Below are 45130 nucleotides of genomic sequence, written 5' to 3'. Positions count from 1 at the left end.
AATGGAAGGAAACGGCAAGCGATCCGAGTGGCGGAACAAGCTCCACCTGATGACGTTACCGGCCTATAGCGACCCCGCTGCGAACGGCATGACGCGGCGCAGCGCAGAGGTGGCTCACGAGGAAAGGAGACAATCATGAGAATGCATCTTTCCGCAGCCGCGGCTGGGTTTTTGCTGCTTGCGGGTGTCGGCGCCGCTGCCGCCCAGGATGTGGTCATCGAACCGCAGCAGGAGACGATCGTACGCGAGTATGTGAAAAAGCAGCCTCTGGCGTCCGTCCAGCTCCCCGGCGTGGAGCTCAATGTCGGCTCGACCCTGCCCGATACCGTCGAGCTTCATGAAGTCCCCAACGTCAAATACCGCTACGTCGTCGTCGACAACCAGACCGTCCTGGTCGATCCAGGCACACGCAGGATCGTGAAGGTCATCCAGTGAGCAAGCGCGTCGCTTTGAAGGGACGTGCGGCGCGTCTAGCATTGTCGACATCCCACACTGCTGCCCGTGTCGGGCATTCGGACGCAGAAAGGCCCGCCGTTTCGAAGCACGGCGGGCCTCATAGCGGAGACGAGGTCCGGACAAGTTCTGAACCAGCATTGGCTTAGAACACATGATCCCAGCACGCCCTGTGCTCGCCAGGCCCGAAACTTTGAGAGAATATTCCTGGCTTCGCATTTCGCGGGAAATACGGTGCTTTGATCCGACGGTCAGCATTCCCGATGATGCCGACAAGGCTTGGCACTCCGCCTGGCCGCAACGACTTCAGAACCGACGGGATAGATCATGTCTGGGAACACCAACACTTTGCACTCATTTTTCTCCGCAAGTATAAACCGGCGCGCCGGTCTCGCTGTACTTCTCGCATCAGCGGTTGCGATTGTCAGCCTTGCTGCGCCGTCGCTCGCCGAGGACAAGACGGCGGTCAAGGTCGGTATCATGAGCGGCGAGGACGAGGACGTCTGGCGCGTCGTCACCGCCCAGGCGGCGGAGAGGGGCCTGACAATCGAGACCGTGGTGTTCAACGACTATACCCAGCCGAATGAAGCGCTCGAGCGTGGCGAAATCGACGCCAACGCCTTCCAGCACAAGCCCTATCTCGACAACCAGATCAAGACGCAGGGCTATCACATCGTCCCGGTCGGCTATACCGGGGTCTGGCCGATCGGCCTTTATTCCAAGAAGTACGCGAAGATTGCCGACCTGCCAGAAGGCGCGGTCATTGGCGTGCCGAACGACCCGTCCAATGAGGGCCGCGCACTGCGCGTCCTGCAGAGCGAACATCTGATCAAGCTCAGGGAAGGCACCGGCATTCTGGCGACGACCACCGACATCGCCGAAAACCCGAAGCACTTGGTCATCAAGGAGCTGGACGCAGGCATCGTCGGGCGCTCGGTGGAAGACCTCGACGCGGCCGTAGTCAACACGGATTGGGCGCTTAAAAGCGGCCTCACACCGGAGAATCGCATCGCCCAGGAGGCGGTGGCCGACAATCCCTACCGCAATTTCATCGCGGTCAAGGCCGGCAATGAAAACCAGCCCTGGGTAAAGACATTGGTCGCCTCCTATCAGAACGAAAAGGTGAAGGCCGAATTCGATCGGGTCTACAAGGGAACCGGCATCAGCGCCTATTGATGCCGAGCTCGACTGGGCGCCGAAGCCCGGCATGGTAAAGCGGTCCGCGCTTCAACGCGGACCGCGATCGCGTTTGCGGGACACCAATACAGGAACTTTCATGAACCAGCATTTCGCCTCGGTCATCGAAGTCATGCATCCCGTCGGCGGCCGCTCCGCGGGACCGAACGATGTCGTGCGCCTCATCGAGCTGAAGCGCCGCTTCGGCGCGACAGCGGCGCTGGACGGCGTGTCGCTCAGCGTGCGCCAGGGCGAGATCCTCGGCATCATCGGCCGCAGCGGCGCCGGCAAGTCGACGCTGATACGCTGCCTGAACGGCCTGGAGCGGCCGGATTCAGGACAGGTCTACATCGAAGGCCGCGACATCAGCCGGCTCGGCGAGCGCGAATTGCAGCCGCTGCGCCGGCGCATCGGTATGATCTTCCAGCATTTCAACCTGCTGTCCGCCAAGACCGTCGAAGACAATGTAGCGCTGCCGCTCAAGATCGAAGGCCGGCCCAGGGCCGAACGCCTGGCGCGCGCCGCCGAGCTGCTCGAGCTCGTCGGGCTGTCGGAGAAGGCGAAAGCCTATCCGGCGTCGCTGTCGGGCGGGCAGAAGCAGCGTGTCGGCATTGCCCGGGCGCTTGCGGCGCGCCCGGCGCTACTTTTGTCCGACGAAGCGACCTCGGCGCTCGACCCGGAGACGACGCGCTCCATCCTTGCCTTGCTGAGGGACATCAACCGGCAGCTTGGCCTGACCATCCTGCTGATCACGCATGAGATGGAGGTGATCCGCTCGATCGCCGACCGGGTCGCGGTGATCGACGCTGGGCGGATCGTCGAGCAAGGGCCGGTGTGGTCGGTCTTTGCCGACCCGAAATCGGCGATCACACAAAGCCTGCTCGGCGGCATCCGGCCGCAATTGCCGGCGGAGATCGCAAGCCGGCTAACGCAGAACGCCGGCGTGGAGGCGATCCTCAGGATCGACGTGGCCGGTGAGGCCGCCCGAAGCCCGCTTTTGTCCGATCTTGCCTCGGCAGTTCCCGGCTCGTTCCGCCTCGTGCATGGCGGCATCGATCACGTCCAGCAGCAGCCTGTCGGGACACTGTTCGTGGCGGTCGCCGGCACCAATGAAGCTCACCTGGCAGAGGTGATCGCGTTCTTGAAAGCCCGCCAAGCGCGGGTGGAGGTGCTTGGCCATGTCGCCGGTTCTGTTTGAGCTTCTCGTCCGTTCAATCTGGGAAACGATCCTGATGACGGCCGCCTCCGGCCTCGTCTCGCTGGTTTTCGGGCTGCCGCTCGGCCTGGCGCTGGTCGCCACCGACCGCGGCGGCATCGCCGAAAACCTGTGGGTGAACCGCGCGCTTGGCGCTGTCATCAATGGCTTCCGCTCGGTGCCTTTCATCATCCTGCTGGTTGCGCTGATCCCGGTGACGCGGCTGATCGTCGGCACCTCGATCGGCACCTGGGCAGCGATCGTGCCGCTGTCGATCGCGGCGACGCCTTACTATGCCCGGATCGCCGAAGTGTCGCTGCGCGAGGTCGACCACGGGCTGATCGAGGCAGCACGCGCCATGGGCGGCAACCGCTGGACGATTATTCGAGAGGTGCTGGTGCCGGAAGCGTTGCCCGGCATCGTCGCAGGCTTTACCGTGACGCTGGTGACGCTTATCGGCGCCTCGGCCATGGCTGGCGCCATCGGCGCCGGCGGGCTCGGCGACCTCGCCATCCGCTACGGCTACCAGCGCTTCGAGACGTCCGTCATGATCGCCGTGGTCATCGTCCTGATCGTCCTGGTCTGCGGCATCCAGTGGGCCGGCGACCGGCTGGTCGCGAGGCTGGACCACAGAGCGTGACCGGCGAACCGCGGCCAATCAACGCCTTTAATTTCCGGGAAAGTTCAGATTGTTCTCGATGGTCTCGCTGGCCCAAGCGAGCTTTTCGCGATCGTCGGGGCGCAAGGGAGCCTCGACCGCGACGGTGAACAAGTGCCAGGCGAGACTGTCGGATAGAAGCCATGTGGTGACCTGTTCGCTGAAGATCACGTGCCCCTTATCGAGTGTCTTGATGTTGCCGGTAATCAAATCCGCACAGTGCAACATGGCCTCGGGGTAAGGGCTATCATGCCATGCCGCTAATGCAGCTGCTACATCCATTCCGGCAAGCACTATGCCCTCCAGCCAGGGAACCGCGTTCCCTTCATCGGGATGCATGGTCATCGCTTTTCGCCAGGCAGCCTGAAACAGCTCCTCGACAGCCTGCTGTTCTTCCAACGGCCAATCGCGCCAGGAGGTCCTTTCGAGCTTTGCGGCAATCACGTTGGCGTCGAACCCCATCGAAGGTTCGCCTTGGATGGCAAGTTCAAGCACTCTCGGCAGAAAGTGCCGGTAGTCATCGACGTCGCCGACCGTCCATATGGCCGATCCGGCATAGGCGCCGAGGTTTTCACCACTGAGCTCCCGAAGCGGACCACTGGATACTCCCCGAAAGATCGATTCCAAATCCTTGTACGGCGAGCCATGCAGGTGGCGGGGCGATGGATAAGACGCGAAAGCGGCATAGACGCGTTCGACTGCGTGGGCCAGTTCAGACGAGAGATCAGCCTCCAGGGGATTTGGGTTGCTCATCCGCTACGACTCCGAACAGGTCTCTGGCTTGCTCTGCGGTATAGTAGCCAAGCTTGACATCCCGAGCGACCAATTGCGGATCGCGCTGCAACGGATCGCCGTAGCCGCCGCCGCCCGGCGTGCCGACGCGCACGCGGTCGCCTGTCTTCAGCGCGATGTCCTGTTCCTTGGAGAGGTGCTGCGGCACATGTTCCTCGCCGTTGCGGAACACGGTGACCGTGTTGACCGCGCCGTCCTTGCCGCCGAGCGCGCCTTGCGGGCCGAAGCGGCCGTGATCCATGACGAAAGAGGCGCGGGCGTCGCCGCGCAGGATCTCTACCTCATAGGCGAGCCCAAACCCGCCGCGGTGCTTGCCGGCGCCGCCCGAGCCTTCGCGCAGCGCATAATGCCGGTAGAGCACCGGGAAGGCCTGCTCCATGATCTCGACCGGCGGCGACTTGGAGATGCCGATGGTAGAGCAGCCATTGGTCAGGCCGTCGTGACCGGCATTGCCGCCATAGCCGCCGCCGGAGATCTGGTACATGACATAATCGCGGCCACGGACCGGATCGTTGCCGCCGAGCGCGAAATTGCCGCTGGAGCCAGCCGGAGCCGCCGTCACCTTGTCCGGCAGCGCCTGCACCATCGCAGCGAACACCGCCTCGGCAATGCGCTGCGAAACCTCGGCCGCGCAGCCCGATACCGGGCGCGGATATTTGGCGTCGAGGAAGGTGCCTTCCGGCCGCTTGACGATCAGCGGCTCGAAGGCGCCGGCGCTGATCGGCACGTCGGGGAAAATGTGCCGCATGGCGAGATAGACCGAGGACAAGGTCGTCGCCAGCACGCTGTTCATCGGCCCGGCGCAGGGCTTTGATGAGCCCGAGAAGTCGAAGCTGAGCGTGTCGCCTTTTTTCTCGATTGCCAGCGCGATGATCAGCGGCTCGTTTACCACGCCGTCTGAATCGACGAAGGCCTGCGAGCGATAGATTCCGTCGGGAATGGCCGATATGTTGACGCGCATCTGTTCAGCGGCGCGGCGCCGCAATTCGGCGATCGCTTCGACAACCGTTTCATCTCCGTAACGATCCAGGATTCCGTTAAGCCTGTCCTGGCCGATCAGCAGTGCCGCCGCCTGCGCGCGGATATCGCCAATGCGCTGGTCGGCGACACGGATGTTGGAGCAGATGATGGCGTAGATCTCCGGGTCGAGCACGCCCTTCTTGAACAATTTCACCGGCGGCAACCGCAAGCCTTCCTGCTCGACCGCCGTTGCCGAGGCGGAGAATCCGCCCGGCACCGAACCGCCAATGTCGGGCCAATGGCCGGTGTTCGACAGCCAGCAGAAGATCTTCCCGTCCCGGTAGACCGGCATGGCGAAGCGCACATCCATCAGATGGGTGCCGCCGAGATAGGGATCGTTGACGATGTAGATATCGCCCGGCTCGGGCGGCAAGCAGCGTCCGTCGGCGATCATCTCGATCACCGTTTTAGTCGAATACTGCATGACGCCGACGAACACCGGCAGGCCCTGGCTGCCTTGCGCGATCAGCGAACCATCGAGCGCCGAATAGATGCCATCCGAACGGTCATTGGCCTCGGCGATAACAGGCGAGAACGCGGCGCGCGAAAACGTCAGGTCCATTTCGTCGCAAACTTGCTGCAGGGCCGCCTGGAGGACCGAAAGCGTAATGGTGTCGAGCTGCGCCATCTCAGGCCTCACCGATGTCGATGATGATGTTGCCGTCGGCATCCGATCGCGCCCGGTCACCGGGCTCCAGCACAGTCGTCGCGTCCATCTGTTCGAGGATCGCCGGACCTTCGATTGTTGCGTCGAGCGGCAACTTTTCCCTGCTGTAGACCGGCGTGTCGTACCAGCGCCCGCCATACCAGACAGGCCGGATCTCGCGCCGCGCCTCTTCGAGCGTTTTGGCGCGCCCAGCCGGGTCGATCAGCCGGGACAGATCGATTGCCGGCCGCACGCCGGTGACCGAAGTGTTGAGATTGACCAGATTGGCGCGGATTTCCGGCAACTGGACCTTGAAGCGGGCGAAATAGGCCTTCTCGAACAGTTGCTGCAGTCCCTCGCGTGTCATCGCAGACGACGGCAGCTGCACGTTTATGATATGCGTCTGGCCGACGAACTGCATGTCGGCGGAATGCGTGAAACGGATTGCTTCCGGCTTCACCGCTTCCTTGCCGATCAGCTCCTCGCCTTCGTTTCGGTGCCGTTCCAATGTCTCGTGGAGTTGGGTTTCATCGAGACTGGCCACCGGCTGGTTGACCGTGTTGACGGAATCATGGCGCAGATCGGCGACGACGCAGCCGAGAGCATTGGTGATGCCCGGCCGCGCCGGCACCAGCACTTTCGGCAGACCTAGTTCGCGCGCCAGTGCCGTCGCATGCAGCGGCCCGGCGCCGCCGAAGGCGAACAGCGCGAAATCGCGCGGGTCGTGGCCGCGCGACACCGAGACCATGCGAATGGCGCCGGCCATCTTCACGTTGCCGAGCCGCAGCACCGCACCCGCCGCCTCGACGCCGGACAGGCCGGTAGGTCGGCCGATCCTGTCCTCGAATATGCCGGTGACCCGCTCGACGGTGACCGGGTTTTCCACCGCGAGCAGCTTCTTCGGCGCCAGCCTGCCGAGCACCAGATTGGCGTCGGTGATGGTCGGCTCCAAGCCGCCGCGTCCGTAGCAGATTGGCCCGGGATTGGCGCCGGCGCTTTCCGGGCCGATCTGGATCAGACCGGCCGCATCGACGCGGGCGATCGAGCCGCCGCCGGCGCCGACCGTATGCACCGCCACCATCGGCACGTGGATCGGCATCGCATATTCGATCTCGATCTCGTTCGACACCGCCGGCTCGGCGTTGCGGATCAGCGCCACGTCGGTCGAGGTGCCGCCCATGTCATAGGTGACCAGGTTTTCGAAGCCGGCGCGTTTTCCGGTATAGGCGGCAGCGATGACGCCGGAAGCGGGGCCGGACATGACGGTCTTGGCCGACTCACGTGTGACAAAGCGGGCCGAGATCATGCCGCCATTGCCGTTCATGATCAGGAAGTCGCGGGCGTAGCCTTTTGACGCCAGCTCCTTGCGCAGCCGCTCGACATAGCGTTCGAGGATCGGTTGCACCGAAGCGTTGACCGAAGCGGTCACCCCGCGCTCGAATTCGCGCGCTTCCGAAAGCAGGGCGTGGCCTGTCGTGATGTAGCCGTTCGGCCAAAGCTCGGCCGCGATCTCGGCGGCGCGCCGCTCATGCGCCGGGTTGGCGTAGGAATGCAGGAAATGGATGACCAGGGATTCGCAGCCGGCTGCGATCAGTTGTGAAATCGCTGTCCGCATCTCGGCCTCGTCGAGCGGGATGCGCGCCGCGCCCGAGGCCTCGACCCGCTCCGACACTTCGAGCCGCAGATTGCGCGGAATGATCGGGACGAACGTGCCCGTCATGCCATAGGCCTGCGGCCGTGTCCGCCGGCCAAGCTCGATGACGTCGCGAAAGCCGCGCGTGGTGATCATGCCGGTCTTGGCCAGCCGGCGCTCCAGGACCGCGTTGGTGGTGGTCGTCGTGCCGTGCACGATGAGGTCGATGCCGTCGACCGGAAAGCCGGTGGCGCCAAGTGCTGCAACGACGCCGAACGCCTGGTTGTCGACCGTGGTCGGGGTCTTGGCGATATGCACCCGGCCACCGTCACGGCCGTCGATCAGAAGGAGGTCGGTAAAAGTTCCACCGACATCGATGCCGGCGACGACGCCGCCAGTTGAATCCAGCGCTTGCGCCGAAAAATTCTGTCCCATTGTCGAAACCCGAAATGCCCGAACTGCCTAGATGCCTTAGTTTGGAAAGCTGTTTTACGGTGGCGTCTTGACGCAAATATCGTTTGTATACTAATAAATTCCGGACACAAGAGCTTACCGCTTCGGAGTGTGCAAACGGCACGCTGGAACCTGACCGGTTCGGGCGCGCAGGTGGAGATTTGGCGCCGGCGCTGAGCCGGCCCAGAAGGTTAGGTTTGATGAACACCACATCCGCGTTCAACACAGCCGGCGCCCGGCCGCTGCAGTTCCCGATACCGGCCAATGTCTATGCCGAAACCGTCGTCTCGGTGAAGCATTATACCGACCGGCTGTTTTCGTTCCGCATCACCCGGCCGCAGTCGCTGCGCTTCCGCTCCGGCGAATTCGTCATGATCGGCCTGCCCAATGCCGAGAAGCCAGTGTTCCGCGCCTATTCGATCGCCAGCCCGTCCTGGGACGACGAACTCGAATTCTTCTCGATCAAGGTGCCGGACGGCCCGCTTACCTCGGAGCTGCAGAAAATCGGGATCGGCGATACAGTCATCATGCGGCAGAAGTCGACCGGCACGCTGGTGGTCGACGCGCTGACGCCGGCCAAGCGCCTGTTCATGATCTCGACAGGTACCGGCATCGCACCCTTCGCCAGCCTGCTGCGCGATCCCGACACCTATGAGAAGTTCGAGCAGGTGGTCCTGACCCATACCTGCCGCGACAATGCCGAGCTCACCTACGGCCAGGAGCTGGTGACAGCACTGGAGAACGATCCGCTGATCGGCGAACTGACCGGCGGCCGCGTCACGCTGTATAATTCGACGACGCGCGAGACCTCCGTGCGCATGGGCCGCATCACCGCGCTGATCGGCTCGGGCAAATTCTACAGCGATCTCGGCATCGACAGGCTCGATCCCGAGACCGACCGCATCATGATCTGCGGCTCGATGCATATGCTCAAGGACGTCAAGGAACTGGCCGAAAGCCTCGGCTTCCAGGAAGGCTCGCTGCACCATCCGGCAAGCTTCGTCGTCGAGCGCGCCTTCGTCGGCTGAGACGCGGCAATTCAGCGTCCACTGGTTTGAGACCCTGATTTTGATCATGCGGTCAAAAATCGGCTGCCTTGACTGCCTTTTTCCGCTATGACTGCTTGAAGGACTCGTGAAGCGCTGCTTCACGGTCTATCTTCGGCATAAGTCGCTGAACAAGGGGCAGGAGATGAGCAGCACAATCCGCGAAACCGATCTTGGCACGTCCAAGATCACGCCGCTGCCGGCGCGCGCCGCCGCCAATGCGCCGATGCCGCAAGCCCATGGCATTGCTCGCAATCCCGGCATGAGGCTCGATCTCGGCTTCATGGAATCGATGCGCGGCGTCAACCGCTCGGCGCTGGAACGCCGCGTCGCCAGCCTGACCAAAAGACGCTCGATCAAGGCCGATAACCAGGCGGCCTGGCTGCTGCGCGCCGTCGCCTGCATGGACCTGACGACGCTGAACTCGAACGACACGGAAGAGCGTGTGCGCAGGCTCTGTGCCAAGGCGGTCAACCCGTTCCGTCGCGACATCGTCGAGGGGCTGGGCATTACTGGTGAAAAGATCCGCCCGGCGGCGGTCTGCGTCTATCATCCCTTCGTCGCCACCGCCGTAGAAGCGCTGCGCGGCAGCGGCGTCCATGTCGCCGCCGTTTCGACCGCCTTCCCGCATGGCCTTGCACCGCTTTCGACGCGCCTGCAAGAGATCGAAGCATCGGTCCGCGACGGCGCCGACGAGATCGACGTCGTCATCCCGCGCGGCCTGGTATTCGCGGCGAAATGGCAGGAGCTCTATAACGAGATCGTCTCGATGCGCGCCGCTTGCGGCGAGGCGCATCTGAAAGTGATCCTCGGTACCGGCGACCTCGCCACGCTGCGCAACGTCATGCTCGCCTCGATGGTGGCGATGATGGCGGGTGCAGATTTCATCAAGACCTCGACCGGCAAGGAAAGCGTCAACGCGACGCTGCCGGTCGGCCTTGCCATGGTGCGCGCTATCCGCGCCTATTTCGAGGAAACCGGCTATCTCATCGGCTTCAAGCCGGCCGGTGGCATTTCCACGGCAAAAGCCTCGCTCGATTGGCTGGTGCTGATGAAAGAAGAACTGGGCCGGCCGTGGCTGGAGCCGGAGCTGTTCCGTTTCGGAGCATCGAGCCTTTTGACCGATATCGAGCGCCAGCTCGAGCATCATCTGACCGGCCACTACTCGGCCAATCATCGCCACGCGATGGCGTGATTCGGAGCACTTCATGAACATCCTCGAACGCTATCACGCCATGGAATACGGCCCGGCGCCGGAGGCGCGCAACGAGGCCGATGCGTGGCTTGCCGCGCGGGATTTCGGCAAAGCGCTGTTCATCGGCGGCGACTGGAAGGCAGCCAGCGGAGGCAAAACCTTCGACACCAGCGATCCGTCCTCGGGAAAGCTGCTGGCCAAGGTGTCGGATGCCGGTGCCGCCGATATCGACGCGGCGGTTGCGGCGGCCACAAAAGCGCTGCCGAAATGGAGCGCCAGCACCGGATATCAACGCGCCAAAGTGCTCTACGCCATCGGCCGCGCCATGCAGCGCCACCAACGGCTGTTCGCGGTGCTGGAATCGATCGACAATGGCAAGCCGATCCGCGAAAGCCGCGACATCGACGTGCCGCTGGCGATCCGCCATTTCATCCATCATGCCGGCTGGGCGCAGGCGCTGGACAGGGATTTTCCCGGCCACAAGGGCGTCGGCGTCGTCGGCCAGATCATCCCGTGGAACTTCCCGCTCTTGATGCTCGCCTGGAAGATCGCGCCGGCGCTCGCTGCGGGCTGCACCGTGGTGCTCAAACCCGCGGAATTCACGCCGCTCACCGCGATCCTGTTTGCCGAGATCTGCGGACGCGCCGGCGTGCCGAAGGGCGTCGTCAACATCGTCCAGGGCGGGCCGGAGGCGGGCGCGACCATCGTCAACCATCCCGGCGTCCAGAAGATTGCCTTCACCGGTTCGTCCGAGGTCGGCAAGATCATCCGCAAGGCCACTGCCGGCTCGGGCAAAAAACTGTCGCTGGAGCTTGGCGGCAAGTCGGCATTCGTCGTTTTCGAGGATGCCGACCTCGACAGCGCCGTCGAGGGTCTGGTCGACGGCATCTGGTTCAACCAGGGCCAGGTGTGCTGTGCCGGCTCGCGCCTTCTGGTGCAAGAAGGCATCGCCGACGCCTTCGTCGCCAAGGTCAAGACGCGGATGAGCCGGCTGCGCATCGGCAGTCCGCTCGACAAGAACACCGATATCGGCCCGCTGGTCGATTTGACTCAGCTCGATCGCGTCAAGGGCCTGATCGCCGAAGGCGCCAAGCAGGGCGCGATCTGCTGGCAGCCGGACTCGGCACTGCCCGCCGCGGGCTATTACCATCTGCCAACGCTGGCGACAGGTGTTTCGCCGGCTAACATCCTGGCACAGGAAGAGGTGTTCGGGCCGGTGCTCGCCACCATGACCTTCCGCAACACCGAGGAAGCGATCGAGCTCGCCAACAACACACGCTATGGCCTGGCCGCTTCGGTGTGGAGTGAGAACATCAATCTTGCCCTGCACGTCGCGCCGCAATTGAAGGCCGGCGTCGTCTGGGTCAACGGCACCAATATGTTCGACGCCTCCTGCGGCTTCGGCGGCTACCGCGAGAGCGGCTTTGGCCGTGAAGGCGGGCGCGAGGGCATGTTCGAATATCTCTCGGCAAAACTGCCGCTCGGCCCGATCATCAAACCGGCAACGTCTTCGGCCCAACCTGTCGAGCAGGCGGAAGGTGGCGCCATCGACCGCACGGCAAAGCTGTTCATCGGCGGCAAGCAGGTCCGGCCGGACGGCAATTATTCCTTCGCCATCGCCAGCGCCAAGGGCAAGCTTGCCGGCGAGATCGGTCTCGGCAACCGCAAGGATATCCGTGACGCCGTCGCGGCCGCGCGCGCCTGCAAGTCGTGGCCGGAGGCGACCGCCTACAACCGCAGCCAGGTGCTCTACTACGTGGCCGAAAACCTTTCCGGCCGCGCAGACGAGTTTGCCGCCCGTTTGACCCAGCTCACCGGCGCGACCGCCAAGGCGGCGCGTGACGAGGTCGAGCTGTCGATCGAGCGCCTTTTCCTCTATGCCGGCTTGGCCGACAAATTCGAGGCCCGCGTCCACCAGCCGCCGGCCCGCGCCGTCACATTGGCGCTGCACGAGCCAGTCGGCGTCGTCGGCATCATCGCGCCGGACAATGCGCCTCTGCTTGGCCTGATCTCGCTGGTGGCGCCGGCGCTTGCCATGGGCAACACCGTAGTCGCAGTGCCATCCGAAAAATACCCGCTGCTTGCCACCGACCTCTACCAGGTCATCGAATATTCCGACGTTCCGGCAGGCGCCATCAATATCGTTACCGGCCGTAGCGCCGAGCTTGCCGGCGTATTGGCCAAGCATGACGATGTCGACGGGCTCTGGGTGTTCGCCGATGCCGAGACTTGCGCCAAGGCCGAGGCCGAGTCCATCGGCAATCTCAAACGCGTCTGGACCGGCAACGGCCACAGCCTCGACTGGCCCTCGAACGAAGCAGCCGGCGATGCCTTGCTGCGCCGTGCGATCGAGGTCAAGAACGTCTGGGTGCCCTACGGCGACTGAGTGTCCCGGAGGGACGTCCGGGCTTGACGGGCCAACAAATGTTCTTTACCGAGAAAAAACATTTGGTTGGCAGGGCGAATATCGAAACAGGCGGGATGGTAGTGCCCGGCTGGCACATTGCGCCCCGGCCTTGTGCCGGTAAAAAGCCGAACGATCACAGACGGGCGAGGAGAGAAGCATGGCGGATCTGACAGGCAAGATCGTTGTCGTCACGGCGGCGGCGCAAGGCATCGGCCGGGCAAGTGCGCTGGCGTTCGCCAAGGCCGGCGCCGTCGTCCATGCCACCGACATCAACGAGGTGGTGCTCGCCGACCTCGGCAAGACGCCCGGTATCAAGACCCGCAAGCTCGACGTGCTGAACGACGAGGCGGTGAACGCCGCGTTTGCCGAGATCGGCGCCGTCGACGTGCTGTTCAACTGCGCCGGCTTCGTCCATTCCGGCTCGATCCTCGAGATGAAGGACGGCGATCTCGACTTTGCCTATGATCTCAATGTCCGCTCAATGATCCGCACCATCCGCGCCGTGCTGCCCGGCATGCTGGAGCGCGGCGACGGCTCGATCATCAACATGGCGTCGCTGGCCAGTTCGACCAAGGGCGTGCCGAACCGCTTCGTCTATGGCCTAACCAAGGCAGCCGTCATCGGCCTGACCAAGTCGGTCGCCGCCGACTATGTCGGCAAGGGCATACGCTGCAATGCGATCTGTCCGGGCACGGTCGAAAGCCCGTCGCTGCAGGACCGCATGCATGCGCAGGGCGACTACGAAGCAGCTCGCGCCGCCTTCATCGCGCGCCAGCCGATGGGCCGCCTCGGCACGCCCGAGGAAATCGCCGACCTCGCCGTCTATCTGGCCGGCGCCACCTATACGTCGGGGCAGGCTTATAATATCGACGGTGGCTGGTCGATCTAAGAGGCCATTTGAAAACCCTACTCCGCCGGGCGCCTGACGCGGCTTTCTGCGCTTCCGGTGCTCACGTACTTTAAGTACGCTCCGCTCCGGTTCTCGAAACCCACGCCATTCGCCGCAGCGGAGCGAGTTTGCAAACGGCCTCTGGTCGCAACTGGGAGAAAACTGCATGAAACTGCTGCGCTATGGCGAGGCGGGGAGCGAACGCCCCGGCCTGCTCGATGCGGATGGAACGATCCGCGACCTCTCCGCCCATGTCACCGACATTGCCGGCAAGACGCTCGATCCGGCATCGCTCGAGACATTGTCGAAGCTCGATCCGAAAACGCTACCGGCGGTTTCCGGCAAGCCACGCATCGGCGCCTGCGTCGCCGGCACCGGCAAATTCATCTGCATCGGTCTCAACTATTCCGACCATGCTGCCGAAACCGGCGCCACCGTGCCGCCGGAGCCGATCATCTTCATGAAGGCAAGCTCGGCTATTGTCGGGCCGAACGACGACGTGCTGATCCCGCGCGGCTCGGTGAAGACCGACTGGGAGGTCGAGCTCGGCGTGGTGATCGGCAAGACTGCGAAGTATGTCACCGAGGCCGAGGCGCTGGATTATGTCGCCGGCTATTGCGTCGCGCACGACGTCTCCGAGCGCGCCTTCCAGGCCGAGCGCCAGGGCCAGTGGACCAAGGGCAAGTCCTGCGACACGTTCGGGCCGATCGGCCCGTGGCTGGTGACCAAGGACGAGATCAAGGACCCGCAGAACATCCCGATGTGGCTGACGGTCAACGGCAAGACCATGCAGAACGGCTCGACCAAGACCATGGTCTTCGGCGTCGCTTATCTCGTCTCCTATCTCAGCCAGTTCATGTCGCTGCACCCGGGCGACATCATCTCTACCGGCACGCCGCCCGGCGTCGGCCTCGGCATGAAGCCGCCGGTCTTCCTGAAGCCCGGCGACGTGGTCGAGCTCGGTATCGAAGGGCTGGGCATCCAGAAGCAGACGTTCAAGGCGGATTTGTAGGCGCTCTTCCTTCTCCCCTTGGGGGAGAAGGTGGATCGGCGCGCAGCGCCGAGACGGATGAGGGGTGCTGCAAGAAAACGAGGCGTGAAAACATCAGGGGATTTTAGGCACTTACGCCTTCAGCGTAGCGATCCGTCCAACACCCCTCATCCGACCGAGCTTCGCTCGGCCACCTTCTCCCACAAGGGGAGAAGGGGAGTCGGCGCCTGCGCTACTTCAGCACCTTCCCATCGGCTCCAAACCGGTATGTCTTTGCCGGATCCGGCGTCGCATAGAGCGTGGCACCCGGTTCAGCGTTATAGACGCCGAAGATGCGCACTGTGATCAAGCCGGCCTTCTCGCAGTCGAGATAGAGATTGGTGTCGGCGCCAAGGTGCTCGGCATGGACGACCGTGCCTTTCCAGGCGCCGGATTTGGGATCGACGGTCAGATGTTCGGGACGGACGCCGATGGTCTTGGCCGTCTCGCCAAGCCTGGCGCCGTCGACGAAGTTCATCTTCGGTGAGCCGATGAAGCCGGCGACGAATTCATTTGCCGGCGAATTGTAAAGCTCCATCGGTCCGCCGATCTGCTCGATCTTTCCCGCGTTCAGCACGACGATCTTGTCGGCCAGCGTCATCGCCTCGACCTGGTCGTGGGTGACATAGATCATCGTGGCCTTCAGCCGGCGATGCAATTGCGCGATCTCCAGCCTGGTGTTGACGCGCAGTGCGGCGTCGAGGTTCGACAGCGGCTCGTCGAACAGAAAAAGCTTGGGCTCACGCACCACGGCGCGGCCGATGGCGACGCGCTGGCGCTGGCCGCCGGACAACTCGGCCGGCCGCCTCGAGAGGTAGGGCTCCAGCGACAGCATCGAGGAAGCGATGCCGATGCGGCGGTCGATCTCGGCTGCCGGCGTGCCCGCCTGCTTGAGGCCGAGGCCCATATTGTTCTTCACAGTCAGATGCGGATAGAGCGCATAGGTCTGGAACACCATGGCGATACCGCGCTTGGCCGGCGGCGTTGCGGAGACGTCCGCACCGTCGATCACCACGCGGCCCGAGGTCGAGTCCTCCAGCCCGGCAATGACCCTGAGCAGCGTCGACTTCCCGCAACCGGATGGACCGACGAAGACGACGAACTCGCCATCCGTCACCTCGAGGTTGATGCCCTTCAGCACCTCGACCGGCCCGAAGGCCTTTTTGACATTCTCGATATTCAGCGAGCCCACGGCGTCGTCCCTGTTCTAGAGTTTCACGGCGAGGCCGCTGCGCACGCTCTCGTCTGCGGCCAAGCAGACGGCGAGCGACTTCACCGCGTCGTCCATGTGGCGGGTCAAGTCCAGATCCTCGCGGATCGCCTTCAGCACAAACGCCTGTTCCAGGTCGCAGAGGTCCTGATGGCCGGGCTCGCCTTCCATCGACAGCATTTCGTCCGGTTTGGCGAATTTGCCGTCGGCTCCGGTCGCCGCGCTGTGCAGGCGGATGGTCGAGGTCTTGGTGTGGGTGTCGATGTCGTCGGACCTGACACCCTCCTTCATGACGATCGACACGCAGCCATTGGGCGAGATCACGTCCTTGACGAAGAAAGCCGTCTCCGAAATCATCGGCCCCCAGCCGGCCTCGTACCAGCCGACCGAACCGTCGCCGAACAGCACCTGCAGATGACCGTAATTGTACATTGACGGCGCGATCTCGTCGCTCAGCCTCAGCCCCATACCGCGCACCTCGACTGGCCTGGCGTCGGTGATCTGCAGCATCACGTCGAGATAATGCACGCCGCAATCGACGATCGGCGACGTCGTCTGCATCAACTGCTTGTGCGTCTCCCAGGTATGTCCGGAGGATTGCTGGTTGAGGTTCATGCGGAACACGTAAGGGCCGCCGAGCTTGCGCGCCTCGGCGATCAGCCGGATCCAGGACGGGTGATGGCGCAGGATGTAGCCGATCACCAGTTTTTTGCCGTTGGCCTTGGCTGCCGCGACCACGCGCTTTGCATCGGCGACCGTCGTTGCCAGCGGCTTTTCGACGAAGACATGGCAGCCGGCCTCGAATGCACTGACCGCATAGTCGGCATGGCTGTCGGAATAGGTAGCGATGCAGGCGACATCGGGCTTTTCGTCGCGTAGTGCCTCGTCGAAGGAACGCCGGATGGCGTAGGTCGAAAGCCCTTCCGGCAGCGGCACATCGGAGCGGTTGACCAGCGCGGCGATCTGGAATCCCGGATTGGTGTGATACGCCAACGCATGGCTGCGCCCCATATTGCCGAGGCCGGCGATGACAACGCGAAGGGGTTGGTCCATTTCAGTTTGCCTTTAGTAGAGCGCGGGCTTTCAGGTCCATCCTAATACTCGATCCATACTCACTGGCGATCTGCAGAGCAGCCTTTTCGCTTTCACAACGTGCCAGAAGTCCGAACCCGTATGTATCGACTCCCTCTTTGATCAGAGAAGACCTCCGGTCGTCCGGCAACGGACGATCCAGATCCAGCGCCTCGGTGAATGCCTTGGATTGCTCGCTAACCATCAGGGAGTTGACACGCCAGACGATATGACAGTTGTATTCCTTCGGTCGACGCTCGATCCCGAACCGAGTCAGCCAGACAGCTGCATTGAGATAGAACTGCGGTCCCCAGGCAGACTTCTGAAGGTTAAGCAGACAGACCGTTTCCGGCCATTCGCGATAATAGTTTGTTTTGCGAACGCCGCGGAATCTGTGGCGGATTGCCGACTCGGTGAGGCCTCGACTGATCGCGTCCCGACCCTCACTCACTTGACCGCTCCCGAAGTGATGCCGCGGATCAGCTGCCGCGAGAAGATGACGTAGAGGATCAGCACCGGCATGATCGCCAGCGACAGTGCCGCCAGGATGGCATTCCAGTTGGTGACGAACTGGCCGAGGAACAGTTGCGCGCCGAGCGTCACCGTCTTGGTTTCCTCCGACGGCGCCAGGATCAGCGGGAACCACAGATCGTTCCAGATCGGGATCATGGTGAAGACGGCGACCGTTGCCATAGATGGCCTGACCAGCGGCAACACCAGGCGGAAGAAGATGGTGTATTCCGATAGCCCGTCGATGCGGCCGGCGTTCTTCAGGTCGTCGGAGACCTGCTTCATGAATTCCGACAGGATGAAGACGGCAAGCGGCAGGCCCTGCGCCGTGTAGACCAGGATCAGCGCCGTCAGCGTGTTGACCAGCCCGCTCGCCACCATCAGCTGCAGGATGGCGACGGTGCCGAGGCGGATCGGGATCATGATGCCGAGCGCCAGATAGAGCCCCATCAGCGAATTGCCGCGGAAGCGGTATTCCGACAGCGCGAAGGCAGCCATGGCGCCGAACAAAAGCACGAAGAACAGCGAGGCGACGGTGACGACAAGGCTGTTCTGGAAATAGTGGATGAAGTCGCCCTGGCCGATCACCGTGGTGTAGCCGATCAGGTCGAAGGTCCCTGGCGTCGGCGGCGTCAGCGGCGCGCCGAAAATCCCTGCGCGCGATTTGAACGAATTCATGATCACGAGGATGACCGGAAAAAGCGCGATTGCGGTGTAGGTCAGAAGGATCGCATGCGCGCCGATGGTGCGGGGCAGCGAGCGGGTTGCGGTGCTCATGGTCGCGCTCCCCTAAAACTGGTAGCGACGCAAGCGCGTCTGTACGAGGAACAGATAGACGCAGACGCCGCCGAGGATGATCAGGAACATCATCGTGGCGATCGCCGCGCCCATGTTGGGATCGCCGACCTGCAGCTGGAAACCGAAGAAGGCGCGGTAGAGGAAGGTGCCGAGAATATCCGTTGAATAGTTCGGCCCGGCCAGCGCGCCTTGCGCGGTGTAGATCAGGTCGAAAGCGTTGAAGTTGCCGACGAAGGTCAGGATCGAGATGATGCCGATCGACGGCAGGATGAGCGGCAGCTTGATCTTCCAGAACTGCGCCATCCCAGTGATGCCGTCGCATTCGGCCGCTTCGATCACCTCTTCGGGAACGGACAGCAGTGCCGCATAGATCAGCATCATCGGGATGCCGACGAACTGCCACACCGAGATCAGGCTGAGCGCGGTCAGCGCATATTGCGCCTTGCCGAGCCAGGGCGTGAACAGGCTTTTCAGGCCGACAAGGTCCATCATATGCGGCGCCACGCCCCATAGCGGCGACAGGATCAGCTTCCAGGCGAAGCCGACGATGACGAAAGACAGGATCGTCGGCACGAAGATCGCCGTGCGGTAGAAGGCGGAAAACCGTAGCCTGGGGCTGGACAGAAGTGCGGCCAAAAGGACGCCGATCGGGTTCTGCACCAGCATGTGGATGATGAAGAACCAGACATTGTTCCTGAGCGCGTTCCAGAAATTGACCGACCAGTTGGGATCACCGAACAGCATGCGGAAATTTTCCAGTCCGACGAAGACCTGCGACTGGTTGATGTTGCGGAACAGCGACAGCTGCAGCGTGCCGGCCAGCGGCAGGATCATGATCGCCGTATAGACCAGCAGCGCCGGCGCCAGGAAAACGCCGATATGCCAACGGAACGGTCTTTTCGGTGCTGCGGCCATGCGTTCGGTCCCCGCCGATCAGGTCTTGCTATTGCCGCCAAAGGGCGCGGCGCCTCCCTCCCCCTCGAGGGGAGGGTACCTCGCAAAGCGAGGCGGGTGGGGTCGGCAGAGGAGCACGCCATCGTCGTTCGACCGTGCTTTTCCAGCAGCGATCAAGCCGCAGTCTGCCTCGACCGACCCCCTCTGTCGCCTTCGGCGACATCTCCCCCTCGAGGGGGGAGACAACGCTTCGCCGCGCTTTACTTCGCCGGCTTGTACCAGCTGTCGAGGCCGTCCTGCAGCTTCTTGGCGGCAGCTTCCGGCGTGTCGGTGCCGTTGATGACGTTGGCCGATTCAACCCACGTCTCGTTTTCGAGGTTCGGCGTGCCGCGCGACAGGATCTGGTAGGTCGAGCGGATCGTCGACTTGCACTTGCCGCGCCAGGAGACGAATTCCTGGGCCAGCGGGTCTTCCATCTTCACCGGGGTGTTGTTCAGGCTGAAGAAGCCCGGCAGCGCGTTGGCGTAGATGGTGGCGAAATCCGGCGAGGCCACCCAGGACAGGAAGGTCTTGGCCGCATCCGCGTTCTTCGAGGCCGCATTGAGGCCCATGCCGATGTCGGTGTGGTCGGAGATGTAGCAGGTGTCGCCGGCCTTCTGCACCGGCGGCGGGAAGGCGCCCATCTTGAACTGCGCCTGCGTGTTGAACAGGCCGATCTCCCACGAGCCGGCCGGGTAGATGGCGGCGCGACCGAGCGTGAACAGGTTCTGGCTGTCCGGATAGGTCTGCGCCTCGAAGCCGTCGCCGAGGTAGTCCTTCCACTTGGCCAGTTCCTTGAAGGGCTCGACCCACTGCGGATCGGTCAGCTTCTGCTCGCCCTTGATCAGCGCCAGGCGGCCTTCCTCGCCCTTCCAGTAGTTGGGGCCGATGTTCTGGTAGCCCATGGTCGCCGCTTCCCAGAGGTCCTTGGTGCCCATCGCCATCGGGATGTAAGTGCCGTCGGCCTTGATCTTGTCGAGCGCGGCGAAGAATTCGTCGCGCGTCTCCGGCACCTTGATGCCGAGCTTGTCGAAGGCGTCCTTGTTGTAGATGAAGCCATGGATGACGGAGGCCATCGGCACGCAGAAACTCGACTTGCCGTCGTCGGTCTGCCAGGCGGCCTTGGCGACGTCGGAGAAGTTCTCCATGCCGGGCAGGGTCGAGATGTCGGCGAGGTTGCCCTTCTTGAAGAGTTCCAGCGACTTGTCGAACGGGCGGCAGGTGATCAGGTCGCCGGCCGAGCCGGCGGCGAGCTTGGCGCCGAGGGCGGCGTCATATTCGGTCGGCGCCGACGGCGCGAACACCACCTTGATGCCCGGGTTCTTGGCTTCGAAGGCCGGGATCAGCTTGTCCTTCCAGATGGCAAGGTCGTCGCCGCGCCAGCTTTCGATGTTGAGCGTTACGTCGTCGGCATAAGCCACCCCGGCGGAGCCGAGAATGCTGGTGCCGAGAAGAAGTGCCGTCAGTAGCTTCGTTGTCATGCTCAGTCTCCCTGTTGACCTTTTTCAGGTTCGGTTTTGATGAGAACAGAGGCATTGCGCCCCTTGCTCCCCTCGATCGCGGAAAGGGCCGGCCGCAGCTTGTGGCCAGTCCCTTCCAATATCTTCTCGGCTGCATCGGCGCTGGCGGCGCCGGCGGCGAGCAGAATAGCGGTCTTGACGACGCCGCCGCTCCTTTCGAGCAGGCGCGCCGCCTCGTCCTTGTCGCGCCCGCTGACGGCGGCGACGATGCGTGCGGCGCGGTCGCGCAGCTTGATGTTGTCGGCCATGAGGTTGACCATGTAGCCGTCATGGACATGGCCGAGATGGATGGCGGCGAGCGTCGACAGCATGTTGAGCGCGATCTTCTGGGCGGTGCCTGCGCCCATGCGCGTTGAGCCGGCAATCAGCTCCGGCGGCGTTTCGAGCAGGATGGCGATGTCGGCCAGCCGCAACAGCGGCGCATCCCTGTTGTTGGCGATGGCAATGGTCGCCGCACCGCGGCGCCTGGCGTCCTCGATCGCCCTGACTGCATAAGGTGTCGAGCCGCTGGCCGAGACGGCGATCAGGCAGTCGCCCTTGCCGATGCGGGCGGCGGCAACTGCTGCCGAAGCTTCCTCGGTGTCGTCCTCCGGCCCGCCGGCCAGTGTCTTGAAGGCCTCGTCGCCGCCGGCGATCAGGATGGCGATGCGGTCGCGTTGGATGCCGAAAGTGCCCGGCAGCTCAAGTGCGTCGGCCAGTGCCATCAGGCCCGAACTGCCGGCAGCCGCATAGGCGAGCTTGCCGCCGCTTTTCAGTCTGCTTGCGATGATTTCGGCTGCCGCAGCAATGGCAGGAATGGCGCCGTGCACGGCCTTGGCGGCCTCGATCTGTGCGTTGGCCAAAGAGGAAAGGACGGCTTCCGGGGCCTGGATATCCAGTCCCTCGGCATTCTGGTGAAGCGCTTCGGTGCGCGTTTCGGCCATCCGCTTTCCTCCAATCGAGAAAACCATACCAAAAAAATACCACTTGTCCACACGCATTAATGAAATCCTTGCGGCAGTGCAGGCTTGCGAACGAAATTGGCTGATTTTCCAACAAACTACGCCTTAACTTTTTTGAAACGGAAATTAATCCTTGGCTATTGGTATTTTATTGGTATTATCCGCCCGGAGGAGAAATCGCGTGAAATTCGTGCTCGGCATCGATGGCGGCGGCACCAGCTGCAGGGCGGCCCTTGCAACGGCCGACGGCATCGTCCTCGGCCGCGCCAAAAGCGGTGCCGCCAACATCCGAACCGATCTCACCGGCGCCAGGACGAACATCGTCGACGCAGCGCAGCAGGCCTTTGTCGCCGCGGGCAAGGATCCCGCACTGATCCCGCAAACTCCGGCCGTTCTCGGTCTTGCCGGCGCCAATGTCGGCACCTACCGGCAGCAGCTCGAAGCGATCCTGCCGTTTCGCATCAGCCGTGTCGAGACCGACGCCGAGATCGCGCTGGAAGGCGCGGTTGGCTCCGGCGACGGCGCCATGGCCATACTCGGCACGGGCACCGCCTATATGGCACGCAAACAAGGCAAGTCGCGCGCCATCGGCGGCTGGGGGTTCCAGGTCGGCGACCAGGGCAGCGGCGCCCGTATCGGCCGCGACCTGCTCGAGCAGACGCTGCTCGCCTATGACGGCATCCGCCAGGGATCGCCGCTGACGGAGACCATGCTCGCCATCTTCCGTAACAATCCCGAGGATCTGGTCGAATTCACCACCAACGCCAAGCCCGGCGATTTCGGCGGCTTCGCGCCCAAGGTGTTCGAACATGCCGAAAAAGGCGACGTCGTCGCTATCTGGATCCTCGACAAGGCGGTCGCCGATGTCGAAGCAGCGCTTGGCGTGCTCGACCTGGGCGGCGGCGATCCGCTCTGCCTGCTCGGCGGGTTGGCGCCGCTTTACGCGCCGCGCCTGTCGGCCCGCTACCGGGCGCTGCTGAAACCGCCGCTCGACGACGCGCTGGGCGGCGCGGTTCAGATGGCGGCTCGGATTTTCGCAAACACGGCGGAGGCAGCTCGATGAGTGAGGCCGCCGACCAGATATTCGCGGCGCTGAAACAATCGTCGCAGAGTGGCGCGCCGCTCTATCTGCAGCTCAGGAAGAGTATCGAGGATGCGGTCAAACGCGGGCTGATCGGACCTGGCGATGCGCTGCCTTCCGAGCGCGACATCGCTAGCAAGGCCGACATTTCGCGCGTCACCGTGCGCAAGGCGGTGCAGGACCTGGTCAAGGGCGGCATCCTCGTCCAGCGCCATGGTTCCGGTACCTTCGTTGCGCCACGTATGGAGCGCGTCGAGCAGTCGCTGTCGATGCTGACCTCGTTTACCGAGGACATGGCACGGCGCGGCATGGCGGTGCGTTCGGCTTGGCTCGACCGCGGCCTCTATCCGCCGTCGCCCGACGAGATGATGGTGCTCGGCCTGGCGTCGAACGAATTGGTGGCGCGCGTGGCGCGCCTTCGTATCGCCAACGACACGCCGCTGGCGATCGAGCGCGCCTCGCTATCGACAAGCGTGCTGCCCGATCCGGCGGCGATTGGTTCGTCGCTCTACGCCGCGTTGGAAAAGACCGGCAACAGGCCGGTGCGGGCGGTGCAGCGCATTTCCGCCACCAATCTCGGCGATAGCGACGCACAGCTGCTGGAAGTACCGCCGGGCATTGCCGGCCTGCACATCGAGCGTATCTCCTATCTGGCGAGCGGCAAGGTGATCGAGTTTACCCGCTCCATCTACAGGGGCGACGCCTATGATTTTGTCGCCGAACTCCGGCTGAGCGGGCCGGGCGAAGAGGGCCGGCCATGACCGCGACAACGACCCATATGCGGCGCGAGATCGAGGAGATCCCGGAGGCCACCGCCCGTCTGCTCGATGGCTCGGCCGCGGTGCTGACGGAAGCTGGACGCGGCATTCGCGAGCGCGACCCGAATTTCGTCGTCACAGTGGCGCGCGGCTCGTCCGACCATGCCGCGACCTTCATGAAATATGCCGTGGAGTTGACCGCCGGGCTGGCGGTTGCATCGGTCGGCCCGTCGATCGCCTCGATCTATGGCGCCAAGCTGAAGCTGGGCGGCTCGGCCTGCCTGGCGATCTCGCAGTCCGGCAAGAGCCCGGACATCGTTGCAATGGCGCAAGCGGCGAGGACCGGCGGTTCGCTGACCGTCGCCATCACCAACACCGCCGATTCGCCGCTGGCGCGGGCTTCGGACTACGCGATCGACATCCTGGCCGGACCGGAGCGCAGCGTCGCGGCGACGAAGACCTTCGTCAATTCAGCCGTCGCAGGACTCGCCTTGATGGCGCATTGCACCGGCGACGAGAAACTCCTGGTGGCGCTCGCGCGCTTGCCGGAGCATTTTCGCAAGGCGATCGCCTGCGACTGGATGGCGCTGGCCGGGGCGCTGGAGACGCAAAAGTCGCTGTTCATTCTCGGTCGCGGCCCGTCGGCGGCGATCGCCAACGAGGCGGCGCTGAAATTCAAGGAAACCTGCGCCATGCATGCGGAAGCCTATAGTGCCGCCGAGGTCATGCACGGCCCGCTGGCGCTGGTCGGTCCCGGTTTCCCGGTGCTGGCGCTGGCTGCTCGCGATGCGTCCGAGCCATCGGTGGCCGATGCCGCCGACAGCCTGGCCGGCAAGGGCGCTGCCGTCTTTGTGACGTCGAACAAGGCAAAGAGCGCTCAGCGCCTGCCGCATGTCGCAACCGGTCATCCGCTGACCGACCCGCTGACGCTGATCGTGTCGTTCTATGGTTTCGTCGAGGCTTTTGCCCGCCATCGCGGCCTCGACCCCGACACGCCGCCCAATCTGCGCAAGGTAACGGAAACCCTATGAGCGACCGTTTTGCCCTGACTGGCGCCCGGATTTTCGATGGCGACGACTGGCACGACAATGCGGCGCTTGTCGTGCGCGACGGCCTCGTCGAGGCCATTGTTGCCGCCGGTGCCATTCCATCCAATGTTGCGCATATCGAGACCGGCGGCGGCATGCTGGCGCCTGGATTCGTCGATCTGCAGGTCAATGGCGGCGGCGGCGTCATGCTCAACGACCATCCGGACGTCGCCTCGATCGAGACCATCTGCCGGGCGCACGCACCCTTCGGCACGGCGGCGCTGTTGCCGACGCTGATCACCGACACGTCCGAGATCACCGCCGCGGCGGTTGCGGCCGGAGCCGAGGCGGCACGGAGGAAGGTGCCGGGGTTCCTGGGCCTGCACCTCGAAGGGCCGCATCTGTCGATCGCCCGCAAGGGCGCACATGACCCGGCTTTGATCCGGCCGATGCTAGACTCCGACCAGACGATGCTGATCGCCGCACGGAAAAACCTGCCCGTGCTGCTGACGACGGTGGCGCCCGAATCCGTCGAGCCCAGCCAGGTGTCGGCGCTTAGCAAGGCCGGCATTGTCGTCAGCATCGGCCATTCCGATACCGGCTATGCCACGGCTCGCGCCTTTGCCGAGGCCGGCGCAACGGTGGTCACCCATCTGTTCAATGCGATGAGCCAGATCGGCAATCGCGAGCCGGGGCTGGCGGGCGCCGCAATCGATACAGGCACATTCTATGCCGGCATCATCGCCGACGGTATCCATGTCGATCCGGCCACCATGGCCATCGCCTTGCGCGCCAAGCAGGGGCCGGGCAAGATCCTGCTCGTTACCGATGCCATGGCGACGATCGGCACCGACATGACCTCGTTCACGCTGAACGGCCGCACCATCCACCGCAAGGATGGCAGGCTGACACTTGCCGACGGCACGCTGGCGGGCGCGGATCTCGACATGATTTCCGCAGTGCGCTTCATGCACCGCGTCGTCGGCCTCGACCTCGACGAAGCCTTGCGCATGGCCTCGCTCTATCCGGCGCAGGCGATCGGCCAGTCGCACCGGCTCGGGCGCTTCGCCAACGGTACCGCGGCCAACATCGTTTCGCTGTCGGACGATCTGGACATTAAAAGCGTCTGGATCGATGGTGCCAGGGTTTTTGCAGGCAGCCCTGCTTGTCAGGGTTAGCCGGCTTTGGACGTATAGAGGTCCTTGTAGGCTTCGCGCAGCAGGTTCTTCTGCACCTTGCCCATCGTGTTGCGCGGCAGTTCGTCGACGAAGATCACCCGTTTCGGATGCTTGTACCTGGCGAGGTGCCCGGCGATGGCCTCGACGATCGCTGCGGCGCTGATGGTCGAGCCTGGCGCCCTCACCACGACAGCGGTGACGCCTTCGCCGAAATCCGGATGGGCAACGCCGATGACAGCGCTTTCGACGACGCCCGGCAGCGCGTCGATCTCGCTCTCGACTTCCTTTGGATAGATGTTGTAGCCGCCGGAAATGATCAGGTCCTTGCCGCGGCCGACGATGTGGACATAGCCGTCGGCATCGATCAGCCCGAGATCGCCGGTGATGAAGAAACCGTCGTCACGGAACTCCGCTTTGGTCTTTTCCGGCATGCGCCAGTAGCCGCAAAAGACATTGGGACCCCTCACCTCGATCATTCCGACATCGCCCTTGGCAAGTGTTTCGCCGCTCTCGGGGTCGGTGATGCGCAGGGAAACGCCGGTCAGGGGAAACCCGACCGTGCCGGCACGCCGCTCGCCATCATAAGGATTCGACGTGTTCATGTTGGTCTCGGTCATGCCGTAGCGCTCGAGGATGGCGTGGCCGGTGCGCTCTCGCCAGGCTCTGTGCGTCTCGGCCAAAAGCGGCGCCGAGCCGGAAATGAACAGGCGGATGTTTTTCGCCGCTTGCCGGTTCAAACCGTCCTGCTGCAGCAGGCGGACGTAGAATGTCGGCACGCCCATCAGCACGGTGGCGCGCGGCAGCAGCGAGACGATGCGGGCTGGGTCGAATTTGGTTTCGAACAGCATCGAGGCGCCGGCCATCAGGACGACATTGGTGGCGACGAAAAGGCCATGCGTGTGGAAAACCGGCAGCGCGTGAATCAGCACGTCTGCGGCAGTGAAGCGCCAGAGGTCGACCAGCACCCGCGCATTCGAGGCGAGGTTTTCGTGGCTGAGCATGGCGCCTTTCGAACGGCCGGTGGTGCCGGATGTGTAGAGGATCGCAGCAAGGTCGTCCGGTCCGCGCGCCACGTCGTGGAAGTCCATGGCCGCCTCAGAGGCGCGATCGGTCAACGAACCCTCGCCCTTGTTGCCGAGTGTCGCGATCGCAGCGCCCGAGGCCTGCGCCAAAGCGCCGATCTCGGTCACTCGCGCCGGGTCGCAGACGATCAGTCGCGGCTCGGCATCCCTGAAGAAATAGTCGAGCTCGGTCAGCGTATAGGCAGTGTTGAGCGGCAGGAAGATCGCGCCGGCACGCAGACAGGCGAGATAGAGGAAAATGGCCTCCGGGCTCTTCTCGACCTGAACGGCGACGCGGTCGCCGGCTTCGACGCCCAGCTGCGACAGCACATGTGCCAGTTGAGCGGAGCGCGCCAGCATTTCGCCATAGCTGATCGACCGCCCGTCCTCTGCCTCCATCAAAAGGCGTCCGGGCGTGGGCATCCGGGCACGGAAAGCATCGAACAGATGGTTGCTCAAAAGTCCCCCCGAGCGGCTGTCTCCGGCCGAACGGCGGCGGTCAGCCGGCCGCCTTGTCCGCCGCTGCCCTGATTGCCTCGATGTTTGCCCGATAGGCTGCGACGCTGCCGCCCTTGAAAATGGCCGCACCGGCGACCAGCACGCTGGCGCCGGCGGCGGTGACCAGGGGCGCAGTTTCCGGCGAAATGCCGCCGTCGATCTCGATCCGGATCGGCCTGTCACCGATCAGCGCCTTCACCCGCTTCACCTTGTCTACGACCGCCGGAATGAAGGCCTGACCGCCGAAGCCCGGATTGACCGTCATGATCAGGATCAGATCGAGCCGGTCGAGCACGTATTCGATCATCGTCTCCGGTGTCGCCGGGTTGAGCGACACACCGGCCTTCTTGCCAAGGTTTTTGATCGTCTGCAGCGAGCGGTCGAGATGCGGCCCGGCTTCGGCGTGCACCGTGATGCCGTCGCAGCCGGCCTCGGCGAAGGCGGCCAGATAGGGGTCGGCGGGGGCGATCATCAGATGGCAGTCGAAGAAGGCCTTGGTGCGGTTGCGGATCGCCTTGATCACCGGCGGCCCGAAGGTGATGTTGGGGACGAAATGCCCGTCCATGACGTCGAGATGGATCCAGTCGGCGCCGGCGGCCGCCACCGCCTCGACCTCGTCGCCGAGCTTCGAGAAATCGGAAGCCAGCACCGATGGCGCGATCAGGGTTTTTTTGCTCATGACGCGGTCTTCCCGAACGCCTCGGTTTACGGCCCCTCTGTATCGCCTGCCTAGACCATGAGTCGAGTCCGGAAAGTGGAAGCCGGTTTGTCCTTCCGCTGATGCCACGGCTTCAGGTTTTCGCTGCTCTTTCATCTGCCAGCCAAAGAAAAACCCGCCGGATCGCTCCGGCGGGGTTTTCTTGATCGAATGATCACCGTTTTGAAGTTCGCGTGCGATCCTATTGCTCGAGCTGCGGCTTGCGCCTTGGCAGCTGCTGAAGAACATCTGGATTCAGCAGCAGGCTCGGTTTGCGGATCGGCTGGCACTGGCCATTAATCGGCCGCGCGCCCGGTGCGCACTCCAGCCGCGGTTTGCGGCAGGCGCCGTCGCGCAGCTCTGTCCCACGCGGGCAGACGCAGACGCCACGCTTGTTGTGGATCTGACCAGGTATCGAGCACTCCACCACAACAGGCTTCTTGCGCCTGCAGGCATTGCCTTGCACTTCCGTGCCTTTTGGGCAGACGCAATCGCCTCCGGCGTCGTGGATCTGGCCGCGGATGGTGCACTGCTCCGGCTTCGGCTGGATTGGCCGGCAGACATTGCCCCTGACTTCCGTACCCCGCGGGCAGACGCAATCGCCAGCGGCGTTATGGATCTGGCCCCGAATGGTGCACTGCTCGGGTTTCGGCTGGATTGGCCGGCAGACATTGCCCCTGACTTCCGTGCCCCGCGGGCAGACGCAATCGCCTGCGGCGTTATGGATCTGGCCCCGAATGGTGCACTGCTCGGGTTTCGGCTGGATTGGCCGGCAGGCATTGCCTTTGACTTCGGTGCCCCGCGGGCAGACGCAATCGCCGGCAGCGTCGTGGATCTGGCCACGGACGGTGCACTGCTCGGGCTGCGGCTTGCTGCCCACGCAAGCGCCGTTCTCCAGCTCGGTTCCGCGCGGACAGACGCAGCGTCCGTCTTCGGTACGGATCTGGCCTTTGAGCAGAACGCAAGGTTTTGGCTTCGGCACGATGACCGTGCCGCCCCCGGAAGAGCATTGGCCATTGCGGAAGGTCGTGCCGGGCGGGCAGACGCAGTTGCCGGCGTCGTTCATGACGAAGCCTTGCGAGCATTCCTTCTTCACCTCATTCCTGATGGTGAAGGGATGGCAGGCATAGGCCTTGCCGCGATCACCCTGCACGTCGGCCGCACCGCGGGACAGCACGTCGCCACCGCCTTGCACCGGCGTGTTCGGGGACAGCACGCCGACACAGTTCTGGCCGTTGACAGTGCCCTGCAGATTGGCCAGACGGCCATCGTCCGGAATGATCACGGTCACCGTGTGCACGTGGCTTTCCCCGGCGCCGAGCGTGAGTTGGGCGATGCAGGACAGAGGCAAGATTGCCGGCTCCGGCGAGCAGCCGAAGGGCGGATCGATCGAGGTAATCGCAACGCCTTCCAGCCGGCCGAGGCCTTCGACGCCGATCGCATCGCCGAGGCGAACCGGACCGGAGAAGGCGCTCGCGCCATCGTTCGTGATGGCGATCTCGAACGAGCAGGGCTGGCCGGGCTTGCACTCGGCATCGCCGGTCTTCTCGACGCGGATGGTCGAGGCGCCGCCGCCCTTGGCGCAGGCCTGGCCGATCGGATAGACGATGTCGTCTCCCGGAGCCGGGCCGTAGGAGCCGCGTGCGCAGTTCTCGAATTCGCCGTTCGCGGCAACCGTCACGTCGAAATGGCGGCTGGTTCCAGGCGTCATGACGGCGCCGGCAAGCTGGCACGACAGCGCATTGGCCGGAACCGGTCCGCAAGTCCATTCCGCGCCGTCTGGGGTGACGGTCTGGATCTGGACCGGCGCTCCGCCGGCTATCAGCGTCGCGGCATCGTTGACCCGTACCGGACCGGTCGGGGCAGTGGTGCCGAGGCTGATGACGGTAATGCGGCAGGAAACGACCGCAGCACCGGCCAGCGAACCATTGCAAACCTTGGTGATGCGCAGGGCCGGCTGGCCGGCATTCGGATGACGGATGCGTTCCTTGGTGCAGGCCCTGTTGTTGGTGATGTCGTTCTCACCGGGAATAGCCTTCACCTCGGCGCAGTTCTCGACACTGTCGGGCCGGTAGTTGGCCGGCATCACCGCCCTGACGAAGATCGGCGTCGAGGCGCCAGGCAACAGCACGATGCCGGCATTGTCGCAGCGGAACTGGCCGGGGCCGTTCGGTCCGCATGTCCATGGCGGCGTCGGGCCGAAGGTCGAGGATGCCGGCACGCCGCCCGGATAGGTGTCGACGACCGTCAGCGGCCCATTATAGGGGACGCTGCCATTGTTGATTATGTCGACCACGAAGGTGCAGACGCCATCGGCCGAACAGAATTCGGTGCGGGCGCGCTTCTTCAGGATCAGGTCGACCTTCTTCTCCACCGGCGGCCGGCAGTTGCGGTCACGATCGCCACGCCGGCAGACCGGGATCGAAGCACAGCCGCGATCGTTTTGCTGGCTGCCGAAAAGCGGCTTGCCGCTGGCGCCGTAATTGTAAGTGGCGCAGTTGCGCAAGGCGCTGCCTCGCCAGCCTGCGGCCGGCTTGAAGCCGAGCTTGAGGTCGACAGAGGCACCCGGATTGAGCGTGGTCACCGGATGAGTGCAAATCATCGGGGTGGTTCCAGGCGCGCAGACCCAAGGCGGGTTCGGCCCTGAATCGAGGGTGGAGCCGGCCGGCAGGGTGACTTCGTTGAGCACGATCTTGCCGTGGTAGGGTGCATCGCCGACATTGGTGACCCTGATGGTGAAGTCGCAGCCGCCGCCCATCGTGCAACGTTGCACGTCGGCGCGCTTTTCGACTTTCAGATCCGGTTCCTTGTCCTTCGGTGGGCAGCGCTGATCACGCGGGATGACGATATCGACAGTTTGCGTACAGCACAGGTCCCAGCCCTCCCTCGGGCCGGCATAGGTTTCGATACCGGTGACGATGATGTGGATGACGTCGCCGGGTGAAGCGCCGACGATCTTCCAATTGAGCACACCGCCGCCGGCCGGCACCAATTGCGTGTCGGGAATGATGGTGATGCCGGGTGTCGTCGTCGAAAGCTGCACCCATTTGCCAGCCATCTCTGGGCCGACCGGCATGTGGTAGATGAAGGCGCCGCCGCCGGGCACGCAATCGACCGTGCCGCGCTCCACCTTGAAGCATTCCTTGCCGGGAGGTGGAGGCGGCGGGTTGCACCTGGTGACGTCGATCTTGATCGACGTCTTTGCACCCGTGAGATAATTGCCGTCGTCCGGCTTGCCCGGATCCTGCGACGGGATTTCGACGCCGGCGCCGCGTTCGCGGCTGACCTTGACCACGCCCTGGTTGTGAACGGTCGTCGGCGACGGAAACGCCGCATGGTCAATCCTGGCGGTGATCTGGAACGTGACGACGCGCTCGTTCGCAGCGCCGATGCCGTCGAGATCGCTGGCGGAAATCCGGAAATCGGACACCGTCGCGGTATCGTCCGGTGTAGCCGAACTGCTGATCGCAGCACCAGGCAGCGGTCCGCCGGACGCATCGGTGCCGTCGCCGGTCACATGCACGCCGACGATGCGCAGGCCGTGCGGGAGCTGGTCCCTGAAATCGAGCCTGACCTTTTTCAGCATGGCGGCGAGGTCCGGGCTGGCAAAATCCTGCGGATTGCCGCGCAAGCCAAAGCTCAGCGAGTATACGACATAGTCGCAGCCTCTCTGGGTGCCTTTCTTGGTGAAGAAGGGCACGATCCGGCCCGGCTCCGGATTGACGATGCGAGGATTGTCGAAATCGAGCCTGGGATCTGGAACGGCAGTGTAGATGCCCGCATCGGCAGGCTTGGTCTTGGCCGGAGCAAGGTCTTCAGCGAAGCCTTGCAGCGGGCTCAGCATGGCGACCGCGATACCGGCCGCCATCAGCCAGCGCGCGCCGCGCCTGGCGAGTGACAGGGGTTTCATGATGGTCTCCATGACGATAGATTGTCTGCCGGTTGATTGGCTGCTCGTCGCATGCGGGGAAAGTGCAAGATTGCTCATCTTCCCCTCCTCACGGTTCGCAGCTGACGGCTGGGGTTCTGAGCCGCACGGTCATCTTGCAGCAAGGGTAGTAGCCACCCTTGTCGCTATCGGACTGCCTGTAGAAGCAGAGCCCGACATCGACCGTATCGCCAGGATAATGGCCGGTGATGCCGATCGTGAATGGCGCGCCGGGTGCATGCGACAGGGGTGAAGCCACCCCGACGCCAGGCGTCCTGGACAGAGCCTTGATCGAATCGCCGCCAAAGCCGGCATGGTCATGGAGATAGAGATCGGCCTCGAGGCCGGAGGGCGTGCAGAAATACCTGACATCCTCGACATCGAGGCAAGGAGGCAGATTGCCGGGAGGCGGAAAGTCCGGCGGATAGAACGGCGGCAGATAGCCGCCCGGCACCTGCTCATAATAGCCGGCACGGCCTTCGCAGGGGCGCCAGATCTCGATGTCGCCGACATGGCCTTCGACTTCCGGGTCTTCGAAATAATTGTCGAAGTCGACGAACCACGAGCCGAAAGGCGGCATGTTGGCCGGCTTGACCAGTGCCGTCGGCGTGATTTGCACGCCGTGCACGGCGAGCGGCCCGCCAGCTGCGAGTTGTTCGGCAAGCTCCGGGTTGTCGCGCAACTTGTCGCCGGTATCGACCAGCGTGTCGGTGCAGACGCCGGTATCGAGATTGCCTTCGGCATCGTAGCCATATTGCAGGTCAAGGCCGCCGGCCGACTGTCGGTTGTCTTGCGGGAAGCCGACCGCATATTCCTGCGGCACTTCCACCCAGGCCGATTCCGTCGCCGGATCGTCCGGATTTTCGCGCCAGTGGCGGATGACCTCACCCTTGCCGGAATCGGCGAACTGGCTGTAGTCGTAGCGGTTCTCCACCGGGCCGCGCTGGGCCAGGTATATGAAGCCCTTGTTGTCGAAGGCGATGTCGGTGACAGCGTAATCCTTGTCGGCCTTGACCGTCAGTTCCCAGCGCGGGTCGCCGGCGAAACTGCCGTCGCCGGCAATGCCCACTGACCAGATCTCCGCCTTATCACCGACCGAATAATAGAGCCGGCCGCCACGATAGGCGACCGACCAGACGCGGCGCTCGTCCTGCGTGTAGCCCCAGCTGTCGGGGTCCTCGCTGTCGAAGGCAGCACCCTGGATGTCAATCACCGAGCCGTCGTCGGCAACGGCGGCAAGCCCGTGCGCCGGGCGACCGGCTATGCCGTGGTCGAACGTGTCGAGCAGCGCGCCATTGGCGTTGATGCGGTGGATGAGGCCGGTGTCGAGATCGCTGGCGAAGAACTGGCGGTGGATATTGTCGAAAGTGACGTCGCCGATGCCGGGACCGCTATTGGCGTCGATATCGGCGAATTTCGAGACGGCGCCGGTGATGCCGTCGATCTTCCAGATCGTTCCGGGGCCGCCGCCGTTTTCGGTGCCGAACTGGCCGTCCATGAAGACAGCGTCAGCCGTGCCGCGGCGCTGCCGCTCCGGCCGGCCGTCGGCGTCGCCGTCTGGCGTGACTATGCGGATGCCGTGCAGCGACGTGGCGCCGGCATAGAGGTTTGGAATGGCCGATGGAACGCCGTCGCGCACGCCGTCGTCGTAGGTGATGCCGAACACCTGGCCGATTAGCCCGGCCGTGACCTCGAACGGTGGCGGGGTGAAGACCAATTGGCCAGACGCCGGCCCGCCCAGCCTTGAGACGTCGAAGATGCGCAAGGTCGCGCGCGCCGTGTCGATGAAGGTTTCGTCGACGGGATCGACGCCCGGCGGCAGGCCTTCCTCGAAATTGGGAATGATGGTGCCGGAGAATCCGGTCATTGCCATCGAGCCGGGATAGATGATCCGGGTTTCCTGAGCCTGGGCCGAGCCACCGAGCCAGAGCCCAGCGGCGAGCGCCAGGATCGACAATCCGCTGGCAGCCTCGATGGCGCGGCGCAAACGGCCGGCACGAGAGCGCACGAACGCGCCGTGGTCGCAAGACATGGATCTCCCCCCACAGGTCATGGGAGAAACATCCGGTCCCGGCGCGCAAATCAGGGCAAGGCGCGGCGTTCCGGCACGTTCGTCCCTGATCGAATTGTCTGCTTTCCTCAACGTCACGATACGCCTGCGTCCGCGCAGGGTCAACGGAACCGGCGAAAAGCCCAGCGCATCAACCCGGTCCCGAAGGCGATGGTCGCGCTGAGCTCCTGCTGTTCCCGGAGACCATGGAGCCTCTGGATCTGTGGTCATGGGGCTTTCCTTTCCGGGGCCGCACCACGCGGCACCTGAGCGTCAGTCGCGGGGCGAGGCGGAAAGGTTCATGGGCCGGGGCCGGGCCGGCTGGATCACCGTCGGAAAATACGGGCCTGCCGGTCCCGAATCCGATCAACCGCGATGAATGGTGAACGCCTTGCGCAGAATGCTTGCGCGCCACGCAGCCTGTTCTTATATACGCGCCAAGCCGTCCAGCGCCGAATGCCGGTTGCCGGAGCGGAATTTCTTGTGAACAGGGGCTTTCGTCGGAACGCCTGTACGGGTCCTGAGAGCCTGCTTAGCGGAGAGATTAGAGAAATGGCAAAAGTAATCGGTATCGATCTGGGAACAACCAACTCCTGTGTCGCCATCATGGACGGCAAGGAATCCAAGGTGATCGAGAATGCGGAAGGCGCCCGCACGACCCCTTCCATCGTCGCCATCAACAGCGACGGCGAGCGCCTCGTCGGCCAGCCGGCCAAGCGCCAGGCGGTTACCAATCCTGAGAACACCATTTTCGCGGTCAAGCGCCTGATCGGCCGCCGCTACGACGATCCGGTGACGGAGAAGGACAAGAAGCTTGTCCCCTACAAGATCGTCAAGGGCGACAATGGCGACGCCTGGGTCGAGGCCGGCGGCAAGAAGCAGTCGCCTAGCCAGATCTCGGCGATGATCCTGCAGAAGATGAAGGAAACGGCGGAGGCCTATCTCGGCGAGAAGGTCGAGAAGGCAGTCATCACCGTTCCGGCCTATTTCAACGACGCCCAGCGCCAGGCGACCAAGGATGCCGGCAAGATCGCCGGCCTCGAAGTGCTGCGCATCATCAACGAGCCGACGGCGGCAGCACTTGCCTATGGACTGGACAAGAAGGAAGGCAAGACGATTGCCGTCTATGACCTTGGCGGCGGCACGTTCGATATTTCGGTGCTCGAAATCGGCGACGGCGTGTTCGAGGTGAAATCGACCAATGGCGACACCTTCCTCGGCGGCGAGGATTTCGACATGCGTCTGGTCGAATATCTGGCGGCCGAGTTCAAGAAGGAACAGGGCATCGACCTGCGGAACGACAAGCTCGCCCTTCAGCGCCTCAAGGAAGCGGCTGAAAAGGCCAAGATCGAGCTGTCGTCCACCACGCAGACCGAGATCAACCTGCCCTTCATCACCGCCGATGCTACCGGCCCCAAGCACCTGACGCTGAAGCTGACGCGGGCGAAGTTCGAGAGCCTGGTCGAGGATCTCGTCCAGCGCACGATCGATCCTTGCAAGGCGGCACTCAAGGATGCCGGCCTGAAGGCCGGCGAAATCGACGAAGTCGTCCTGGTCGGCGGCATGACCCGTATGCCCAAGATCCAGGAGATCGTGAAGCAGTTCTTCGGCAAGGAGCCGCACAAGGGCGTCAACCCGGATGAGGTCGTCGCGTTGGGCGCCGCTATCCAGGCCGGCGTGCTGCAGGGCGACGTCAAGGACGTGCTGCTGCTCGACGTGACGCCGTTGTCGCTCGGCATCGAGACGCTGGGCGGCGTGTTCACGCGGCTGATCGAACGCAACACGACGATTCCGACAAAGAAGAGCCAGGTGTTCTCCACGGCCGAGGATTCGCAGTCGGCGGTGACCATCCGCGTCTTCCAGGGCGAGCGTGAAATGGCCGCCGACAACAAGGCGCTCGGCCAGTTCGATCTGGTCGGCATCCCGCCTGCGCCGCGCGGCGTGCCGCAAATCGAGGTCACCTTCGACATCGACGCCAACGGCATCGTCAACGTCTCGGCCAAGGACAAGGGCACCGGCAAGGAGCACCAGATCCGCATCCAGGCGTCCGGCGGCCTTTCGGACGCCGACATCGAGAAGATGGTAAAGGACGCCGAGGCCAATGCCGAAGCCGACAAGAAGCGACGCGCGCTGGTCGAGGCCCGCAACCAGGCCGAGGCGCTGGTGCATTCCTCGGAGAAGTCTCTGAAGGAATACGGCGAGAAGGTTTCCGAGGCCGACCGCACGGCGATTGCCGATGCGATCGCGGCGCTGAAGACCGCTGCCGAAGGCGACGATGTGACCGAGATCGAGGCCAAGACGCAGACGCTCGCCGAAGTCTCGATGAAGCTCGGCCAGGCCATGTACGAGGCTTCACAGAAGGAAGCCGCCGAGGCCGACGCCAAGGCTGATGCCGCCAAGGACAGTGACGTCGTCGATGCCGACTTCGAGGAAATCGACGAAGACGACGAGAAGAAGAAGTCGGCCTGAACCGCCTGACGGTACAGGTAAGGGAAAAAGCCCGGCGCACAGCCGGGCTTTTTTGCAACCCTTTGCCGGAAAAACGCTGAGCTGCCCGAAAAAATGCGGACAAAGCCTCGTAGACACTGGCATCGCGGCTCCATCACACCTAAATCGGAACAGCGTGCCGGCAAACGACGCAACGATGCTTCAAGACGTTGACTATCCGGACTGCGGGAAAACATGAAAGCTGATTTTTACGAAACGCTAGGCGTGCAAAAGGGCGCCGACGAGAAGGAGCTCAAGAGCGCTTTTCGCAAGCTCGCCATGCAGTTCCATCCCGACCGCAACCCAGGCGACCATGCCTGCGAGCACAAGTTCAAGGAAATCAACGAAGCCTACGAGACACTGAAGGACCCGCAGAAGCGCGCCGCCTATGATCGCTTCGGCCACGCCGCCTTCGAGCACGGCGGTATGAATGGCGGGGCGCAAGGCTTTGGCGCCGGCGGCTTCGCCGACATTTTCGAAGACATTTTCGGCGACATGATGGGCGGGCGCCAGCGCCGCTCGTCCGGCGGCCGCGAGCGCGGCGCCGACCTGCGCTACAATATGGAAATTACGCTGGAAGAGGCATTTTCCGGCAAGACCGCGCAGATTCGGGTGCCAGCCTCGATTTCCTGCTCGGAATGCTCGGGCAGCGGCGCCAAGCCTGGCACCCAGCCCGTCACCTGCTCGATGTGCAACGGCCACGGCAAGGTGCGCGCCACGCAAGGCTTCTTCTCGATCGAGCGCACCTGCCCGCAATGCCAGGGGCGCGGCCAGACCATCAAGGATCCGTGCCCGAAATGCGCCGGCCAGGGCCGTGTCACCGAGGAGCGCTCGCTGTCGGTAAACATCCCTGCCGGCATCGAGGATGGCACCCGCATCCGGCTGGCCAATGAGGGCGAGGCCGGCCTGCGCGGCGGCCCGTCGGGCGATCTCTACATCTTCCTCGCGGTCAAGCCGCACGAATTCTTCCAGCGCGACGGGGCCGATCTTTATTGCAAGGTGCCGATCTCGATGACGACGGCAGCGCTTGGCGGCTCGTTCGAGGTGACGACACTGGACGGTACCCAGACGAAGGTGAAGGTGCCGGAGGGCACCCAGAACGGTCGCCAGTTCCGCCTCAAGGGCAAGGGCATGCCTGTGCTTCGCCAGCCCAATATCGGCGATCTCTACATCCAGACCGTGGTTGAGACGCCGCAGAACCTTTCGCGCCGTCAGCGCGAATTGCTGGAGGAATTCGAGCAGCTTTCCTCAAAGGACAATTCGCCTCAGTCGAGCGGATTTTTCGCCCGCATGAAAGACTTTTTCGAGACGTTCGGCGAGCACTGAAGCTGATCCCTGGAAACGCTTCCCGAGCGTCATCAACACCTTATCCGGGGATTCGCCTTGTCTTGCACCTCGTAACTGCTAAGTAGCATCCGAGGGAGCGTTGAGGAGGACTTTCAATGACGCGTAGTCCCGGACTGCGAAAGACGCTGGCGGAAAAGTTCGACGACGAGCTGAAGTTCTTCAAGGGCTGGATCGACAAGCCGAAGGCGGTCGGTTCGATCGTCCCGACCAGTTCGATCACCGCAGGCAAGATGGCCTCGATCGTCGATCCGACATCCGGCCTGCCGGTGCTCGAGGTCGGGCCCGGTACAGGCGTCATCACACGCGCCATCCTCGCCCAGGGCATTAAGCCTGAGAATCTCTACGCGGTCGAATATTCCACTGATTTCGTGCGCCATCTGCGCCAGCTTTATCCAGGCGTCAACGTCATCGAGGGCGACGCCTTCAATCTCGACGCGACGCTCGGCGACAAGCGCGACCTGATCTTCGATTCTGTGATATCGGGCGTGCCGCTGCTCAATTTCCCTGTCGCCCAGCGCATCGCCTATGTCGAGAGCCTGCTCGACCGTATCCCGGCGGGCCGGCCGATCGTGCAGCTGACTTACGGGCCGCTGTCGCCGATCCCGCCGGGCCGCGGCGACTATACGGTCGAGCATTTCCATTTCGTCATCCGCAACATTCCGCCGACGCAGCTTTGGATCTACCGACGCGGGGCCGCATGAATTGAAGCGTTGGGTTTGAATAGCACTTGTCTTATACCGTTCGGGTGACAAGGCGGACCCATGGCTGTGATCCCGAAAATTCTCGTCGTCGCCGGTTCGGTGCGCAGCGGCGCCTATAGCGGCAGGACCGCCGACGTGGCACAGAAGGAACTTGCCATGCAGGGCGCCGAGGTGACCCGCATCTCGCTCGCCGACTATCCGCTGCCGATCCTCGACCAGGATTTGGAAAAGGACGAAGGCATTCCCGAAAACGCCGTCAAGCTCGGCCGGATGATCGCCGCCCATGACGGGCTGCTGATCGCGACGCCCGAATATAACGGCTCCATTCCGCCGCTGCTCAAGAACAGCATCGACTGGGTGAGCCAGCTGCGCAAGGATGGCGGCCGGACGTTCAGGCCGCTTGCCGGCAAGGTCGCCGGCCTCTGCTCGTCTTCCAACGGACCCTTCGGCGGGATACGCTGCATCAACCATCTGCGCGCCGTTCTGGTACGCTGCCGGATGGAGGTGGTGACACCGGAATGCTCGGTGCCGGAGGGCGGCTACGCCTTCGACGACGAGGGCAAGTTCAGGGACGAGAGACTACGCCAATCGATGGAGCACCTATGCCGAACGCTGATCGAAACCTCGCGCATGCTGTCGACGCGGATCGAGGCATGATCCCGGACGCCGCGCATGCCGACACGATGCAGGAAAGGCTGATCGTCGGCCTCGACCTGCCGACGCTGAAGCAAGCCGAGAAAGCGGTGCGCGAGCTCGACGGGATCGTCTCCTTCTACAAGATCGGTTACCAGCTCGCGTTTGCCGGCGGGCTCGACTTCGCCCGCGAGCTGGCCAGCGGGGGCACCAGGATCTTTCTCGACATGAAGCTGCTCGACATCGACAACACCGTGGCCAAGGGCGTCGAAAACATCGCCAGGATGGGCATGAGCATGCTGACGATCCATGCCTATCCGAAGACGATGAAGGCGGCGGTCGAGGCCGCCAGGGGCAGCGACCTTTGCCTGCTCGGGGTCACCGTGCTGACCTCGATGGACGAGCAGGACGTGATCGACGCCGGCTATGAATATGATCCGCATACACTGGTGCTGAGGCGCTCCGAGCAGGCGCTGCATGCCGGCATGGGCGGCATCGTCTGCTCGGCCGAGGAAGCTGAGGCGGTGCGCCGCATCGTCGGCCCCGACCTGGCGGTTGTGACGCCGGGAATCCGGCCGAAGGGCAGCGACCATGGCGACCAGAAACGCGTGGTGACGCCGGCGCAGGCGATCCGCAACGGCTCCAGCCACCTCGTCGTCGGCCGGCCGATCGTCGGTGCGGCCGACAGGCGGGCGGCAGCGGAAGCGATCCTCGATGAAATGCGCTCGGCCTGAGGACCAATTCCGAAACTGGCTCCGGCGGCCGTCTGACGGCGTTTTCTCCGCTTCCGGTGCTCACGTACTTTAAGTGCGCTCCGCTCCGGCACTCGAAAACACCCCCAGCCATCTCACCGGAGCGACTTTCAACATCGGTCCGCGCACGGCCAAAAACCAGGAGAAATACCATGCCCAAGGGATACTGGATCGCTCGCGTCGACGTGCGCGATGCGGAAGGCTACAAGGACTATGTCGCAGCCGCCAAACCGGCCTTCGACCGCTTCGGCGCCAAGTTCCTGGCGCGTGGCGGCGCGCATGAGAAGGCCGAGGGGCCGGGCCGCGACCGCAACGTGATCATCGAGTTTCCGTCGCTTGCGGCGGCGCATGACTGCTACCACTCGCCCGAATACCAGCGCGCCGTCGCGATCCGCCAGAAGGTGGCCGAGGGCGAAATCGTGCTGGTCGAGGGGATTTAGGCGAGAAGCCGGTTCGCCGCTGCCTCCGCCATCGCGTCGGCGAGGCTCAAGCCCCATTGCTGGCGACAGTAATCGCGGAAATCGAAGCAGGGCAGGCCGGGGCAGACCTCGAACTCGATGAGGTGGACGCTGTCGTCGGCTTCGACCCGGAAATCGATGGAAAACACATCCCGCAGGCCAAGCCCGACCATCAGGCGTTCGGCGATGCGACGGATTCTTGCATCGGCTTCAGGCTGGCTGCCGGCGACCGGCAGCAGCACCGGCTCGGTATATTTTCCCGAAGCTTTCGCCGCTGCGCCGGCATCGCTGTAAAGCGCCAGGCTGTCCTGCATGGTCTGGAAGTCGCCGCCCGAATCGACAAAGGCGATGCCCAGCGCCTCGACGCCGGTATCCGGCCTCAATCCGAGAAAACTGGCGCGCGCGTTGCGGCCGGCGACATAGGGCTGGACGATGACATCGTCGCGATAGGCGGCGAAGACGCGCCGGCTAAGCTCCAGCGCGTGGCCGAGATCGTGGCAGTGCGAATCTGGCCAGATGCCGATCTTGGCGCCGAGCCGGTTCGGCTTGACGAACCAGCCGGTGGGCGAAGCCGGCGGCGCGACCAGCCAGGCGCCGTCACGGGCAAGGCCCGCCTGCGGCACCGGCAAGCCGAGCGCGCCGAGCACGGCGCCGGACCGGAACTTGTCCTGACAGAGCGCGAACAGCGCATCGTCGGCGCCGATCGCCTTGAGGCCATTCAGCCGTGCCAGAGCCGGTGCCGCGCCGCCGCGGAAATAGGCGACGCCGTCGGTCAGCGTCCAGACAAGCGTGGTCTTCGGGTCCTCGCCGCCGAGAAGGCTTGCGGCGTCGTCGAGCGCCAGCGGGGCAAATGACAAGCCGCGCTTCAGGCAAGCGGCGGCAAGTGCGTCGAATTCAGCAGCGAAGTCGGTCGATTGCGCCAGATAGGAGGCGATTTCGGCGGCACGCTCCGGCACGTGGTTATCGGCGACCAGCCGATCGAAGCAAGCCTTTTCTGGCTCGTAGACAAGGATCAGCTTCGGCTCGCGGCTTGACATGATCGAAACGATTTCCCGGCAGCACGATTGCCTAAAGCAATTCCAGGAAAAGTGTGAAACGGTTTTCCGTCCGGAATTGCGTCAAAACAAAGAGATAGAGCGTTTCAGCGTTCCCGCGAAACGATGAACCGTTCTAGCATCGCACGGCGAATGCATTCGGCTTTCGCGGAACCGACGTCAGCCGGACGCCTGCACGACAGCAACGGCGCCATCTTCCTGGTTGACCATGATCTTTTCCGAAAACCGGTTCCCACTTTTCGGGATCATGGTCTAGCCAATCAGCACGCGTGGCTCGAAGCGACCATTGACTGGAATGTCGAGCATGAATGTCATGCCGGCTTGCGGGTCGAGCAGGCGCTGCTTCTCGCTTTTGCCCGACCAGGCGGAGGTGACCGCCAGCCGGTCGGCATTCCTGCCGACGAAAGCCGGACAGGAAGGCTGCGTCGCCGGCATCGCCACCGAACGGACGAGCTTGCCGTCGGGTCCATAGGCTTCGACGACGCTGCCGCCCCAGCAGGCGTTCCACAATATGCCGTCACGGTCGAGCACCGAACCATCGATATAGCCCTTGGCCGAACGGTGGTCGACGAAGACCTTCGGTTCGCCAACCGGCAGTCCGGTCACCGGATCGCAGCCGACGCGCATCAACAGCCCGGTGCTGGTGTCGGTGTAATAGGCGATCGTCCCATCCTCGGAAAAGCAGATCGAATTGGGCACCGTGACGTCGGCATAGAGCCGGCGCAGCTCGCCCTTGAAGAACCAGTAGATCGAACCGGCACCCTTCTCCTCGCCCTTGCCCATGGTGCCGACCCACAGCGCGCCGCAAGGGTGAACGCGTGAATCGTTCGAGCGGGTGACCGTATTGTCGGCCTCGATCGGCGTGTGCAGCGTCAGCTTGCCGGTCGCGACGTCGCGGACATGCAGACCGGTCTCGGTGGCGATCAGCTGGCGTTGGTCGTCGATGATGCAGATGGCGCTGGCCATCTGACCGAGCTCGTGGATTTTGACAGCACCGCCCGACAGGCGCTGTTCGAGGAGCTGGCCGTTGACGATGTCGAACCAGTAGAGCGTGTCGGTGGCAGGGTCATAGCTTGGTCCCTCGCCGAGTTGGCAGACATGGTCGGAAAAAACCGAAACAATGGTCTCGCTCATCATGCCGCTCCAAACGCCGCGTCCCAGGCCTGAACTGCGGCTTTCGCTCGCGCTGCCACTTCGTCGACGCTCATGCCCGGCTTGAAGAGGCTGGAGCCAAGACCGAAGACGCTGACGCCGGCTGCCTTGTAGCCGGCAAAATCCTTATCTGAAACGCCGCCGACCGCGCCGACCAGCACACTGGCCGGCAGCACCGCGCGCATCGCCGAAATGCCTGCCGCGCCAAGCACGCTCGCCGGGAAGAATTTCAATGCCGAGGCGCCGAGCCGGATTGCTTGAAATGCCTCGGTCGGCGTGAACACGCCGGGCATCGTCACCATGCCGTAGTGCATGGCCCGGCCCATGACCTCGGCATCGATATTGGGGCTGACCAGCAGCCGCCCGCCGGCCTTGTGCAGGCCGTCGACATCGGCGGCGCTGAGCACCGTGCCGGCACCGACCAAGGCTGTTGGAGGAAGCGCTCCGACAATGCTGGCGATGGAGGCGTAAGGATCGGGAGAGTTGAGCGGCACCTCGATCGCTTCGACACCGGCGCCGAAGATCGCCTGGCCGATCGCCACCGCCTCGCTTGGCTTGAGGCCACGCAGGATGGCGACCAGACCCCGCTCGAGCTTTGGAAAAGGTGCGGTTTCGGTCATGCGGCAACTCCATTTCCAGCGATCATGCCATTTTCGCGCGCGGCTTCAGCAAGACCGGCACGCACCGCCTCGTCGGCGTCGACTACCCTGACCGCGAGCCCGGCAAGGCCGAGGGCGTCGGCATAGAGCTTGCCGAGTGCGCCCGACGCGATCAGCACGACGGGCACGGCACTCGCCCCATAACGGCGACTTGCCGAAGCGATCTCGCCGCCGATCAGCAGGCCGGACAGGCAGGCGGCGGCATCCTCGGGCTTCAGATCCTGCAGCAGGCTGGCGGCGCGGATCGAGAACAGTCTTGAACCGATGTCACCGCCTTCGGCCAACGCCTTCAGGCACCACTCCCGAAAAAATGGATTTTCGGCGGCAACCGGCTTCGGCGGCTCGCCCAGCGAATGGCGCAGGATCGAGTGCGCGGCCAGCACCGAAAACAGCTCGCCGGTCGGCCAGGTGCCGAAACCGGCAACAGAGCCGTCCTCGACCAGCACCCATTTCGAATGGGTGCCAGGCATGCAGACGAGATGGCGTCCCTTTGCCGGCAAACCGGCGCCGGCAAGCTGCGTCTCCTCGCCGCGCATGACATCCGGGGCGTCGGCCAGACGCTGGGCAAGGCCGGGCACGATGCGGACGTCGCGGCGCTGGCCAGGAATGCGGGCAGCGCCGGCGAGAATAGCGCCGATCGGCGCCGGCACGCTGACATAGGTTGCCTCCAGCCAGCCCTGGCGCGAACCGGCCATGCCGCAAATGATGACCGGCAGCGCCTCGGCTGCGCCCAAGGCAGCCAGATGCCCTTCGAGAATGGACGAAAATCCTTTAGCCTGGGCGGTGATCAGCCCGTCATCGCCGCGCCGCTCGGCGAGAACCTTGCCGGCGCCGTCGAGCAGCCAGACCCTCATGCGGGTGGTGCCCCAGTCGACGGCCGCGACGGAAGCTGCCTTGCTCGATGAGATCACAGGAATCCCCCATCGACGATCAGCATCTGCGCGGTCAGCATGCGTGAGGCATCCGACGCCAGGAACAGCACGGTGCCGACAATGTCTTCCGGCTGCATCACCTCTTTGATGCACTGTTTGGCGACATGAGCGGCGAGCGCTTCTTCGGTGACCCAGAGCTTTCTCTGCCGCTCGGTGATCACCCAGCCGGGCGCGATCGCGTTGACACGGATGCCGTCGACGCCGAGCTTGCCGGCAAGACCCTTGGTGAGACCGACGATGCCGGCCTTGGCGGCGGTGTAGGCCGGCATATCGGGATGGTTGATGAGAAACGACGTCGAGGTGAAGTTGATGATCGAGCCGCCGCCGGCCCGCTTCATGCCCGGCGCCACCGCCTGTGCGCTGAAGAAATGCGGGCGCAGGTTGATGGCATGGTTGTTGTCCCAGAACTCCACCGTGACGTCTTCGACGGCATGACGGTCATCCTGCGCGGCATTGTTGACCAGCACCGTCACGTCGCCATGCGCCTCTGCAGCTTTGCCCGCCGATAGCCGCAACGCCTCGATGTCGCGTATGTCGGTCTTGAGATAGACCGGCCGCCGGCCCAGCTCCTTCTCTAACCGATCGGCCAGCGCCAGGCTCGCACGGTCGGCAATATCGATGAAGGCGACGTTTGCCCCCTGGCGGACAAAACCTTCGGTCAAGGCAGCACCAATGCCGGAGCCGCCGCCGGTGATCAGCACCGAAGCGCCTTCGAGGTCGGCAAAGCGTGCCGATGGCATCATGAAATTCTCTCCCGGTCCAATGATCTCGGTCGGCCGGCGCGCATCCTATCCAGCCGTGTCGGGCGGGCAAGGGCGAAAGAGTGGATTGTCAGGACTTATGTCCGACAAAAGGCCGCACGGGCCGCCGATCGATCAGCTGCCCAGCCGGACGCGGTACAATTCGACTGCGGCTCCGCTGGTCCCGGCAACCGGCTCAAGCCATTCCGGCACGCTGCCGCGCATCAGCCCGGCAAGAAAGCCTGCCGGCGCCTTGGCTGCGAGGAGCTTGCTTTCGGCGCTGCCGGGGCACAGCGCGACGAGGCCGACGTGATGATCCGCCACGACCGTCCTGGCATCGGCATCGGACCCAAGGAAGG

Annotated in this window: 39 protein-coding genes (1 of these 39 only partly in view); 19 read left to right on the top strand and 20 right to left on the bottom strand. The window is 63.8% G+C overall.

All coding sequences use genetic code 11. From position 1 onward, the window contains the following. The first annotated feature begins 135 nt into the window (after positions 1-135). From NKH90_RS22060 to NKH90_RS22045, 4 genes are all read left to right on the top strand, one after another. Positions 136-435 carry a DUF1236 domain-containing protein gene (locus NKH90_RS22060; RefSeq protein WP_352614254.1) on the top strand — a complete coding sequence of 100 codons (300 nt, stop codon included), beginning with the start codon at positions 136-138 and terminating at the stop codon, positions 433-435. Positions 436-780: 345 nt separating this feature from the next. Next, positions 781-1629 (top strand): MetQ/NlpA family lipoprotein, encoded by an 849-nt coding sequence (locus tag NKH90_RS22055; RefSeq protein ID WP_352820855.1) that lies wholly within the window; start codon positions 781-783, stop codon positions 1627-1629. 133 nt (positions 1630-1762) lie between these two features. Further along, on the top strand, positions 1763-2827 hold the full coding sequence (locus NKH90_RS22050) for a methionine ABC transporter ATP-binding protein (protein ID WP_352540028.1): 1065 nt from the start codon (positions 1763-1765) through the stop codon (positions 2825-2827). Continuing rightward, positions 2808-3464, top strand: coding sequence for a methionine ABC transporter permease (locus tag NKH90_RS22045; RefSeq protein ID WP_352820853.1), 657 nt, complete (start codon positions 2808-2810; stop codon positions 3462-3464). The genes NKH90_RS22050 and NKH90_RS22045 overlap by 20 nt, the downstream gene beginning before the upstream one ends. A 27-nt stretch (positions 3465-3491) precedes the next feature. On the opposite strand, the gene NKH90_RS22040 is transcribed toward NKH90_RS22045, so the two are convergent. From NKH90_RS22040 to NKH90_RS22030, 3 genes are read right to left on the bottom strand one after another with little or no spacing between them, the layout of a single operon-like run. Beyond that, the gene (locus NKH90_RS22040) at positions 3492-4235 is read right to left on the bottom strand and encodes a hypothetical protein (protein WP_352820851.1); all 744 of its coding nucleotides are present in this window, start codon (positions 4233-4235) and stop codon (positions 3492-3494) included. Continuing rightward, complete coding sequence (locus NKH90_RS22035; RefSeq protein WP_352820849.1) at positions 4207-5922, bottom strand: hydantoinase B/oxoprolinase family protein; 1716 nt, start codon at positions 5920-5922, stop codon at positions 4207-4209. The genes NKH90_RS22040 and NKH90_RS22035 overlap by 29 nt, the downstream gene beginning before the upstream one ends. Position 5923: 1 nt before the next feature. Next, the gene (locus NKH90_RS22030; protein WP_352820847.1) at positions 5924-8008 is read right to left on the bottom strand and encodes a hydantoinase/oxoprolinase family protein; all 2085 of its coding nucleotides are present in this window, start codon (positions 8006-8008) and stop codon (positions 5924-5926) included. 218 nt (positions 8009-8226) lie between these two features. Between NKH90_RS22030 and NKH90_RS22025 the strand changes: the two genes are divergently transcribed. The 5 genes from NKH90_RS22025 (at position 8227) to NKH90_RS22005 (ending at position 14575) form a co-directional block, all read left to right on the top strand. Next, entirely contained in the window at positions 8227-9054 is an 828-nt protein-coding gene (locus NKH90_RS22025; protein ID WP_352820844.1) for a ferredoxin--NADP reductase, read from the top strand. A 163-nt stretch (positions 9055-9217) separates the two neighbouring features. Further along, positions 9218-10267 carry a deoxyribose-phosphate aldolase gene (gene deoC / locus NKH90_RS22020; protein ID WP_352473098.1) on the top strand — a complete coding sequence of 350 codons (1050 nt, stop codon included), beginning with the start codon at positions 9218-9220 and terminating at the stop codon, positions 10265-10267. 13 nt (positions 10268-10280) lie between these two features. After that, the gene (locus NKH90_RS22015; protein WP_352820841.1) at positions 10281-12653 is read left to right on the top strand and encodes an aldehyde dehydrogenase family protein; all 2373 of its coding nucleotides are present in this window, start codon (positions 10281-10283) and stop codon (positions 12651-12653) included. A gap of 178 nt (positions 12654-12831) precedes the next feature. Next, a complete protein-coding gene (locus tag NKH90_RS22010) occupies positions 12832-13563 on the top strand; it encodes an SDR family oxidoreductase (RefSeq protein WP_254815741.1) in 732 nt (243 codons plus the stop codon). A gap of 166 nt (positions 13564-13729) precedes the next feature. Then, entirely contained in the window at positions 13730-14575 is an 846-nt protein-coding gene (locus NKH90_RS22005) for a fumarylacetoacetate hydrolase family protein (protein ID WP_023677125.1), read from the top strand. A gap of 211 nt (positions 14576-14786) precedes the next feature. Here the strand turns inward: NKH90_RS22005 and NKH90_RS22000 are convergent, their stop codons facing one another. From NKH90_RS22000 to NKH90_RS21970, 7 genes are all read right to left on the bottom strand, one after another. Next, the gene (locus NKH90_RS22000) at positions 14787-15785 is read right to left on the bottom strand and encodes an ABC transporter ATP-binding protein (protein WP_352527632.1); all 999 of its coding nucleotides are present in this window, start codon (positions 15783-15785) and stop codon (positions 14787-14789) included. Between the two features lie 15 nt (positions 15786-15800). Beyond that, the gene (locus NKH90_RS21995) at positions 15801-16856 is read right to left on the bottom strand and encodes a Gfo/Idh/MocA family protein (protein WP_352820839.1); all 1056 of its coding nucleotides are present in this window, start codon (positions 16854-16856) and stop codon (positions 15801-15803) included. A 1-nt stretch (position 16857) separates the two neighbouring features. Then, a complete protein-coding gene (locus NKH90_RS21990; RefSeq protein WP_352614241.1) occupies positions 16858-17325 on the bottom strand; it encodes a DUF4304 domain-containing protein in 468 nt (155 codons plus the stop codon). Continuing rightward, the gene (locus tag NKH90_RS21985) at positions 17322-18161 is read right to left on the bottom strand and encodes a carbohydrate ABC transporter permease (protein WP_023718923.1); all 840 of its coding nucleotides are present in this window, start codon (positions 18159-18161) and stop codon (positions 17322-17324) included. The genes NKH90_RS21990 and NKH90_RS21985 overlap by 4 nt, the downstream gene beginning before the upstream one ends. A gap of 12 nt (positions 18162-18173) precedes the next feature. Beyond that, the gene (locus tag NKH90_RS21980; RefSeq protein WP_352820835.1) at positions 18174-19097 is read right to left on the bottom strand and encodes a carbohydrate ABC transporter permease; all 924 of its coding nucleotides are present in this window, start codon (positions 19095-19097) and stop codon (positions 18174-18176) included. A gap of 239 nt (positions 19098-19336) precedes the next feature. Next, positions 19337-20596, bottom strand: a complete 1260-nt coding sequence (locus tag NKH90_RS21975; RefSeq protein ID WP_352449606.1) for an ABC transporter substrate-binding protein — start codon at positions 20594-20596, stop codon at positions 19337-19339. 2 nt (positions 20597-20598) lie between these two features. Further along, positions 20599-21558 (bottom strand): N-acetylmuramic acid 6-phosphate etherase, encoded by a 960-nt coding sequence (locus tag NKH90_RS21970; protein ID WP_031212743.1) that lies wholly within the window; start codon positions 21556-21558, stop codon positions 20599-20601. Positions 21559-21757: 199 nt separating this feature from the next. Here NKH90_RS21970 and NKH90_RS21965 point away from each other — a divergent pair, with 199 nt between their 5' ends. The 4 genes from NKH90_RS21965 to nagA are packed head-to-tail and all read left to right on the top strand — an operon-like array spanning position 21758 to position 25621. After that, complete coding sequence (locus tag NKH90_RS21965) at positions 21758-22639, top strand: glucosamine kinase nucleotide-binding domain-containing protein (RefSeq protein WP_352472799.1); 882 nt, start codon at positions 21758-21760, stop codon at positions 22637-22639. After that, a complete protein-coding gene (locus NKH90_RS21960) occupies positions 22636-23418 on the top strand; it encodes a GntR family transcriptional regulator (RefSeq protein WP_352472800.1) in 783 nt (260 codons plus the stop codon). Before NKH90_RS21965 ends, NKH90_RS21960 begins: the two co-directional genes overlap by 4 nt. Then, complete coding sequence (locus NKH90_RS21955) at positions 23415-24446, top strand: SIS domain-containing protein (RefSeq protein ID WP_352614239.1); 1032 nt, start codon at positions 23415-23417, stop codon at positions 24444-24446. The genes NKH90_RS21960 and NKH90_RS21955 overlap by 4 nt, the downstream gene beginning before the upstream one ends. After that, entirely contained in the window at positions 24443-25621 is a 1179-nt protein-coding gene (gene nagA, locus NKH90_RS21950) for an N-acetylglucosamine-6-phosphate deacetylase (protein ID WP_352820830.1), read from the top strand. Before NKH90_RS21955 ends, nagA begins: the two co-directional genes overlap by 4 nt. On the opposite strand, the gene NKH90_RS21945 is transcribed toward nagA, so the two are convergent. The 4 genes from NKH90_RS21945 to NKH90_RS21930 form a co-directional block, all read right to left on the bottom strand. Further along, complete coding sequence (locus tag NKH90_RS21945; protein WP_352820827.1) at positions 25618-27141, bottom strand: malonate--CoA ligase; 1524 nt, start codon at positions 27139-27141, stop codon at positions 25618-25620. The two genes, nagA and NKH90_RS21945, sit on opposite strands and share 4 nt — an antisense overlap. A gap of 40 nt (positions 27142-27181) precedes the next feature. Continuing rightward, the gene (gene rpe, locus NKH90_RS21940; RefSeq protein WP_352684086.1) at positions 27182-27859 is read right to left on the bottom strand and encodes a ribulose-phosphate 3-epimerase; all 678 of its coding nucleotides are present in this window, start codon (positions 27857-27859) and stop codon (positions 27182-27184) included. A 220-nt stretch (positions 27860-28079) separates the two neighbouring features. Further along, positions 28080-31865, bottom strand: coding sequence for a DUF7929 domain-containing protein (locus NKH90_RS21935; protein ID WP_352820824.1), 3786 nt, complete (start codon positions 31863-31865; stop codon positions 28080-28082). A 10-nt stretch (positions 31866-31875) separates the two neighbouring features. Next, complete coding sequence (locus tag NKH90_RS21930) at positions 31876-33837, bottom strand: hypothetical protein (RefSeq protein ID WP_352820822.1); 1962 nt, start codon at positions 33835-33837, stop codon at positions 31876-31878. A gap of 570 nt (positions 33838-34407) precedes the next feature. Here NKH90_RS21930 and dnaK point away from each other — a divergent pair. The 6 genes from dnaK (at position 34408) to NKH90_RS21900 (ending at position 40215) form a co-directional block, all read left to right on the top strand. After that, complete coding sequence (gene dnaK, locus NKH90_RS21925; protein ID WP_023679851.1) at positions 34408-36324, top strand: molecular chaperone DnaK; 1917 nt, start codon at positions 34408-34410, stop codon at positions 36322-36324. Between the two features lie 213 nt (positions 36325-36537). Continuing rightward, the gene (gene dnaJ / locus NKH90_RS21920) at positions 36538-37668 is read left to right on the top strand and encodes a molecular chaperone DnaJ (RefSeq protein ID WP_023679852.1); all 1131 of its coding nucleotides are present in this window, start codon (positions 36538-36540) and stop codon (positions 37666-37668) included. 116 nt (positions 37669-37784) lie between these two features. Continuing rightward, positions 37785-38390: a phospholipid N-methyltransferase PmtA gene (gene pmtA, locus NKH90_RS21915; RefSeq protein ID WP_023679853.1), complete on the top strand. Its 606-nt coding sequence runs from the start codon at positions 37785-37787 to the stop codon at positions 38388-38390. 60 nt (positions 38391-38450) lie between these two features. After that, on the top strand, positions 38451-39047 hold the full coding sequence (locus NKH90_RS21910) for an NADPH-dependent FMN reductase (protein ID WP_352457268.1): 597 nt from the start codon (positions 38451-38453) through the stop codon (positions 39045-39047). After that, the gene (gene pyrF / locus NKH90_RS21905; RefSeq protein ID WP_352684079.1) at positions 39044-39757 is read left to right on the top strand and encodes an orotidine-5'-phosphate decarboxylase; all 714 of its coding nucleotides are present in this window, start codon (positions 39044-39046) and stop codon (positions 39755-39757) included. Before NKH90_RS21910 ends, pyrF begins: the two co-directional genes overlap by 4 nt. 170 nt (positions 39758-39927) lie before the next feature. After that, on the top strand, positions 39928-40215 hold the full coding sequence (locus NKH90_RS21900; protein ID WP_023679856.1) for a DUF1330 domain-containing protein: 288 nt from the start codon (positions 39928-39930) through the stop codon (positions 40213-40215). On the opposite strand, the gene NKH90_RS21895 is transcribed toward NKH90_RS21900, so the two are convergent. From NKH90_RS21895 to NKH90_RS21870, 6 genes are all read right to left on the bottom strand, one after another. Next, a complete protein-coding gene (locus NKH90_RS21895; RefSeq protein ID WP_352820818.1) occupies positions 40212-41270 on the bottom strand; it encodes a D-alanine--D-alanine ligase family protein in 1059 nt (352 codons plus the stop codon). The genes NKH90_RS21900 and NKH90_RS21895 overlap by 4 nt on opposite strands. 270 nt (positions 41271-41540) lie before the next feature. Continuing rightward, positions 41541-42422 (bottom strand): SMP-30/gluconolactonase/LRE family protein, encoded by an 882-nt coding sequence (locus NKH90_RS21890; RefSeq protein ID WP_352449619.1) that lies wholly within the window; start codon positions 42420-42422, stop codon positions 41541-41543. Then, on the bottom strand, positions 42422-43060 hold the full coding sequence (locus tag NKH90_RS21885) for a 2-dehydro-3-deoxy-6-phosphogalactonate aldolase (protein WP_352820815.1): 639 nt from the start codon (positions 43058-43060) through the stop codon (positions 42422-42424). The genes NKH90_RS21890 and NKH90_RS21885 overlap by 1 nt, the downstream gene beginning before the upstream one ends. After that, positions 43057-44007, bottom strand: coding sequence for a 2-dehydro-3-deoxygalactonokinase (locus tag NKH90_RS21880; RefSeq protein WP_502898866.1), 951 nt, complete (start codon positions 44005-44007; stop codon positions 43057-43059). Before NKH90_RS21880 ends, NKH90_RS21885 begins: the two co-directional genes overlap by 4 nt. Then, on the bottom strand, positions 44007-44774 hold the full coding sequence (locus NKH90_RS21875; RefSeq protein WP_352820813.1) for an SDR family NAD(P)-dependent oxidoreductase: 768 nt from the start codon (positions 44772-44774) through the stop codon (positions 44007-44009). Before NKH90_RS21875 ends, NKH90_RS21880 begins: the two co-directional genes overlap by 1 nt. A 132-nt stretch (positions 44775-44906) precedes the next feature. Further along, on the bottom strand, positions 44907-45130 hold the 3' portion of the coding sequence (locus NKH90_RS21870; RefSeq protein WP_352771020.1) for a GtrA family protein. 1579 nt of this gene lie beyond the right edge of the window; 224 of the gene's 1803 nt are visible here — the last part of the coding sequence; its start codon lies beyond the right edge, outside the window — the gene reads right to left on this strand; it ends in the stop codon at positions 44907-44909.

The organism is Mesorhizobium sp. M0898, assembly GCF_040319695.1.
Classification (GTDB): Bacteria; Pseudomonadota; Alphaproteobacteria; order Rhizobiales; family Rhizobiaceae; genus Mesorhizobium.
This window is presented reverse-complemented; position numbering and strand designations above follow the sequence as displayed.

What these genes read in the sequence shown, in the direction of transcription:
- NKH90_RS22035 (WP_352820849.1), bottom strand. Translation starts at nt 5,922, where the DNA reads ATGGCGCAGCTCGACACCATTACGCTTTCGGTCCTCCAGGCGGCCCTG.
- NKH90_RS21960 (WP_352472800.1), top strand. Translation starts at nt 22,636, where the DNA reads ATGAGTGAGGCCGCCGACCAGATATTCGCGGCGCTGAAACAATCGTCG.
- NKH90_RS21885 (WP_352820815.1), bottom strand. Translation starts at nt 43,060, where the DNA reads ATGACCGAAACCGCACCTTTTCCAAAGCTCGAGCGGGGTCTGGTCGCC.
- NKH90_RS21985 (WP_023718923.1), bottom strand. Translation starts at nt 18,161, where the DNA reads ATGAGCACCGCAACCCGCTCGCTGCCCCGCACCATCGGCGCGCATGCG.
- NKH90_RS22030 (WP_352820847.1), bottom strand. Translation starts at nt 8,008, where the DNA reads ATGGGACAGAATTTTTCGGCGCAAGCGCTGGATTCAACTGGCGGCGTC.
- pmtA (WP_023679853.1), top strand. Translation starts at nt 37,785, where the DNA reads ATGACGCGTAGTCCCGGACTGCGAAAGACGCTGGCGGAAAAGTTCGAC.
- NKH90_RS22050 (WP_352540028.1), top strand. Translation starts at nt 1,763, where the DNA reads ATGCATCCCGTCGGCGGCCGCTCCGCGGGACCGAACGATGTCGTGCGC.
- NKH90_RS21955 (WP_352614239.1), top strand. Translation starts at nt 23,415, where the DNA reads ATGACCGCGACAACGACCCATATGCGGCGCGAGATCGAGGAGATCCCG.
- NKH90_RS21935 (WP_352820824.1), bottom strand. Translation starts at nt 31,865, where the DNA reads ATGAGCAATCTTGCACTTTCCCCGCATGCGACGAGCAGCCAATCAACC.
- rpe (WP_352684086.1), bottom strand. Translation starts at nt 27,859, where the DNA reads ATGAGCAAAAAAACCCTGATCGCGCCATCGGTGCTGGCTTCCGATTTC.
- NKH90_RS22060 (WP_352614254.1), top strand. Translation starts at nt 136, where the DNA reads ATGAGAATGCATCTTTCCGCAGCCGCGGCTGGGTTTTTGCTGCTTGCG.
- pyrF (WP_352684079.1), top strand. Translation starts at nt 39,044, where the DNA reads ATGATCCCGGACGCCGCGCATGCCGACACGATGCAGGAAAGGCTGATC.
- NKH90_RS21930 (WP_352820822.1), bottom strand. Translation starts at nt 33,837, where the DNA reads ATGTCTTGCGACCACGGCGCGTTCGTGCGCTCTCGTGCCGGCCGTTTG.
- dnaK (WP_023679851.1), top strand. Translation starts at nt 34,408, where the DNA reads ATGGCAAAAGTAATCGGTATCGATCTGGGAACAACCAACTCCTGTGTC.
- NKH90_RS21900 (WP_023679856.1), top strand. Translation starts at nt 39,928, where the DNA reads ATGCCCAAGGGATACTGGATCGCTCGCGTCGACGTGCGCGATGCGGAA.
- dnaJ (WP_023679852.1), top strand. Translation starts at nt 36,538, where the DNA reads ATGAAAGCTGATTTTTACGAAACGCTAGGCGTGCAAAAGGGCGCCGAC.
- NKH90_RS22015 (WP_352820841.1), top strand. Translation starts at nt 10,281, where the DNA reads ATGAACATCCTCGAACGCTATCACGCCATGGAATACGGCCCGGCGCCG.
- NKH90_RS21910 (WP_352457268.1), top strand. Translation starts at nt 38,451, where the DNA reads ATGGCTGTGATCCCGAAAATTCTCGTCGTCGCCGGTTCGGTGCGCAGC.
- NKH90_RS22045 (WP_352820853.1), top strand. Translation starts at nt 2,808, where the DNA reads ATGTCGCCGGTTCTGTTTGAGCTTCTCGTCCGTTCAATCTGGGAAACG.
- deoC (WP_352473098.1), top strand. Translation starts at nt 9,218, where the DNA reads ATGAGCAGCACAATCCGCGAAACCGATCTTGGCACGTCCAAGATCACG.
- NKH90_RS21890 (WP_352449619.1), bottom strand. Translation starts at nt 42,422, where the DNA reads ATGAGCGAGACCATTGTTTCGGTTTTTTCCGACCATGTCTGCCAACTC.
- nagA (WP_352820830.1), top strand. Translation starts at nt 24,443, where the DNA reads ATGAGCGACCGTTTTGCCCTGACTGGCGCCCGGATTTTCGATGGCGAC.
- NKH90_RS21980 (WP_352820835.1), bottom strand. Translation starts at nt 19,097, where the DNA reads ATGGCCGCAGCACCGAAAAGACCGTTCCGTTGGCATATCGGCGTTTTC.
- NKH90_RS22005 (WP_023677125.1), top strand. Translation starts at nt 13,730, where the DNA reads ATGAAACTGCTGCGCTATGGCGAGGCGGGGAGCGAACGCCCCGGCCTG.
- NKH90_RS21875 (WP_352820813.1), bottom strand. Translation starts at nt 44,774, where the DNA reads ATGATGCCATCGGCACGCTTTGCCGACCTCGAAGGCGCTTCGGTGCTG.
- NKH90_RS22055 (WP_352820855.1), top strand. Translation starts at nt 781, where the DNA reads ATGTCTGGGAACACCAACACTTTGCACTCATTTTTCTCCGCAAGTATA.
- NKH90_RS21995 (WP_352820839.1), bottom strand. Translation starts at nt 16,856, where the DNA reads ATGGACCAACCCCTTCGCGTTGTCATCGCCGGCCTCGGCAATATGGGG.
- NKH90_RS22040 (WP_352820851.1), bottom strand. Translation starts at nt 4,235, where the DNA reads ATGAGCAACCCAAATCCCCTGGAGGCTGATCTCTCGTCTGAACTGGCC.
- NKH90_RS21895 (WP_352820818.1), bottom strand. Translation starts at nt 41,270, where the DNA reads ATGTCAAGCCGCGAGCCGAAGCTGATCCTTGTCTACGAGCCAGAAAAG.
- NKH90_RS21970 (WP_031212743.1), bottom strand. Translation starts at nt 21,558, where the DNA reads ATGGCCGAAACGCGCACCGAAGCGCTTCACCAGAATGCCGAGGGACTG.
- NKH90_RS21975 (WP_352449606.1), bottom strand. Translation starts at nt 20,596, where the DNA reads ATGACAACGAAGCTACTGACGGCACTTCTTCTCGGCACCAGCATTCTC.
- NKH90_RS22025 (WP_352820844.1), top strand. Translation starts at nt 8,227, where the DNA reads ATGAACACCACATCCGCGTTCAACACAGCCGGCGCCCGGCCGCTGCAG.
- NKH90_RS22010 (WP_254815741.1), top strand. Translation starts at nt 12,832, where the DNA reads ATGGCGGATCTGACAGGCAAGATCGTTGTCGTCACGGCGGCGGCGCAA.